Here is a 41,768-nt window from a genome sequence, read left to right as displayed (position 1 = left end):
ACCATGGTCACGTTGACCACGGTAAAACCACTCTGACCGCTGCTCTGACTCGCGTCTGCTCCGAAGTTTTCGGTTCGGCCGTAGTTGAGTTCGACAAGATCGACAGCGCTCCAGAAGAAAAAGCTCGCGGTATCACCATCAACACCGCGCACGTTGAGTACAACTCGCTGATCCGTCACTACGCTCACGTTGACTGCCCAGGTCACGCTGACTATGTGAAGAACATGATCACCGGTGCTGCTCAAATGGACGGCGCTATTCTGGTTTGCTCGGCCGCTGATGGTCCGATGCCACAAACCCGTGAGCACATCCTGCTGTCCCGTCAGGTAGGCGTTCCGTACATCGTGGTTTTCCTGAACAAGGCTGACCTGGTAGACGACGCAGAGCTGCTGGAACTGGTTGAGATGGAAGTTCGCGACCTGCTGTCCACCTATGACTTCCCGGGCGACGACACTCCGATCATCATCGGTTCGGCTCGTATGGCTCTGGAAGGCAAAGACGACAACGAGATGGGCACCACTGCCGTCAAGAAGCTGGTTGAAACTCTGGACAGCTACATCCCAGAACCAGTTCGTATGATCGACAAGCCATTCCTGATGCCAATCGAAGACGTATTCTCGATCTCGGGTCGCGGTACTGTTGTGACTGGTCGTATCGAGCGCGGTATCGTTCGCGTTCAGGATCCGCTGGAGATCGTTGGTCTGCGTGACACCACTGTTACTACTTGCACCGGTGTTGAAATGTTCCGCAAGCTGCTCGACGAAGGTCGTGCTGGCGAGAACTGCGGCGTTCTGCTGCGTGGTACCAAGCGTGACGACGTTGAGCGTGGTCAGGTTCTGGTTAAGCCGGGTTCGGTTAAGCCGCACACCAAGTTCACCGCAGAAGTTTACGTTCTGAGCAAGGAAGAAGGCGGTCGTCACACTCCGTTCTTCAAAGGCTACCGTCCACAGTTCTACTTCCGTACTACTGACGTGACTGGTAACTGCGAGCTGCCAGAAGGCGTTGAAATGGTAATGCCAGGTGACAACATTCAGATGACTGTTACCCTGATCAAAACCATCGCGATGGAAGACGGTCTGCGTTTCGCTATCCGTGAAGGCGGTCGTACCGTCGGCGCTGGCGTCGTAGCTAAAATCATCGAGTAAGTGGTTGTAATGTATTTTTCGGGCCGGCATAATGGTCGGCCTGATTTTGTTTTAGGTCAGTAGCTCAATTGGCAGAGCGACGGTCTCCAAAACCGTAGGTTGGGGGTTCGATTCCCTCCTGACCTGCCAGATTCACTCGGTGTGTCTGGCTTTCTTTTCACAGGATCTTCATAGATGACTCCTAAAGCTGAAGCTCAAGGCTCTCGCTTCGATCTGCTCAAGTGGCTTGTAGTTGTCGCTTTGGTGGTTGTTGGCGTTGTTGGCAATCAGTATTACTCTGCTTCGCCGATCCTGTATCGTGTACTCGCTTTGCTTGTCATTGCTGCTGTAGCTGCCTTTGTAGGCCTGCAGACTGCGAAGGGCAAGTCTTTCTTTGTACTGGTTAAGGAAGCTCGCACCGAGATTCGTAAAGTCGTGTGGCCAACTCGCCAAGAAACCACGCAGACCACCCTGATTGTGGTGGCTGTTGTTCTGGTTATGGCGTTGCTGTTGTGGGGGCTTGATTCCCTGCTCGGCTGGCTTGTTTCCTTGATTGTCGGCTAAGGGTGTCCCGTGGCTAAGCGTTGGTATGTTGTGCATGCTTACTCGGGTTACGAGAAGCATGTGATGCGCTCGCTGGTCGAGCGCGTGAAGCTGGCTGGCATGGAAGATGGCTTCGGCGAGATTCTGGTTCCCACTGAAGAAGTGGTTGAAATGCGTAATGGCCAGAAGCGCAAAAGCGAGCGCAAGTTCTTTCCAGGCTATGTTCTGGTTCAGATGGATATGAATGAGGGTACTTGGCACTTGGTCAAGGATACTCCTCGGGTGATGGGTTTCATTGGCGGTACAGCCGATAAGCCTGCACCAATCACCGATAAAGAGGCGGAAGCAATTCTGCGTCGTGTTGCTGATGGTAGCGACAAGCCTAAGCCGAAGACTCTCTTCGAGCCGGGTGAAACGGTGCGAGTCAACGACGGTCCATTCGCTGATTTCAATGGCGTTGTTGAAGAAGTTAACTACGAAAAGAGCCGGATCCAAGTGGCTGTGCTTATTTTCGGTCGCTCTACTCCGGTAGAGTTGGAGTTCAGTCAGGTCGAAAAGGTCTAACTGGACAAGCATCCCAACCCCGCAGCCCTAGGCTGTGGGGTTTTGTCGTCACTGGGATAAACGCGCAAGTAACCGGGGAGCCTTTCGAGGCGTTCGAACCCGTAATTGGAGTGCCTCATGGCCAAGAAAATTACCGCTTACATCAAGCTGCAAGTGAAGGCCGCTCAGGCTAACCCAAGTCCACCAGTTGGTCCTGCTCTGGGTCAGCATGGCGTGAACATCATGGAATTCTGCAAGGCTTTCAACGCCCGTACTCAGGGTCTTGAAGCTGGCCTGCCGACTCCAGTGATCATCACTGTCTACAGCGACCGTAGCTTCACTTTCGAAACTAAATCCACCCCTGCTTCGGTTCTGCTGAAGAAGGCGGCCGGTCTGACTAGCGGTTCCGCTCGTCCGAACACCGTTAAGGTTGGTACCGTTACCCGTGCTCAGCTGGAAGAAATCGCGAAAACCAAAAACGCGGATCTGACTGCAGCTGATATGGATGCAGCCGTGCGTACTATCGCCGGTTCTGCTCGTAGCATGGGCCTTAACGTGGAGGGTGTGTAATGGCTAAGCTGACCAAGCGTCAAAAGGCTATCGCCGGCAAAATCGAAGCAGGCAAGGCCTACAACATTGTAGACGCTGCTGCTCTGCTGGCTGAGCTGTCGACTGTCAAGTTCAGCGAGTCGTTCGACGTTGCTGTAAACCTGGGCGTTGACCCGCGTAAATCCGACCAGGTTGTCCGTAGCGCTACTGTGCTGCCGCACGGCACTGGCAAGACTGTTCGCGTTGCTGTGTTCACCCAAGGTCCAGCTGCTGAGGCCGCTCTGGCTGCCGGCGCTGACCGTGTAGGTATGGACGACCTGGCTGCCGAAATGAAAGGCGGCGATCTGAACTATGACGTAGTGATTGCATCCCCGGATGCCATGCGCGTTGTAGGTCAACTGGGTCAGATCCTCGGTCCACGTGGTCTGATGCCTAACCCTAAGGTTGGTACTGTAACTCCAGACGTAGCTACTGCGGTTAAAAACGCTAAAGCTGGTCAGGTTCGTTATCGCACCGACAAAAACGGCATCATTCACACTTCCGTTGGCAAGATGGGCTTCGACGCCGTCAAGCTGAAGGAAAACGTTGAAGCCCTGATCGCTGATCTGAAGCGTATCAAGCCAGCTTCTTCGAAAGGTATCTACGTCAAGCGCGTTACCCTGAGCACCACTATGGGCCCAGGTCTGGTCATCGACCAGAGCTCGCTCGACGCGTAAGACAAAGGTTGGCGCGATGGTTCGTGCCAATTGAAAGATTGGGGTCCCTGCCTGGCGGGGGCTATCCAAGACCGTAGGCGACGCAAGTCTTAAACCATAAGCCTACGCAGATGGTGCTCCCGGTTCCTTACCGAATCAGACACCAAAACGACATTCGGTTTCGATCGAATGAAACGGTAACAAGCAGGAGTTAAACCCGTGGCAATTAATCTCGAAGACAAGAAGCTCATCGTCGCTGAAGTCAACGAGGCTGCCAAAGTCGCTCTGTCCGCTGTCGTGGTTGATGCACGTGGCGTAACAGTAGGCGCAATGACCGGACTCCGTAAAGAGGCTCGTGAAGCTGGCGTTTACGTACGTGTTGTACGTAACACCCTGCTCAAGCGCGCTGTTGCTGACACTCAATACAGTGTCCTCAACGACGTGTTCACCGGCCCGACCCTGATTGCATTCTCGAACGAACATCCGGGTGCTGCTGCCCGTATCTTCAAAGAGTTTGCCAAGGGTCAGGACAAGTTCGAGATCAAGGCAGCTGCGTTCGAGGGCAAGTTCCTCGCAGCTAATCAGATCGACGTACTGGCAACTCTGCCGACCCGTGACGAAGCAATTTCTCAGCTGATGAGCGTGATTCAAGGCGCTACCAGCAAATTGGCTCGTACTCTGGCGGCAATTCGCGACCAGAAAGAAGCTGCCGCAGCCTAAGGCTCGTCAACTTCTCGCGTTTTTTGTTTATTTCGATGGTCGCGTAGGCCGTCCCCCAATTCAGGAATTGAGTCATGTCTCTGACTAACGAACAAATCATCGAAGCAATCGGCCAGAAATCCGTAGTGGAAATCGTTGAGCTGATCAAAGCGATGGAAGAAACCTTCGGTGTTACCGCTGCTGCTGCTTCGGCTGGTCCAGCTGCTGCTGCCGCTGTTGTTGAAGAGCAAACCGAGTTCAACGTTGTTCTGCTGGAAGCTGGCGAGAAGAAGGTTAACGTGATCAAGGCAGTTCGTGAACTGACCGGTCTGGGCCTGAAAGAAGCCAAAGAGAAAGTAGACGGCGCTCCTCAGGTTGTAGCTGAAGGCGTTTCGAAAGAAGCTGCTGAAGACGCCAAGAAGAAGCTGGAAGAAGCAGGCGCTAAAGTCGAACTGAAATAAGTATCGACTTTGCTCCTCCAGCCCGAGCGTCAAGCGACAGGCTGATGGCTGGTGGCTCTTGCCACCGGCCTTTTTCCGTTATTGGCAGCCGACTGGGTCGGTGCTGATAAAGGCGCTGTAACCACCCGATGCGGTGGAGCAAACCATGGGGTTTGCACGATTTTCTGGCTGCTCCCGTCGGGAGGGGCCAAACAAGCAGGTGACCAAGCTGGGGAACGCTGATGGCTTACTCATATACTGAGAAAAAACGTATCCGCAAGGACTTTAGCAAGTTGCCGGACGTCATGGATGTGCCTTACCTCCTGGCCATCCAGCTGGATTCGTATCGTGAATTCTTGCAAGCGGGAGCGACTAAAGATCAGTTCCGCGACGTGGGCCTGCATGCGGCCTTCAAATCCGTTTTCCCGATCATCAGCTACTCCGGCAATGCTGCGCTGGAGTACGTCGGTTATCGCCTGGGCGAACCGGCATTTGATGTCAAAGAATGCGTATTGCGCGGTGTAACTTTCGCCGTACCTTTGCGGGTAAAAGTGCGCCTGATCATTTTCGACAAAGAATCGTCGAACAAAGCGATCAAGGACATCAAAGAGCAAGAAGTCTACATGGGTGAAATCCCCCTGATGACTGAGAACGGTACCTTCGTAATCAACGGTACCGAGCGTGTAATCGTTTCCCAGCTGCACCGTTCCCCGGGCGTGTTCTTCGACCACGACCGCGGCAAGACGCATAGCTCCGGCAAACTGCTGTACTCCGCGCGCATCATTCCTTACCGCGGTTCGTGGCTGGACTTCGAGTTCGACCCGAAAGACTGCGTGTTCGTGCGTATCGACCGTCGTCGCAAGCTGCCGGCATCGGTACTGCTGCGTGCGCTCGGTTACACCACTGAAGAAGTGCTGGACGCGTTCTACACCACCAACGTCTTCAAGCTGAGCGGCGAAACCCTCAGCCTGGAACTGATTGCTTCGCGTCTGCGTGGTGAAATTGCGGTTCTGGACATTCAGGACGAGAAGGGCAAGGTCATTGTTGAAGCGGGCCGCCGTATTACCGCGCGCCACATCAACCAGATCGAAAAAGCCGGCATCAAGACTCTGGAAGTACCTCTGGACTACGTCCTGGGTCGTACTACCGCCAAGGTCATCGTGCACCCGGCTACCGGCGAAATCCTGGCAGAGTGCAACACCGAGCTGAACACTGAGGTCCTGGCAAAAATTGCCAAGGCTGGTGTTGTTCGCATCGAAACTCTGTACACCAACGATATCGACTGCGGTCCGTTCGTCTCCGACACTCTGAAGATCGACTCCACCAGCAACCAATTGGAAGCGCTGGTCGAGATCTATCGCATGATGCGTCCAGGCGAGCCGCCAACCAAAGACGCTGCCGAAACCCTGTTCAACAACCTGTTCTTCAGCCCTGAGCGCTATGACCTGTCTGCGGTCGGCCGGATGAAGTTCAACCGTCGTATCGGTCGTACCGAGATCGAAGGTTCGGGCGTGCTGTGCAAGGAAGACATCGTCGCGGTACTGAAGACTCTGGTCGACATCCGTAACGGTAAAGGCATCGTCGATGACATCGACCACCTGGGTAACCGTCGTGTTCGCTGTGTAGGCGAAATGGCCGAGAACCAGTTCCGCGTTGGCCTGGTACGTGTTGAGCGTGCGGTCAAAGAGCGTCTGTCGATGGCTGAAAGCGAAGGCCTGATGCCGCAAGACCTGATCAACGCCAAGCCAGTGGCTGCAGCGGTGAAAGAGTTCTTCGGTTCCAGCCAGCTCTCGCAGTTCATGGACCAGAACAACCCGCTGTCCGAGATCACCCACAAGCGTCGTGTCTCTGCACTCGGCCCTGGCGGTCTGACTCGTGAGCGCGCAGGCTTTGAAGTCCGTGACGTACACCCGACTCACTACGGTCGTGTATGCCCGATTGAAACGCCGGAAGGTCCGAACATCGGTCTGATCAACTCCCTGGCTGCGTACGCTCGCACCAACCAGTACGGCTTCCTGGAAAGCCCGTACCGCGTGGTAAAAGAGGGTGTGGTCACCGACGAGATCGTGTTCCTGTCCGCTATTGAAGAAGCCGATCACGTGATCGCGCAGGCTTCGGCGACCATGAACGACCAGAAAGTCCTGATTGACGAACTGGTAGCCGTACGTCACCTGAACGAATTCACCGTCAAGGCGCCTGAAGAAGTCACCTTGATGGACGTTTCGCCGAAGCAGGTAGTTTCGGTTGCAGCGTCGCTGATTCCGTTCCTTGAGCACGACGACGCCAACCGTGCGTTGATGGGTTCGAACATGCAGCGTCAAGCTGTACCAACCCTGCGCGCTGACAAGCCGCTGGTAGGTACCGGCATGGAGCGTAACGTAGCCCGTGACTCCGGCGTTTGCGTCGTGGCTCGTCGTGGTGGCGTGATCGATTCCGTCGACGCCAGCCGTATCGTAGTTCGTGTTGCTGATGACGAAGTTGAAACCGGCGAAGCTGGTGTCGACATCTACAACCTGACCAAATACACCCGCTCGAACCAGAACACCTGCATCAACCAGCGTCCGCTGGTGAGCAAGGGTGATCGCGTTCAGCGTAGCGACATCATGGCCGACGGCCCGTCCACCGACATGGGTGAACTGGCGCTGGGTCAGAACATGCGCATCGCGTTCATGGCATGGAACGGCTTCAACTTCGAAGACTCCATCTGCCTGTCCGAGCGTGTGGTCCAGGAAGACCGTTTCACCACGATCCACATTCAGGAACTGACCTGTGTGGCCCGTGACACCAAGCTTGGGCCTGAAGAGATCACTGCAGACATCCCGAACGTGGGTGAAGCTGCACTGAACAAACTGGACGAAGCCGGTATCGTTTACGTAGGTGCTGAAGTTGGCGCAGGCGACATCCTGGTCGGTAAGGTCACTCCGAAAGGCGAGACCCAGCTGACTCCGGAAGAAAAACTGCTGCGTGCAATCTTCGGTGAAAAAGCCAGCGACGTTAAAGACACTTCCCTGCGTGTACCTACCGGTACCAAAGGTACTGTCATCGACGTACAGGTCTTCACCCGCGACGGCGTTGAGCGTGATGCTCGTGCACTGTCGATCGAGAAGACTCAGCTCGACGAGATCCGCAAGGATCTGAACGAAGAGTTCCGTATCGTTGAAGGCGCGACTTTCGAACGTCTGCGTTCCGCTCTGGTAGGTCATAAGGCTGAAGGCGGCGCAGGTCTGAAGAAAGGTCAGGACATCACCGATGAAGTTCTCGACGGTCTTGAGCATGGTCAGTGGTTCAAACTGCGCATGGCTGAAGATGCTCTGAACGAGCAGCTTGAGAAGGCTCAGGCCTACATCGTTGATCGCCGCCGTCTGCTGGACGACAAGTTCGAAGACAAGAAGCGCAAACTGCAGCAGGGCGATGACCTGGCTCCAGGCGTGCTGAAAATCGTCAAGGTTTACCTGGCAATCCGTCGTCGCATCCAGCCGGGCGACAAGATGGCCGGTCGTCACGGTAACAAAGGTGTGGTCTCCGTGATCATGCCGGTTGAAGACATGCCGCACGATGCCAATGGCACCCCGGTCGACGTCGTCCTCAACCCACTGGGCGTACCTTCGCGTATGAACGTTGGTCAGATCCTTGAAACCCACCTGGGCCTCGCGGCCAAAGGTCTGGGCGAGAAGATCAACCGGATGGTCGAAGAGCAGCGTAAAGTCGCTGAGCTGCGTACCTTCCTGGACGAGATCTACAACCAGATCGGCGGTCGTAACGAAGATCTGGACAGCTTCTCCGATCAGGAAATCCTGGATCTGGCGAAGAACCTGCGTGGCGGCGTTCCAATGGCCACTCCAGTGTTCGACGGCGCCAAGGAAAGCGAAATCAAGGCCATGCTGAAACTGGCAGACCTGCCGGAAAGCGGCCAGATGCAGCTGACTGACGGCCGTACCGGCAACAAGTTCGAGCGTCCAGTTACCGTTGGCTACATGTACATGCTGAAGCTGAACCACTTGGTAGACGACAAGATGCACGCGCGTTCTACCGGTTCGTACAGCCTGGTTACCCAGCAGCCGCTGGGTGGTAAGGCGCAGTTCGGTGGTCAGCGTTTCGGGGAGATGGAGGTCTGGGCACTGGAAGCATACGGTGCTGCTTACACTCTGCAAGAAATGCTCACAGTGAAGTCGGACGATGTGAACGGCCGTACCAAGATGTACAAAAACATCGTGGATGGCGATCACCGTATGGAGCCGGGCATGCCCGAGTCCTTCAACGTGTTGATCAAGGAAATTCGTTCCCTCGGCATCGATATCGATCTGGAAACCGAATAACACGTGACGCGAATCGAGAGCGGGGCAGGATTGCCCGCTCTCTGCTCCGCCAGGAGGAAAGGCCTTGAAAGACCTACTGAATTTGCTGAAAAACCAGGGTCAAGTCGAAGAGTTCGACGCCATCCGTATCGGATTGGCCTCGCCTGAGATGATCCGCTCATGGTCGTTCGGTGAAGTTAAAAAGCCGGAAACCATCAACTACCGTACGTTCAAACCTGAGCGTGACGGTCTGTTCTGCGCCAAGATCTTTGGCCCGGTAAAGGATTACGAGTGCCTGTGCGGTAAGTACAAGCGCTTGAAGCACCGTGGTGTGATCTGCGAGAAGTGCGGCGTTGAAGTTGCACTGGCCAAGGTTCGTCGTGAGCGCATGGCGCACATCGAACTGGCTTCGCCGGTTGCCCATATCTGGTTCCTGAAATCGCTGCCGTCCCGTATCGGCTTGCTGATGGACATGACCCTGCGTGATATCGAACGCGTTCTCTACTTCGAGAGCTATGTCGTTATCGATCCAGGCATGACCACCCTTGAAAAAGGTCAGCTGCTGAACGACGAGCAGTACTTCGAAGCGCTGGAAGAGTTCGGTGACGACTTCGACGCCCGCATGGGTGCTGAAGCTGTCCGTGAACTGCTGCACGCTATCGACCTGGAACACGAGATTGGCCGTCTGCGTGAAGAAATTCCGCAAACCAACTCCGAAACCAAGATCAAGAAGCTGTCCAAGCGTCTGAAGTTGATGGAAGCCTTCCAGGGTTCCGGCAACCTGCCAGAGTGGATGGTGCTGACCGTTCTGCCGGTTCTGCCGCCAGATCTGCGTCCACTGGTCCCGCTGGATGGCGGTCGTTTCGCGACTTCCGACCTCAACGATCTGTATCGTCGAGTGATCAACCGTAACAACCGTTTGAAGCGCCTGCTGGATCTGTCCGCTCCGGACATCATCGTGCGCAACGAAAAGCGTATGTTGCAGGAAGCTGTCGATGCCCTGCTCGACAACGGTCGTCGTGGCCGCGCTATCACAGGTTCGAACAAGCGTCCTCTGAAATCCCTGGCTGACATGATCAAGGGTAAGCAAGGTCGTTTCCGTCAGAACTTGCTCGGTAAGCGTGTTGACTACTCCGGTCGTTCGGTAATTACCGTAGGCCCGACTCTGCGTCTGCATCAGTGCGGTCTGCCGAAGAAGATGGCTCTCGAGCTGTTCAAACCGTTCATTTTCGGCAAGCTCGAAATGCGTGGTCTCGCGACCACCATCAAAGCGGCCAAGAAAATGGTCGAGCGCGAACTGCCAGAGGTTTGGGACGTTCTCGCTGAAGTGATTCGCGAACACCCGGTTCTTCTCAACCGTGCACCGACCCTTCACCGTCTGGGTATCCAGGCGTTTGAACCGGTACTGATCGAAGGTAAGGCTATCCAGCTGCACCCTCTGGTCTGCGCCGCGTACAACGCCGACTTCGACGGCGACCAAATGGCCGTGCACGTACCGCTGACACTGGAAGCCCAGTTGGAAGCGCGTGCGTTGATGATGTCGACCAACAACATTCTGTCGCCAGCCAACGGTGAGCCAATCATCGTTCCGTCGCAGGACGTTGTATTGGGTCTGTACTACATGACTCGTGAAGCGATCAACGCCAAAGGCGAAGGTCGTGTGTTCGCGGATCTGCAGGAAGTTGACCGTGTGTTCCGTGCCGGCGAAGCCGCACTGCACGCCAAGGTCAAGGTTCGTATCAACGAAACCGTCAACGACCGTGACGGCAACAGCGTGAGCGGTACCCGTATCGTCGACACCACTGTCGGCCGTGCGCTGCTGTTCCAGGTTGTGCCAAAAGGTCTGTCGTACGACGTCGTCAACCTGCCTATGAAGAAAAAGGCGATCTCCAAGCTGATCAACCAGTGCTACCGCGTGGTTGGTTTGAAAGAGACCGTGATCTTCGCTGACCAGTTGATGTACACCGGTTTCGCTTACTCGACCATCTCCGGCGTTTCCATCGGTGTTAACGACTTCGTTATCCCGGATGAAAAAGCCCGCATCATCGGTGCTGCCACCGACGAAGTGAAAGAGATCGAGAGCCAGTACGCCTCCGGCCTGGTAACCCAGGGCGAGAAGTACAACAAAGTGATCGACCTTTGGTCGAAAGCGAACGACGAAGTTTCCAAGGCAATGATGGCCAACCTCTCGAAAGAGAAGGTTATCGACCGTCACGGCGTTGAAGTCGATCAAGAGTCTTTCAACTCGATGTACATGATGGCCGACTCGGGTGCGCGGGGTTCCGCAGCACAGATTCGTCAGCTGGCCGGTATGCGTGGTCTGATGGCCAAGCCGGACGGTTCCATCATCGAAACGCCGATTACTGCGAACTTCCGTGAAGGTTTGAGCGTACTTCAGTACTTCATCTCGACTCACGGTGCTCGTAAAGGTCTGGCGGATACCGCGTTGAAAACTGCGAACTCCGGTTACCTGACTCGTCGTCTGGTAGACGTGGCGCAGGATCTGGTTGTAACCGAGATCGATTGCGGCACCGAACACGGTCTGCTGATGACTCCGCACATTGAAGGCGGTGACGTTGTAGAGCCGTTGGGTGAGCGCGTATTGGGTCGTGTTATTGCCCGTGACGTATTCAAGCCAGGTACCGAGGACGTCATCGTTCCGGCCGGTACTCTGGTAGACGAGAAGTGGGTCGAGTTCATCGAGCTGAACAGCATCGACGAAGTAATCGTGCGTTCGCCGATCAGCTGCGAAACCCGCTATGGCATTTGCGCCAAGTGCTACGGCCGTGATCTGGCTCGTGGTCACCAGGTGAACATCGGTGAGGCGGTCGGCGTTATCGCTGCCCAGTCCATCGGTGAGCCGGGTACCCAGCTGACGATGCGTACGTTCCACATCGGTGGTGCGGCAAGCCGTACTTCCGCAGCCGACAGCGTTCAGGTGAAGAATGGCGGTACCGTCCGTCTGCACAACCTGAAACACGTTGAGCGAGTGGATGGTCACCTGGTTGCTGTGTCCCGTTCCGGTGAGCTGGCCATCGCTGATGACTTCGGTCGTGAGCGCGAGCGTTACAAGCTGCCGTACGGTGCTGTGATTTCGGTTAAAGAAGGTGACAAGGTCGACGCTGGCGCAATCGTGGCCAAGTGGGATCCGCACACTCACCCAATCGTTACCGAAATGAAAGGTACCGTGACCTACGTGGGCATGGAAGAAGGCATCACGATCAAGCGTCAGACTGACGAATTGACCGGTATGACCAACATTGAAGTCCTCGACGCGAAAGATCGTCCAGCTGCGGGCAAAGAAATCCGTCCAGCAGTGAAGATGGTCGACGACAACGGCAAGGATCTGTTGCTGCCAGGCACTGACGTTATCGCTCAGTACTTCCTGCCAGCCAACGCCCTGGTCGGTGTGGCTGACGGTGCGAAGATCGCGATCGGTGATGTTATCGCGCGTATCCCGCAAGAAACTTCGAAGACCCGCGACATCACCGGTGGTCTGCCGCGTGTTGCCGACTTGTTCGAAGCCCGTCGTCCGAAAGAAGCGTCGATTCTGGCTGAAGTCAGCGGCACCATCGCGTTCGGTAAAGAGACCAAAGGCAAGCGCCGTCTGGTTATTACCCCGAACGACGGTTCCGATCCGTACGAAGAGCTGATTCCGAAGTGGCGTCACCTGAACGTGTTCGAAGGCGAACAGGTAAACCGCGGCGAAGTTATCTCCGACGGCCCAAGCGATCCGCACGACATCCTGCGTCTGCTGGGTGTGAGCGCGCTGGCCAAGTACATCGTTAACGAGATCCAGGACGTTTACCGTCTGCAAGGCGTGAAGATCAACGATAAGCACATCGAGACCATCCTGCGTCAGATGCTGCGTAAAGTTGAAATCGCTGAATCCGGCGATTCGAGTTTCATCAAGGGCGACCAGATGGAACTGACTCACGTACTGGTAGAGAACGAGCGTTTGGGCGGCGAAGACAAGTTCGTCTCCAAATACACTCGCGTTCTGCTGGGTATCACCAAGGCGTCGTTGTCCACCGAATCGTTCATCTCGGCGGCTTCCTTCCAGGAAACCACCCGCGTACTGACCGAAGCGGCAGTCACCGGCAAGCGCGATTACCTGCGCGGCCTGAAAGAAAACGTAGTCGTGGGTCGTCTGATCCCGGCCGGTACCGGTCTGGCCTATCACAGCGAGCGCAAGCGTCGCCGTGATGCTGACAAGCCGTTGCGCGTAAGCGCCAGTGAAGTGGAAGCTGCACTGACCGAAGCGCTGAACTCGAGCGGTAACTGAGTTCTGCGGTAAATGAGCTGAGGCCCTGATCGCTCCGTTCGTCGAATCGAGACATATTGTCAAGGTTCGACGGGCGGGGAGGTCGGGGCCTTGCCTTGACTGGGGACAAGATCCTCTTTAGACTCTTGATCCCCTAAATTTGGCGGGAATTCGTTCCTGCCATTTTGCTTTTCTTGCAAGACAATAGCGTCGCAAGACAACAGTGGAGCTAGTAGATGGCAACTATCAACCAGCTGGTACGTCAGCCGCGTAAGCGTATCGTCGAGAAATCCGACGTACCTGCGCTGCAGAACTGCCCGCAACGTCGTGGCGTGTGCACCCGTGTGTACACCACTACGCCGAAAAAACCTAACTCGGCACTGCGTAAAGTATGCCGTGTGCGCCTGACCAACGGTTTCGAGGTTTCCTCGTACATCGGTGGTGAAGGTCACAACCTGCAAGAGCACAGCGTGGTACTGATCCGCGGCGGTCGTGTAAAAGACTTGCCAGGTGTTCGTTACCACACCGTTCGCGGCTCCTTGGATACTTCCGGCGTTAAAGGTCGTAACCAGGGTCGTTCGAAGTACGGTACCAAGCGTCCGAAGTAATCGGCCGTTTTGCAGATTTTCATTTTATTGAGTCGATAAGAGTAAGGTCGGGCACGCATCCATTGGATCTGTCCCGAGCTAACCTGAAGACCGCTTGAGGGCTTATCATGCCAAGACGTCGCGTAGCAGCAAAGCGTGAGATTCTGGACGATCCGAAATACGGAAGCCAGATCCTCGCCAAATTCATGAACCACGTTATGGAAAGCGGCAAGAAAGCCGTTGCCGAGCGTATCGTTTATGGTGCCCTGGAAACCGTTGCGACCCGTAAGGCTGGCACCGATCCCCTGGAACTCTTCGAAAAAGCACTCGACGCCATCGCTCCGCTGGTCGAAGTGAAGTCGCGCCGCGTTGGTGGTGCTACTTACCAGGTTCCGGTCGAGGTTCGTCCTTCCCGTCGTAACGCTCTGGCAATGCGCTGGTTGGTAGACTTCGCCCGTAAGCGTGGCGAGAAGTCTATGGCTCTGCGTTTGGCTGGCGAACTGCTGGATGCTGCTGAAGGTAAAGGTGCTGCTGTTAAGAAGCGTGAAGACGTGCACCGTATGGCTGAAGCCAACAAAGCTTTCTCGCACTACCGCTTCTAATTTTAGCTTCACTAATTTTGCGAGGGCTTTATGGCTCGTACTACTCCGATTAGCCGCTACCGTAACATCGGTATCGTCGCTCACGTGGATGCTGGTAAAACCACCACCACCGAGCGCGTCCTTTTTTACACCGGCAAAAGTCACAAAATGGGCGAGGTGCATGATGGCGCCGCGACCACAGACTGGATGGTGCAGGAGCAGGAGCGTGGTATTACCATTACTTCTGCTGCCATCACCGCTTTCTGGAAAGGTTCCGAGAAGCAGTACAAGGACGAGCACCGCTTCAACGTAATCGATACCCCGGGCCACGTTGACTTCACTATTGAAGTTGAGCGTTCCCTGCGCGTACTCGACGGCGCTGTCGTTGTGTTCTGCGGTACTTCGGGTGTTGAGCCTCAGTCGGAAACCGTATGGCGTCAAGCCAACAAATACGGTGTTCCACGTCTTGTTTACGTAAACAAGATGGACCGTGCTGGTGCCAACTTCCTGCGCGTGATCGGTCAGATCAAGCAGCGTCTGGGTCACACTCCGGTGCCGATCCAGTTGGCCATCGGTTCCGAAGACAACTTCCAGGGTCAGATCGATCTGATCAACATGCAAGCTGTCTACTGGAACGACTCTGACAAAGGTATGGTCCCTGTTCGCAAGGACATTCCTGCCGAGCTCCAAGAGCTGGCTGAAGAGTGGCGCAACAACATGGTTGAAGCTGCTGCTGAAGCCAACGAAGAGCTGATGAACAAGTACCTGGAAGGCGAAGAGCTGTCGATCGAAGAGATCAAAGCTGCTTTGCGTCAGCGTACTATCGCCGGCGAAATCGTTCTGGCTGTTTGCGGTTCTTCGTTCAAGAACAAGGGCGTTCCCCTGGTTCTCGACGCCGTTATCGACTTCCTGCCTGCACCGACCGATATTCCTGCGATCAAGGGTACTGACCCTGATAACGAGGAAATCGAGCTGGAGCGTCATGCAGACGATGCGGAGCCGTTCTCGGCTCTGGCGTTCAAGATCGCTACCGACCCATTCGTGGGTACCTTGACCTTCGTCCGCGTTTACTCGGGCGTGTTGAACTCCGGCGACGGCGTGATCAACTCGGTTAAAGGCAAGAAAGAGCGCGTGGGTCGTATGGTGCAAATGCACGCAAACGCCCGCGAAGAGATCAAGGAAGTACGCGCTGGTGACATCGCGGCCCTGATCGGCATGAAGGACGTCACCACTGGTGAAACCCTCTGCAACGCTGACAAGCCAATCATCCTGGTTCGCATGGACTTCCCGGAGCCGGTTATTTCGGTTGCCGTAGAGCCTAAGACCAAGGATGACCAGGAAAAAATGGGTATCGCTCTGGGCAAGCTTGCTCAGGAAGACCCGTCTTTCCGCGTTAAAACTGATGAAGAGACTGGTCAGACGATCATCTCCGGCATGGGCGAGCTGCACCTGGACATCCTGGTTGACCGGATGCGCCGTGAGTTCAACGTCGAAGCCAACATCGGCAAGCCTCAGGTTTCGTATCGTGAGCGCATCACGAAGAACTGTGAAATCGAAGGCAAGTTCGTTCGTCAATCCGGCGGTCGTGGCCAGTTCGGTCACTGCTGGATCCGTTTTGCTCCTGCTGACGAAGGTCAGGAAGGTCTGCAATTCGTGAACGAAGTTGTAGGTGGTGTGGTTCCTAAGGAATACATCCCGGCTATCCAGAAGGGTATCGAAGAGCAGATGAAGAACGGCGTTGTTGCCGGCTATCCGCTGATCGGCCTGAAGGCTACCGTGTTCGATGGTTCTTACCACGACGTCGACTCCAACGAGATGGCGTTTAAAGTGGCTGCCTCCATGGCGACCAAGCAACTGGCCCAGAAGGGCGGTGGTGAGTTGCTTGAGCCGATCATGGCTGTAGAGGTTGTTACGCCTGAAGACTATATGGGTGATGTGATGGGCGACCTTAACCGTCGTCGCGGCATGATCCAGGGTATGGAAGACACAGTGTCCGGCAAGGTTATCCGTGCCGAAGTTCCACTGGGTGAGATGTTCGGTTATGCGACCGACGTTCGTTCCATGTCCCAGGGTCGCGCAAGCTACTCTATGGAATTCAAAAAATACGATACGGCTCCGTCGCACATCGTCGAATCCGTAACCAAAAAACAAGGCTGATTCAGCCCCTTTAGGCTAGGAGTTAATTGTCGTGGCTAAAGAAAAATTTGATCGTTCCCTACCGCACGTCAACGTTGGCACTATCGGTCACGTTGACCACGGTAAAACCACTCTGACCGCTGCTCTGACTCGCGTCTGCTCCGAAGTTTTCGGTTCGGCCGTAGTTGAATTCGACAAGATCGACAGCGCTCCAGAAGAAAAAGCTCGCGGTATCACCATCAACACCGCGCACGTTGAGTACAACTCGCTGATCCGTCACTACGCTCACGTTGACTGCCCAGGTCACGCTGACTATGTGAAGAACATGATCACCGGTGCTGCTCAAATGGACGGCGCTATCCTGGTTTGCTCGGCCGCTGATGGTCCGATGCCACAAACCCGTGAGCACATCCTGCTGTCCCGTCAGGTAGGCGTTCCGTACATCGTGGTTTTCCTGAACAAGGCTGACCTGGTAGACGACGCAGAGCTGCTGGAACTGGTTGAGATGGAAGTTCGCGACCTGCTGTCCACCTATGACTTCCCAGGCGACGACACTCCGATCATCATCGGTTCGGCTCGTATGGCTCTGGAAGGCAAAGACGACAACGAGATGGGCACCACTGCCGTCAAGAAGCTGGTTGAAACTCTGGACAGCTACATCCCAGAACCAGTTCGTATGATCGACAAGCCATTCCTGATGCCAATCGAAGACGTATTCTCGATCTCGGGTCGCGGTACTGTTGTGACTGGTCGTATCGAGCGCGGTATCGTTCGCGTTCAGGATCCGCTGGAAATCGTTGGTCTGCGTGACACCACCGTTACTACTTGCACCGGTGTTGAAATGTTCCGCAAGCTGCTCGACGAAGGTCGTGCTGGCGAGAACTGCGGCGTTCTGCTGCGTGGTACCAAGCGTGACGACGTTGAGCGTGGTCAGGTTCTGGTTAAGCCGGGTTCGGTTAAGCCGCACACCAAGTTCACCGCAGAAGTTTACGTTCTGAGCAAGGAAGAAGGCGGTCGTCACACTCCGTTCTTCAAAGGCTACCGTCCACAGTTCTACTTCCGTACTACTGACGTGACTGGTAACTGCGAGCTGCCAGAAGGCGTTGAAATGGTAATGCCAGGTGACAACATTCAGATGACTGTTACCCTGATCAAAACCATCGCGATGGAAGACGGTCTGCGTTTCGCTATCCGTGAAGGCGGTCGTACCGTCGGCGCTGGCGTCGTAGCCAAAATCATCGAGTAATCTCTTTTATAGAGTTTGCTTGTTGACTTGAAAAAGCCCCCGCTCAGCGGGGGCTTTTTTATTGGGTTGACACCTATCTGGGGCGTCTATAGAATTGCGCCTCCTTTTAACGGGCGTATTGCGCTCGGTGGGAATAGCAGCCGGAGTCTGAAATCCAATGCAAAATCAGCAAATCCGTATCAGGTTGAAGGCTTTCGACCATCGCCTGATCGACCAATCAACCCAGGAAATCGTGGAAACCGCGAAACGTACTGGTGCTCAAGTGCGTGGTCCAATTCCACTGCCTACCCGTAAAGAGCGGTTCACCGTTCTGGTTTCTCCGCACGTCAACAAAGACGCGCGCGACCAGTACGAAATCCGCACTCATAAGCGCGTTCTGGACATCGTCCAGCCAACGGATAAAACCGTTGATGCTCTTATGAAGCTTGATCTTGCGGCCGGTGTGGAAGTGCAGATCAGCCTCGGCTAAGACTCGGTCTTAGTCGTGTAACGCTCTGAAATGGGCGGCCATAGCGGGTGAAAGCCCCGTACACTCATGAGGTTTACAACATGACTATTGGTGTAGTCGGTCGTAAATGCGGTATGACCCGTATTTTCACCGAAGAAGGTGTCTCCATTCCGGTCACGGTCATTGAGATCGAACCGAATCGCGTCACCCAGTTCAAAACTGAAGAGACCGATGGCTATCGTGCAGTGCAAGTCACTGTCGGCGAGCGTCGTGCTTCGCGTGTAACAGCAGCTCAGGCTGGCCACTTCGCTAAAGCGAACGTTGCCGCTGGTCGCACTACCATGGAATTCCGTCTTGAAGAAGGCGAGTACCAGGCTGGCGATCTGATCAACGCTGAAATCTTCGCCGCTGGTCAACTGGTTGATGTAACCGGTCAGTCCAAGGGTAAAGGCTTCCAGGGTACGATCAAGCGTTGGAATTTCCGCGGGCAAGATAACACCCACGGTAACTCCGTATCCCACCGCGTCCCAGGCTCTATCGGCCAGTGCCAGACTCCTGGTCGTGTATTCAAGGGCAAAAAAATGTCCGGTCATATGGGCGCTGAGCGCGTGACCGTGCAGTCCCTGGAAGTAGTGCGCGTGGACGCTGAACGCAATCTGTTGTTGGTCAAGGGTGCTGTTCCTGGCGCTACTGGCGGCAACCTGGTTGTACGTCCAGCAGCCAAGGCTCGCGGTTAAGGGGAAGCTGACATGCAATTAAATGTAAATGACGCTCAAGCGATCGAAGTTTCCGAACTGACATTTGGCGGCGAATTCAACGAGACGCTGGTTCACCAAGCAGTCGTGGCCTACATGGCTGGCGGCCGTCAAGGTACCAAGCAGCAGAAGACCCGTTCCGACGTTCGTGGTGGCGGTAAGCGCCCATGGCGTCAGAAAGGTACTGGCCGTGCTCGTGCCGGTACTATCCGTAGCCCAATCTGGCGTGGCGGCGGTACCACTTTTGCAGCACGTCCACAGGATCACTCCCAGAAGCTGAACAAGAAGATGTATCGCGCAGCAATGCGTTCCATCCTTGCTGAGCTGGTGCGTACTGATCGTCTGGTCGTGGTTCAGGATTTCGCTGTTGAAACTCCGAAAACCAAAGATCTGCTGGGCAAGCTGAACAACATGAGCCTGACCGACGTTTTGATCGTGTCGGACGCTGTTGATCAGAACCTGTACCTGGCTGCTCGTAACCTGCCGCACGTAGATGTACGTGACGTCCAAGGTTCCGATCCAGTTAGTCTGATCGCATACGACAAGGTGTTGATCACCGTGTCGGCCGTGAAGAAATTCGAGGAGCTGCTGGGATGAACCAGGAACGCGTATTTAAAGTTCTGCTTGGCCCGCACGTTTCCGAGAAGGCTACGGTTCTGGCAGACAAGAAAGGCCAGTTCGTTTTCAAGGTTGCTACTGACGCAACCAAGCTGGAAATCAAGAAGGCCGTCGAAAGCCTGTTCAGCGTGAAAGTAGAGCGCGTCACTACCCTGAATGTTCTGGGTAAGAGCAAGCGCACTGCTCGCGGTCTGGGCAAGCGTAATGACTGGAAGAAGGCAGTTATCTCCCTTCAGCCAGGCCAAGATCTCGATTTCAGCAGCAGTGCTGAGTAAGGAAGGGGTGCATCATGGCAATCGTTAAATGCAAACCGACTTCCCCTGGCCGCCGTTTTGTGGTCAAGGTGGTCAACCAGGAGCTGCATAAAGGCGCTCCTCACGCACCGCTGCTCGAGAAAAAATCGAAGACTGGTGGTCGTAACAACAATGGCCGTATTACCACGCGTCACATCGGTGGTGGTCATAAACAGCATTATCGTATGGTCGATTTCCGTCGCAACGACAAAGATGGCATCGTCGCCACTGTCGAGCGTATCGAATACGATCCAAACCGTACTGCTCACATCGCACTGCTCTGCTACGCAGACGGCGAGCGCCGCTACATCATCGCCCCTAAAGGCGTGAGTGCTGGCGACCAGCTGATCGCAGGCGCTCTGGCTCCAATCAAGCCAGGTAACGCTCTGCAACTGCGCAACATTCCAGTCGGTTCTACCGTACACGGCATCGAACTGAAGCCAGGTAAAGGCGCACAGATCGCTCGTTCTGCTGGTGCTTCGGCTCAGCTGATCGCTCGTGAAGGCGTTTACGTTACCCTGCGTCTGCGTTCCGGTGAAATGCGTAAAGTGCTGGCTGAATGCCGTGCGACCCTGGGCGAAGTCTCGAACTCCGAGCACAGCCTGCGTTCGCTGGGTAAAGCTGGTGCCAAGCGCTGGCGTGGCGTTCGCCCAACCGTTCGTGGTGTTGCCATGAACCCGGTTGACCACCCACATGGTGGTGGTGAAGGTCGTACCTCTGGTGGTCGTCATCCGGTATCGCCATGGGGCTTCCCGACTAAGGGCGCGAAGACTCGTGGTAATAAGCGTACCGACAAAATGATCGTCCGTCGTCGCAAGTAAATAGAGGGATACGACAGTGCCACGTTCTCTGAAAAAAGGTCCTTTTATTGATCTTCACCTACTGAAGAAGATCGAAGTGGCGGCGGAAAAGAACGATCGCAAACCAATTAAGACTTGGTCGCGTCGTTCGATGATCCTGCCACAAATGGTCGGTCTGACCATCGCAGTACACAACGGTCGTCAGCACGTCCCAGTTCTCGTTAACGAAGACATGGTCGGCCACAAACTGGGCGAGTTCGCCGGTACCCGCAACTATCGCGGGCACGTGGCTGACAAGAAAGCCAAGCGTTAAGGGGTTAGGAAATGGAAGTAGCCGCTAAGTTGTCGGGCGCTCGAATCTCCGCCCAGAAAGCCCGCTTGGTCGCCGACCAGATCCGCGGGAAGAAGGTGGGCGAAGCGCTCAACTTGTTGGCTTTCAGCAGTAAGAAAGCCGCCGAGATCATGAAGAAAGTGCTGGAGTCGGCCGTAGCCAACGCCGAGCATAACGAAGGCGCAGACGTTGATGACCTGAAGGTCAGCACCGTTTTCGTCAACGAAGGGCGTTCGCTGAAGCGCATCATGCCACGTGCCAAAGGCCGTGCTGATCGCATCGTCAAGCGGTCTTGCCATATCACTGTCAAGGTTGCTGACAAGTAACGGAGTCGAAGAGATGGGTCAGAAAGTACATCCCATTGGCATTCGCCTGGGAATCGTCAAGGAGCACACCTCCGTCTGGTACGCAGACGGTCGGACTTATGCGGACTACTTGTTCGCAGATCTGAAAGTGCGTGAGTATCTCCAAGACAAACTAAAAAGCGCGTCCGTAAGCCGTATCGATATCCATCGTCCGGCCCAAACTGCACGTATCACCATCCACACCGCTCGTCCAGGTATCGTTATCGGGAAGAAAGGTGAAGATGTTGAGAAACTGCGTCAGGACCTGACCAAGCAAATGGGTGTGCCTGTGCACATCAATATCGAAGAGATCCGCAAGCCGGAGCTCGACGGTATGCTGGTTGCGCAGAGCGTAGCTCAGCAGCTGGAGCGTCGTGTAATGTTCCGTCGCGCTATGAAGCGCGCAGTTCAGAACGCAATGCGCATTGGTGCCAAGGGCATCAAAATCCAAGTGAGCGGTCGTCTCGGCGGTGCTGAAATCGCACGTACTGAATGGTATCGCGAAGGTCGTGTGCCATTGCACACCCTGCGTGCCGACATCGACTATGCCAACTACGAAGCTCACACCACTTACGGTGTGATCGGTGTAAAGGTTTGGATCTTCAAAGGCGAAGTAATTGGTGGTCGCCAAGAAGAGCTGAAACCACAAGCACCAGCGCCTCGTAAAAAAGCTGCTAAGTAAGGGGTACGCCAAATGTTGCAACCTAAGCGTACGAAGTTCCGCAAGCAGATGACAGGCCACAACCGTGGTCTGGCTCAGCGCGGTAGCAAAGTCAGCTTCGGCGAGTTCGCGCTGAAGTCTGTAGCTCGTGGTCGTCTCACCGCTCGTCAGATCGAGTCAGCGCGTCGTGCTCTGACCCGTCACGTTAAACGTGGCGGCAAGATCTGGATCCGTGTATTCCCGGACAAGCCTATTTCCAAAAAGCCCCTCGAAGTTCGTATGGGTAAAGGTAAGGGTAGTGTGGAGTACTGGGTTGCCCAGATTCAGCCAGGCAAAGTCCTGTATGAAATCGAGGGTGTTTCTGAAGAGCTGGCGCGTGAGGCTTTTGCCCTGGCTGCTGCAAAGCTGCCGCTCGCCACCGCCTTTGTTAAACGGACGGTGATGTGATGAAAGCGAATGAACTTCGTGAAAAATCCGCACAGCAGCTGAACGAGCAACTGCTCGGCTTGCTGCGCGACCAGTTCAATCTGCGTATGCAGAAAGCAACTGGCCAGTTGGGGCAGTCTCATCTGCTCTCGCAAGTTAAACGTGACATCGCTCGCGTGAAGACTGTGCTCAACCAGCAGGCAGGTAAGTGATCATGGCTGAAGCCGAAAAAACTGTCCGTACGCTGACTGGCCGTGTTGTCAGCGACAAGATGGACAAAACCATCACCGTATTGATCGAGCGTCGCGTAAAGCACCCGATCTACGGTAAATACGTTAAGCGTTCGACTAAGCTGCACGCGCACGACGAAACCAACCAGTGCCACATCGGCGACAAAGTCACTATTCGTGAAACTCGTCCTATGGCCAAGACCAAGTCTTGGGCGCTGGTTGATGTTCTCGAACGCGCTGTGGAAGTCTAAGGACTAGGGGTCGGAGAAATTATATGATTCAGACTCAATCCATGCTCGATGTGGCCGATAACAGCGGCGCTCGCCGTGTTATGTGCATCAAGGTGCTGGGTGGCTCCCATCGTCGTTACGCTGGTATCGGTGACATCATCAAAGTTACCGTGAAGGAAGCAATTCCTCGCGGTAAAGTGAAAAAAGGCCAAGTGATGACTGCTGTTGTAGTCCGCACTCGTCACGGCGTACGTCGTGCTGATGGCTCCATTATCCGCTTTGATGGCAACGCTGCTGTTCTTCTGAACAACAAGCAAGAGCCGATCGGCACCCGTATCTTTGGGCCAGTGACCCGTGAACTTCGTACTGAGAAGTTCATGAAGATCGTCTCGCTCGCCCCAGAAGTGCTGTAAGGAGATCCGACATGCAAAAGATTCGTCGTGACGACGAGATCATCGTGATCGCCGGCAAAGACAAAGGTAAGCGCGGTAAGGTGCTCAAGGTTCTTGCTAATAACCGTCTGGTTATCAGCGGTCTGAACCTGGTGAAGCGTCATACCAAGCCTAACCCGATGTCGGGCGTGCAAGGCGGTATCGTCGAAAAAGAAGCTCCACTGGACGCTTCTAACGTCGCCATTTTCAACGGCGAAACCAACAAGGCTGACCGCGTTGGTTTCAAAGTAGAAGACGGCAAGAAAATTCGTGTCTTCAAGTCGACCCAAAAAGCGGTTGATGCTTGAACACTGCTAGGTAGAAGACCATGGCACGACTAAAAGAGATTTACTGGAAGGAAATCGCACCGAAGCTTAAGGAAGAACTTAAGCTTTCGAACGTGATGGAAGTTCCACGCGTTACAAAAATCACCCTGAACATGGGTCTGGGCGAAGCTGTTGGTGACAAAAAAGTCATCGAGCATGCTGTTGCTGACCTGGAAAAGATCACCGGCCAAAAAGTCGTTGTGACCTACGCTCGTAAATCCATCGCTGGCTTTAAAGTCCGTGAAGGATGGCCGATCGGCGTCAAGGTGACTCTGCGCCGTGAGCGTATGTATGAGTTCCTGGATCGTCTGCTTTCGATCTCCCTGCCTCGGGTTCGCGACTTCCGCGGCCTGAATGCCAAGTCCTTCGATGGTCGTGGTAACTACAGCATGGGCGTGAAAGAGCAGATCATTTTCCCGGAAATCGACTACGACAAGATCGATGCTCTCCGCGGTCTGGACATTACCCTGACCACCACTGCCAAGAACGATGATGAAGGCCGCGCTCTGCTGCGTGCTTTCAAATTCCCGTTCCGCAACTGATTGGAGTAGGAAAATGGCCAAGAAGAGCATGAAAAACCGTGAGCTGAAGCGTCAGCTCACCGTTGCCAAGTACGCCACCAAGCGTGCAGCGCTGAAAGCTATCATCGTTGATCTGAACGCAAGTCCAGAAGCACGTTGGGAAGCTACCGTAGCTCTGCAGAAGCAACCACGTGACGCAAGCGCTTCGCGCATGCGTAACCGTTGCCGCCTGACTGGTCGTCCGCACGGCGTTTACCGCAAGTTCGGCCTTGGCCGTAACAAGCTGCGTGAAGCTGCAATGCGTGGTGACGTACCAGGTCTGGTTAAAGCCAGCTGGTAATTGCTGTCAAAGTCTCGATGTTCGGGTTCGCAAGAACCTGACCATCGGTGGCCTTGAATCTGAATCAAGCCCCTTTTGGGGCTTGATTCATTTCTGGGGTATGTCTAGAATGACCGGCTCGCCTGAGCCCGTGTTTTTCATGCCCGGAAGTTCTCGGCGACAAGTAGTAGCCGCAAGGCTAATTTTTCTGTATTAGGAGCGTCTAGCCCATGAGTATGCAGGACCCGTTAGCGGACATGCTAACTCGAATCCGTAATGCCCAGATGGCTGAAAAGTCTGTCGTAAGCATGCCATCTTCCACGTTGAAGGCGGCTGTAGCAAAAGTCCTGAAGGACGAAGGTTACATCGCGGATTTTCAGATCACCACCGACGCTAAGCCGTCGTTGTCCATCGAGCTGAAGTACTTCGAAGGCCGTCCGGTTATCGAAGAAGTGAAGCGCGTTAGTCGTCCAGGCCTGCGTCAGTACAAGTCCGTTGAAGATCTGCCGAAAGTTCGTGGCGGTCTTGGCGTGTCTATCGTCTCCACCAACAAAGGTGTGATGACGGATCGTGCTGCGCGCGCTGCCGGTGTCGGCGGCGAAGTTCTTTGCACTGTGTTCTAAGGGGGGATAAGCATGTCTCGCGTCGCTAAGAACCCCGTTAAGCTGCCAGCCGGTGTCGAAGTAAAATTCGCAGGCCAACAGCTTTCGGTGAAGGGTGCCAAGGGTACTCTTGAACTGAACATCCATTCGTCCGTTGAGATCGTTGAAGAAGCTGGTGAGCTGCGTTTCGCTGCTCGCAATGGCGATCAACAAACTCGCGCAATGGCCGGTACCACGCGTGCGTTGGTAAACAACATGGTCCAAGGCGTAAGCCAAGGCTTCGAGCGCAAGCTCCAGCTGGTCGGTGTTGGTTACAAAGCGCAAGCAAAAGGCACGGTTCTGAACCTGGCCCTTGGCTTCTCGCACCCAGTGGATTACGAACTGCCGGAAGGCATCACCGCTGAGACTCCTAGCCAGACCGATATCCTGATCAAGGGCATCGACAAGCAGCTGGTAGGTCAAGTGGCTGCTGAGATCCGCGACTTCCGTCCACCAGAGCCGTACAAAGGCAAAGGTGTGCGCTACGCGGACGAAGTCGTCCGTCGTAAAGAAGCCAAGAAGAAGTAGGGCATAGCAAATGACCGACAAAAAAGTTACTCGACTGCGTCGCGCTCGCAAAGCACGCCTGAAAATGCACGAACTCGAAGTCGTGCGTCTCTGCGTGTTCCGCTCGTCGCAGCACATCTACGCCCAGGTCATCTCGGCCGACGGCAACAAAGTCCTGGCAAGCGCCTCGACTTTGGATAAAGAACTGCGTGATGGCGCCACTGGCAACATCGACGCGGCCACAAAGGTTGGCCAGCTGGTCGCTACGCGTGCTAAGGCCGCTGGCGTCTCGCAAGTGGCTTTCGACCGCTCTGGCTTCAAGTACCACGGCCGCGTTAAAGCGCTGGCTGATGCTGCTCGTGAAGCTGGGCTGGAGTTCTAAGTTATGTCAAATAACGACCAAAAGCGCGACGAAGGCTACATTGAGAAGCTGGTTCAAGTTAACCGCGTAGCCAAAACCGTTAAAGGCGGCCGTATCTTCACTTTCACCGCGTTGACCGTGGTTGGTGATGGTAAAGGGCGTGTTGGCTTCGGCCGTGGCAAGTCGCGTGAAGTGCCTGCTGCGATCCAGAAGGCAATGGAAGCTGCTCGCCGCAACATGATCCAAGTTGATCTGAACGGCACCACTCTGCAGTACGCAATGAAGTCCGCTCACGGCGCTTCGAAGGTGTACATGCAGCCTGCTTCTGAAGGTACCGGTATCATCGCTGGCGGCGCTATGCGTGCTGTCCTCGAAGTTGCTGGCGTTCAGAACGTTCTGGCCAAGTGCTACGGCTCGACTAACCCGGTAAACGTGGTTCACGCCACTTTCAAAGGTTTGAAAGCTATGCAGTCTCCTGAATCCATTGCCGCCAAGCGTGGCAAAAGCGTCAAGGAGATCTTCTGATCATGGCTACCGTTAAAGTAACGCTGATCAAAAGCATGACCGGCCGCATCCCTAACCACAAACTGTGCGTTAAGGGTCTCGGTCTGCGTCGCATCGGTCACACTGTAGAAGTCCAGGATACTCCCGAGAATCGCGGGATGATCAACAAGGCTTACTACATGCTGCGTGTCGAGGGTTAATCGATGAAACTCAATGATCTGAGTCCAGCGCCGGGTTCCCGTCGCGAAAAGCATCGTCCGGGCCGTGGTATCGGTAGCGGTTTGGGTAAGACTGGTGGCCGTGGTCACAAAGGTCAGACCTCCCGCTCCGGTGGCACCATTGCTCCAGGCTTTGAAGGCGGTCAACAGCCGCTGCATCGTCGCCTGCCGAAGTTCGGTTTCGTTTCCCTGAAAGCCATGGATCGCGCAGAAGTGCGTCTGTCCGAGCTGGCTAAAGTGGAAGGCGACATCGTCACCGTGCAGTCCCTGAAAGATGCCAACGTGATCAACGTCAACGTACAGCGTGTGAAAATCATGCTGTCCGGTGAAGTGACTCGCGCTGTCACTATCGGCAAGGGAATCGGCGCCACCAAAGGTGCGCGTGCGGCTATCGAAGCAGCTGGCGGCAAGTTCGAGGAATAAATGGCTAAGCAAGGTGCTCTCTCTGCGCTCGGCAAAGGCGGTATGTCTGAACTCTGGGCTCGTCTGCGTTTTCTGTTCCTGGCGATTATCGTCTACCGAATAGGCGCACACATCCCGGTTCCAGGTATTAACCCGGACCGACTCGCAGACCTGTTTCGACAGAATGAGGGGACCATTCTTAGCTTGTTCAACATGTTCTCCGGCGGCGCGCTGGAACGGATGAGCATCTTTGCACTGGGGATCATGCCGTACATTTCGGCATCGATCATCATGCAATTGATGACAGCCGTCAGCCCGCAGCTGGAGCAGTTGAAGAAGGAAGGTGAAGCTGGCCGTCGCAAGATTAGCCAGTACACCCGCTACGGCACCGTCGTCCTCGCTCTGGTTCAGGCTATTGGCATGTCCATTGGTCTGGCGGGGCAGGGCGTTGCGTTCACTGGTGACTTTGGCTTCCATTTCGTCGCGGTATCCACTTTTGTGGCTGGTGCGATGTTCATGATGTGGCTGGGTGAGCAGATTACTGAGCGTGGTGTAGGCAACGGTATCTCGATGTTGATTTTTTCGGGTATCGTCGCCGGTCTTCCGAGAGCAATCGGGCAGTCTTTCGAGTCTGCGCGTCAGGGTGATATCAACATCTTCGCCTTGGTTGCCATCGGTTTGCTGGCAGTAGCGATTATCGGTTTCGTGGTGTTCATTGAGCGTGGTCAGCGTCGTATTGCTGTTCACTACGCCAAGCGTCAGCAGGGCCGCAAGGTTTTTGCTGCGCAGACTAGCCACCTGCCGTTGAAGGTGAACATGGCCGGTGTTATTCCGGCTATTTTCGCGAGCAGCATTTTGCTGTTCCCGGCTTCGTTGGGTGCCTGGTTCGGTCAGTCTGAAGGTATGGGCTGGTTGCAGGACATCTCGCAGTCGATCGCTCCTGGTCAGCCGTTGAATATTCTGCTGTTTAGTGCAGGGATTATTTTCTTCTGCTTCTTCTATACGGCGTTGATGTTCAATCCGAAAGACGTAGCGGAAAACCTGAAGAAGTCCGGTGCCTTTATTCCGGGCATCCGTCCAGGTGAGCAGTCTGCGCGCTATATTGATGGCGTTCTGACTCGCTTGACCATGTTCGGTGCTCTTTACATGACGGCCGTGTGCCTGTTGCCCCAGTTCCTGGTGGTTGCAGCCAACGTTCCGTTCTACCTTGGCGGGACCTCGTTGCTGATCGTGGTCGTGGTTGTGATGGACTTCATGTCCCAAGTACAATCGCACCTCGTTTCGCACCAGTACGAATCCCTGATGAAGAAAGCCAACCTGAAGGGTTACGGCAGCGGCATGTTGCGCTGAGTACCCATAAGGTTCGAGGAGTTGGTGATGAAAGTTCGTGCATCGGTGAAAAAGCTGTGCCGTAACTGCAAGATTATTCGCCGCGAAGGTGTTGTTCGAGTAATTTGCAGCGCGGAACCGCGTCACAAACAGCGCCAAGGCTGAGTGTGATTGTGCTTCAAGCCCGGTAGCTAGTGCGCTACCGGGTTGATTATTTGTTATTACAGCGATATTATCTCGCGCCCTATTTCTTGGCTTCCGGGGCGTAGGTAGCTGTCAATTGGAGTCCCACTGAATGGCCCGTATTGCAGGCGTTAACATTCCAGATAACAAGCATACTGTTATCTCGCTGACCTACATCTATGGTGTTGGTCGCACTACTGCGCAGAAAATTTGCGCAGAGACTGGGGTAAACCCAGCCGCAAAGATCAAAGATCTGAGCGACGAGCAGATTGAGCAGTTGCGTGGCGAAGTGGCGAAGTTCACCACTGAAGGTGACCTGCGTCGCGAAATCAACATGAAAATCAAGCGTTTGATGGACCTCGGTTGCTACCGTGGTCTGCGTCATCGTCGTGGTCTTCCAGTGCGCGGTCAGCGTACCAAGACTAACGCGCGTACCCGTAAAGGTCCGCGTAAGCCGATCCGCAAGTAATCGCCCACGCGAATCGACAGGAAATTAATCATGGCAAAACCTGCTGCTCGTCCTCGTAAAAAAGTTAAAAAGACAGTGGTTGATGGCATCGCCCACATCCATGCTTCTTTTAACAACACCATCGTGACCATCACCGACCGTCAAGGTAACGCGCTTTCTTGGGCTACCTCCGGTGGTTCGGGTTTCCGCGGTTCCCGCAAGTCCACCCCGTTTGCTGCTCAAGTAGCTGCTGAACGTGCTGGTCAAGCTGCGCTGGAATATGGCCTGAAAAACCTCGACGTTAACGTCAAAGGTCCAGGTCCAGGTCGTGAGTCTGCTGTCCGTGCATTGAACGGCTGTGGCTATAAGATCGCCAGCATCACCGACGTGACGCCAATCCCGCACAACGGGTGCCGTCCGCCGAAGAAGCGCCGCGTGTAATCCAGGAGATTGTAAAGAATGGCTCGTTACATTGGTCCAAAATGCAAACTCGCTCGTCGCGAAGGCACCGATCTCTTCCTGAAGAGCGGCGTGCGCGCGATCGAATCGAAGTGCAACATTGAAGCAGCACCTGGTATCCACGGCCAACGCCGCGGTCGCCAGTCCGATTACGGCACCCAACTGCGTGAAAAGCAGAAGGTCCGTCGTATCTACGGCGTTCTCGAGCGTCAGTTCAGCGGCTACTACAAAGAAGCTGCTGGCAAGAAAGGTGCAACCGGTGAAAACCTGCTGCAACTGCTCGAATGCCGTCTGGACAACGTTGTATACCGTATGGGCTTTGGTTCGACTCGTGCCGAATCCCGTCAGCTGGTATCGCACAAGTCGATCAGCGTTAACGGTCAGACCGTAAACGTTCCGTCGTATCAGGTTCGTGCTGGTGACGTGGTTGCAGTTCGCGAGAAAGCAAAAAACCAACTTCGCATTGTCCAAGCTCTCGATCTGTGTGCCCAACGTGGCCGCGTAGAATGGGTAGAAGTAGACACTGAGAAGAAGTCGGGCGTTTTCAAGAACGTTCCTGCTCGCAGTGATCTGTCCGCCGACATCAACGAAAGCCTGATTGTCGAGCTCTACTCCAAGTAAGGGCTAGAAAATAGGTGCATCCATGCAGATTTCGGTAAATGAGTTCCTGACACCCCGCCATATTGATGTGCAGGTTGTCAGTCCAACCCGCGCCAAGATCACTCTCGAGCCTCTCGAGCGTGGTTTTGGCCACACCCTGGGCAACGCGCTGCGACGCATCCTGTTGTCCTCAATGCCCGGCTGCGCAGTAGTCGAGGCCGAGATTGACGGTGTGCTCCACGAGTACAGCGCCATCGAAGGTGTACAGGAAGACGTAATTGAAATCCTGTTGAACCTTAAAGGTCTGGCCATCAAGCTGCACGGTCGTGACGAAGTTACGCTGACCTTGTCGAAGAAGGGTTCGGGGGTGGTTACCGCTGCCGATATTCAGCTGGATCATGATGTCGAGATCGTTAATCCCGATCACGTAATCGCTAACCTGGCGTCTAACGGCGCCCTGAACATGAAGCTCACCGTAGCTCGTGGTCGTGGTTATGAACCAGCCGACTCGCGTCAGAGCGATGAAGACGAAAGCCGCAGCATCGGTCGCTTGCAGCTTGACTCTTCGTTCAGCCCGGTTCGCCGTATCGCATACGTGGTGGAAAACGCCCGTGTCGAGCAGCGTACCAACCTGGACAAGCTGGTTATTGATCTGGAAACCAACGGTACTCTGGATCCTGAAGAGGCTATCCGCCGCGCTGCAACCATCCTGCAACAGCAGTTGGCTGCGTTCGTCGACCTCAAAGGTGACAGTGAGCCAGTGGTTGTCGAGCAGGAAGACGAGATCGATCCGATCCTGCTTCGCCCGGTTGACGATCTGGAACTGACTGTACGTTCGGCTAACTGCCTTAAGGCGGAAAACATCTACTACATCGGTGACCTGATTCAGCGTACCGAAGTAGAGCTGTTGAAGACTCCGAACCTGGGCAAGAAATCCTTGACTGAAATCAAGGACGTTCTGGCCTCCCGCGGTCTGTCCCTCGGCATGCGCCTCGACAACTGGCCGCCTGCAAGTCTTAAGAAGGACGACAAGGCGACTGCCTGATCGTCGTAATCACCGAACGTAGTGTTTGGTAAGGAATGAACCATGCGTCATCGTAAAAGTGGTCGTCACCTGAGCCGCACCAGCTCGCACCGCAAGGCCATGTTCCAAAACATGGCGGTGTCGCTGTTCGAGCACGAGCTGATCAAAACTACTCTGCCAAAAGCCAAAGAACTGCGTCGCGTTGCTGAGCCGCTGATCACTCTGGCCAAGACAGACAGCCTGGCTAACCGCCGTCTGGCTTTCGACCGTACTCGTTCGAAAGCTATCGTTGGTAAGCTCTTCAACGATCTGGGCAAGCGTTACGCTACCCGTGAGGGTGGCTACCTGCGCATCCTCAAGTGCGGTTTCCGCGCTGGCGACAACGCGCCTATGGCGTACGTCGAGTTGGTTGATCGTGCTACTGCTGGCGAAGCTGTATCCGCCGAGTAAGACGTCAGTCTGAAACAAAGAACCGGGCCTAGTGCCCGGTTTTTTGTGCCTGCAAGAAAATGCGCTGTTCGTACAAGCTTCTGACACCTTTCTGTTGGCACTATGTGCTGGGAAACATAATTAGTAATTATCTATCGATGTCTGCAAGTTAATGAATTTGTAGGCGTCACATGGATGATCGATACTTCCCAGCAAGCCGATTAGCCGGCAGTTTCAAGACTGACAGAGGAAGAAGACCGTATGAGCCAGATCAAAACGCTTACGACCGCCAGTGGCGCACCTGTCGCTGATAACCAGAATTCTCGCTCCGCCGGCCCGCGTGGCCCGCTGCTGCTCGACGACTTTCATCTGATCGAGAAGCTCGCCCACTTTAATCGTGAAAACATCCCTGAGCGCCGCGTACATGCCAAAGGCTCGGGTGCTTACGGCACGTTTACCGTGACTCGTGACATAACCGAGTACACCAGCGCCAAGCTGTTCGAATCTGTCGGCAAGCAGACCCCGACGTTTTTGCGATTCTCCACTGTCGGTGGCGAGCGCGGTTCGGCGGATACCGAGCGAGACCCTCGTGGTTTCGCGCTGAAGTTCTACACCGAAGAAGGTAACTGGGACATCGTTGGCAACAACACGCCAGTGTTCTTCATTCGCGATCCGTTGAAATTCCCTGATTTCATCCACACCCAAAAGCGCCTGCCGCAAAGCAACCTGAAAAGCGCGCAGATGATGTGGGACTTCTGGTCGCATTCGCCTGAGGCGCTGCACCAGGTCACCATTCTGTTCTCCGATCGTGGCATTCCTGATGGCTACCGTCACATGCACGGCTTCGGCAGCCACACCTACAGCCTGATCAGCGCAAAAGGTGAGCGTCACTGGGTGAAATGGCACTACAAGACCAAACAAGGCATCAAGAATCTGGCTCCGGCCGATGCTGCACGGTTGGCTGGCACCGATCCGGATTACGCCCAGCGTGATCTGTTCGAAGCGATCGAGCGCGGTGAATTCCCGAAATGGCGCGTGTGCATCCAGGTCATGACGGAGGCTCAGGCTGCTGCGCATTACGAGAATCCTTTCGATGTCACCAAAACCTGGTCGCAGAAAGAGTTCCCGTTGATCGAGGTGGGTGAGTTGGAGCTGAACCGCAACCCGCAGAACTATTTCGCAGAAGTCGAGCAAGCGGCATTCGGCCCAAGCAATATGGTGCCAGGTGTTGGTCTGTCGCCAGATCGTATGTTACAGGGCCGCGTATTTGCGTACGCTGACGCTCACCGCTACCGCGTGGGTACCAATCACCAGCAACTGCCGGTAAACGCGCCACGCAGCCCGGTAAATACTTACCAGCGCGACGGCTCAATGGCGTTCGGCAGCAACGGTGGTGCAGCACCTAACTACGAACCGAACAGCTACACCGAAGCGCCGAAACAAGCTCCGCGTTACGCAGAACCTGCACTGGCCTTGAGCGGTGCTGCCGATCGCTACGATCACCGCGAAGACACTGATTACTACAGCCACGCCGGTGCGCTGTTCCGCCTGATGAGCGACGAGCAGAGAGCGTTGCTGGTCAGCAATATCGCCGGCGCCATGTCGGGTGTTTCCAGTGATGTGGTCGATCGTCAGTTGCAGCATTTCTACAAAGCCGACACGGCGTATGGAGAAGCAATCGCAAAGCTGCTCAACGTACAGCTTAACGAAGTCTAAACGAGAAGCAGAACCGCCCTCATTTGGGCGGTTTTTGCGTTATTTAGGCTGCTTTTCTCAGAATATCTTCGCTTTTATTGCGTGAAACGGGTGACCTTCCAGTCAGGTTGGTTCAAACTACAGCCTTTCAAGTAGGGAGATGTAGGGCGATGCAAGGCCACCCAGACGTAATCGATTACCTCAACACGTTGCTGACCGGCGAACTGGCCGCGCGTGATCAATATTTCGTTCATTCGCGGATGTATGAGGACTGGGGGTTCACCAAGCTCTACGAGCGAATCAACCACGAGATGGAAGAAGAAGCCGGTCACGCTGATGCACTGATGCGCCGGATTCTGATGCTCGAAGGCACGCCGCGCATGCGTCCGGACGATCTGGATGTCGGTACCACCGTGCCGGAGATGCTCGAAGCGGATCTGCGCCTCGAATACAAAGTTCGCGCTGCACTGTGCAAAGGCATCGAGCTGTGCGAACAGCACAAGGACTACGTCAGCCGCGAGATCCTGCGCGTGCAGTTGAACGACACCGAAGAAGATCACACCTACTGGCTGGAAAAGCAGTTGGGCCTGATCAAGTTGATTGGTCTCGAAAACTACCTGCAATCCCACGCTTCCTGATTGCAATAGATACAAAAAAGCCCCTGTCACTGTTGAAGTGACAGGGGCTTTTTCGTGTCTGGCGTTTAAGCCCGATCGCGAATCAGCAATGGCTTGAGGTAATGGCCTGTGTGAGATTGCTTCATCTCGGCCACGTCCTCAGGGGTGCCGGTGGCAATGATCTGCCCACCTTTCGAACCGCCCTCCGGCCCCAGATCGACCAGCCAGTCGGCCGTCTTGATCACGTCGAGGTTGTGTTCGATCACCACCACGGTGTTGCCGTGGTCGCGCAGGCGATGCAGCACGTCGAGCAATTGCTGGATATCCGCGAAGTGCAAACCAGTGGTTGGCTCATCGAGGATGTACAGCGTCTTGCCGGTATCGCGCTTGGACAGCTCGCGAGACAATTTGACCCGCTGCGCCTCACCACCAGAAAGCGTCGTTGCCGACTGCCCGAGCTTGATGTACGACAGACCGACATCCATCAGTGTTTGCAGCTTGCGCGCCAGCGCCGGCACCGCGTCGAAGAACTCCCGCGCCTCCTCGATGGTCATCTCGAGGGTTTCGTGAATGCTCTTGCCCTTGTATTTGATCTCAAGGGTTTCGCGGTTGTAGCGCTTGCTCTTGCACACGTCGCACGGCACGTAGATGTCCGGCAGGAAGTGCATCTCAACCTTGATCAGGCCATCGCCCTGGCACGCCTCACAGCGGCCACCCTTGACGTTGAACGAGAAACGCCCTGGACCGTAACCACGGGAACGTGACTCAGGTACGCCGGCGAACAGCTCACGGATTGGGGTGAACAGGCCGGTATAGGTCGCAGGGTTGGAGCGCGGTGTACGGCCGATCGGGCTCTGGTCGATGTCGACGACTTTGTCGAGATGTTCCAGGCCTTTGATGCTGTCGTGCGCCGCTGCTTCCAGCGTGGTCGCGCCGTTGAGGGCGGTGGCGCTCAGCGGGAACAGGGTATTGTTGATCAGCGTCGACTTGCCCGAGCCGGACACACCGGTGACGCAAGTCAGCAGACCAATCGGGATGTCCAGATCGACATTGCGCAGATTATTGCCGCGCGCCCCTTTGAGCGACAGGTTGAGCTTCTTATTGCGCGGGGTGCGTTTGGCTGGCACTTCGATCTTCACCCGGCCCGACAGGTATTTGCCGGTCAGCGAGTCCGGGTGCGCCATGACTTCAGCCGGCGTACCCTCGGCAACGATTTGCCCGCCATGCACACCGGCGCCCGGGCCGATGTCGACGACATAGTCAGCCAGGCGAATCGCGTCTTCGTCGTGTTCGACCACAATCACCGTGTTGCCGATATCGCGCAGGTGCTTGAGTGTGCCGAGCAGTCGATCGTTATCTCGCTGGTGCAAGCCGATGGACGGCTCGTCGAGGATGTACAGAACGCCAACAAGTCCGGCACCGATCTGGCTGGCCAGGCGAATCCGCTGCGCCTCACCGCCGGACAGGGTGTCAGCGCTGCGATCCAGCGACAGATAATCGAGACCGACATTGACGAGGAACTGCAGGCGCTCGCGAATCTCCTTGAGGATCTTGTCAGCGATCTCGCCACGGCGGCCGGTCATCTTCAGCTCGCCGAAGTACACGCAAGCATCGCCAATCGGCAGGTTGGTCACTGCCGGCAGCGTTTTCTCGCCAACCCAGACGTGCCGCGCTTCACGGCGCAGGCGAGTGCCTCGGCAATCCGGGCACGATTGGGTGCTGAGGAACTTGGCCAGCTCTTCGCGCACGCTCGCCGACTCGGTCTCGCGGTAGCGACGCTCCAGGTTTGGCACGATGCCTTCGAACGGGTGCGAGCGTTTGACGATATCGCCACGGTCGTTGAGGTATTTGAAGTCAACGTTCTGCGAGCCGCTGCCATGCAGGATGAATTTCTGCTGATCGGCCGGCAGTTCGTTGAACGGTACTTCGAGGCTGAAACCGTAGTGCGAGGCCAATGAGCCGAGCATCTGGAAGTAATAGACGTTACGCCGGTCCCATCCACGTATTGCGCCCTCGGCCAAGGTCAGGTCGCCGTTGACCAGTCGCTTGATGTCGAAGAACTGCTTCACACCCAGACCATCGCACGTCGGGCATGCGCCGGCCGGGTTGTTGAAGGAAAACAGCTTGGGTTCCAGCTCGCTGATTGCGTGGCCGCAAATCGGACAGGCGAAGCGCGCGGAGAAGATCATCTCTTCGCCCGGCTCATCGTCCATCGGCGCGACCAGTGCAATACCGTCCGCCAGTTTCAGCGCAGTCTCGAAAGACTCGGCCAGACGTTGCTGCAGATCGGCGCGTACCTTGAAACGGTCGACGATTACATCGATCGAGTGCTTCTTCTGTTTATCCAGTTTCGGCAGTTCGTCGAGCTCACAGATCCGGCCGTTGACCCGGGCGCGAACGAAACCTTGTGCGCGCAGCTCTTCGAAGACCGAAAGGTGTTCACCTTTACGCTCGCGGATCACCGGGGCCAGCAACATCAGTTTGCTGCCTTCCGGCTGCGCCAGCACCAGATCGACCATCTGGCTGACGGTCTGCGCTTCCAGCGGAATGTCGTGATCCGGGCAGCGTGGCGTACCGACGCGTGCATAGAGCAGGCGCAGGTAATCGTAGATTTCGGTAATTGTGCCGACCGTGGAGCGCGGGTTGTGCGAAGTCGACTTCTGTTCGATGGAGATCGCCGGCGACAGGCCTTCGATGGTGTCGACGTCGGGTTTTTCCATCATCGACAGGAACTGGCGGGCGTAGGCCGACAGCGATTCGACATAGCGGCGCTGACCTTCGGCGTACAGCGTATCGAAGGCCAGGGACGACTTGCCGGATCCGGACAGGCCGGTGATGACGATCAGCTTGTCCCGTGGCAGGGTCAGGTCGATGTTCTTCAGGTTGTGGGTACGGGCCCCACGTATCAGGATCTTGTCCAAAGTGGCCTCGCTCGGCGGGCGTCGAAAACGTAGGAGTATACGGGCAAATACTGGATGGATGCACACTATCAAACGAAGGGTTTTTTGCCCTGGATGAAGAGAGTTTCATCTATACGCGTCAAAGCGTCGCGATCTACCCCGTCTTCCGATGGGACTGGTAGAATCGCCGCCGGTTCACACGAGGTTTTTCCATGCACGATCCCCACAGCGAACGCATGAGTGGCAGCGAGACCCGCGCGGCGAGCGGTCTGGCCCTGGTGTTCGCCTTCCGTATGCTTGGCATGTTCATGGTGTTGCCGGTACTGGCGACCTACGGCATGGATCTGGCAGGCGCGACCCCAGCCCTGATCGGGTTGGCTATCGGCGCGTACGGCCTCACCCAGGCAATTTTTCAGATTCCGTTCGGCGTCATTTCGGACCGCATTGGCCGCCGTCCGGTGATTTACCTCGGGCTGATCGTCTTTGCCCTCGGCAGTGTGCTGGCGTCTCAGGCCGATTCGATCTGGGGCGTGATTGCCGGCCGGATCCTGCAAGGTGCCGGGGCGATCTCCGCAGCGGTCATGGCGCTGCTTTCCGACCTGACCCGCGAACAACATCGCACCAAAGCGATGGCCATGATCGGTATGACCATCGGTCTGTCGTTCGCCGTGGCCATGGTGGTCGGGCCGCTGTTGACCCGCGCTTTCGGGCTCTCTGGATTGTTTCTCGCCACCGGCGGCATGGCGCTGGTGGGCATCGTCATCGTGATGTTCATGGTGCCGAAATCCACCGGGCCGTTGACTCACCGCGAGTCCGGCGTGGCGCGTCAGGCCTTGATGCCGACGCTCAAGCATCCTGACCTGTTGCGACTCGATCTGGGCATCTTTGTGTTACATGCCATGTTGATGTCGAGCTTCGTCGCGCTGCCACTGGCACTGGTGGAAAAAGCCGGTTTGCCCAAGGAACAGCACTGGTGGGTCTATCTCACCGCGCTGCTGATTTCGTTCTTCGCCATGATCCCGTTCATCATCTATGGCGAGAAAAAACGCAAAATGAAACGAGTTTTGCTCGGCGCCGTCCTGACGCTGATGCTGACTGAGCTATTCTTCTGGCAGTTCGGCGACAGCCTGCGGGCTCTGGTGATCGGTACGGTGGTGTTCTTCACCGCGTTCAATCTGCTGGAGGCTTCATTGCCGTCGCTGATCAGCAAGGTTTCACCGGCGGGCGGGAAGGGCACGGCGATGGGCGTGTATTCCACCAGCCAGTTCCTCGGTTCGGCACTCGGCGGGATACTCGGCGGCTGGCTGTTTCAGCATGGCGGTCTGTCGGTTGTGTTCCTTGGATGTGCCGGGCTGGCTGCACTTTGGTTGGCCTTTGCTGTTACCATGCGTGAACCTCCCTACGTGACGAGCCTGCGCTTGCCGTTGTCGCCCGAGGCGATCCGCGAAGCGGGTCTGGTCGAGCGCCTCAAGGCCCTCGTAGGGGTAACCGATGCAGTGATAGTTGCTGACGAAGCGGCTGTTTACATCAAACTGGACAAAGAATTAGTGGATCGCGACACCCTCGAACGCCTGGTGAACAACCCGGCCGGGGCTGCTTGCGAAGCCTAGGAGAACGTTATGGCCCGTGGGGTTAACAAAGTCATATTGGTCGGCACTTGCGGCCAGGATCCCGAAGTTCGCTACCTGCCTAACGGTAACGCCGTGACCAACCTGAGTCTGGCCACCAGCGAACAGTGGACCGACAAGCAAACCGGTCAGAAGGTCGAGAAGACCGAGTGGCACCGTGTTTCGATGTTCGGCAAGGTTGCCGAAATCGCCGGCGAATACCTGCGCAAGGGTTCGCAGGTGTACATCGAAGGCAAGCTGCAGACCCGTGAGTGGGAAAAAGACGGTATCAAGCGTTACACCACCGAAATCGTGGTCGACATGCAAGGCACCATGCAACTGCTCGGCGGCCGTCCACAACAGGGCGACCAACAAGGCGGTGGCAACAACTATCAGCAGTCCGCTCCGGCCCCACGCCAGCAGGCGCCGCGTCCGCAGCAGTCGGCTCCGCAACAGCGTTCGGCCCCGGCTCCTCAGCAGGCCGCACCGCAACCGGCTCCGGATTTCGACAGCTTCGATGACGATATTCCGTTCTGATTTGTTGCTGTAACCGCTGCAAATAAAAAGGCCCGTCGCTTAAACGACGGGCCTTTTTTGTGCGAAAAAATCAGCGCTAACCCCGATCAACTGTAGGAGCTGTCGAGTGAAACGAGGCTGCGATCTTTTGATCTTGAAATCAAAGTCAAAAGATCGCAGCGTGCCGCAGCTCCTACAGGAAGGATCCGTGGTTCAGTCGAGGATCAGGTGCGGCAAGAAGCGGCTCGAATCTTTAGTGATCAGGCTGTTGTCTTCCCTTACACCAATCCCCGCTGCCTGATCGCCAATCACCCACGAACCGATCAGCGTGTAGCTGTCACCAAATTTCGGTAACGGTGCAAATTCCTGCAGGATAAACGGCGCATCCGTGTAGGGCCCATCCTCTTTGACGATCAGACCGTCAGCCGTTTGCAACTCAATGTTCGCGCCTTCCCGGGAAAAGTACGGCTTGCGTACCCAACCCTTGGGCACAGCGCTGGCCGGATTTGGGTCGAGATGCGCCGCCAGCAGATTCGGATGCCCTTTGTGCATCTCCCATAGCAACGGCAGTGCACCCTTGTTCGACAGGATCGCCTTCCACGCCGGTTCGAAAAACTGTGTATCGCTCTCTGCAATTGCCGCCCCGAACGGCTCGTGGAAGATGAATTCCCAGGCATGCAGCTTGAACAGGTGCGGGATCCAGCGATCTTCCAGGTCGACGAACCGCCCTTCAGCCGTCAAACCGATGTCTTCGATATCGATGTGCCGAGACTCGATGCCGACCTTCTCGGCGATCAACCGCAGGTAATCCGTGGTGCCCTTGTCCTCGACCGAGTCTTTCATCGAGGCAAAGTAGAACGGTCGCTTCAGCTGTAATTCGGCGAAGGCTCGATGCAACTGGGTGTCGATGCTGTTGAACTGGTCGGCATGGCACGGCAGCGTGCCGCGCTCGATGCATTGTTCCAGCCAGCCCCACTGGAACGCCGCCGCTTCGTAAAGACTGGTCGGTGTGTCGTAGTTGAGCTCCAGCAGCTTTGCCGGGCCGTTGCCGCTGTAGGAAAAGTCCATGCGCCCGTACAGATGCGGATGACCTTCCAGCCAGGACGTGCGGATCATGTCGTAGTACGCCGGCGGGATGCTCAGGCGATCCAGCAGTTCTTCGCTGTGCACCACGCGGTCGACCAGGTCCATGCACATCTCGTGCAGTTCAGTGGTCGGGTCCTCGAGATCGTTTTCGATCTGCGCGAGCGTGAACTGGTAGTACGCGCTTTCGTCCCAGTACGGCTCGTCATCGATGGTGTGGAACATGAAGCCGAGGCTTTCGGCAGTCTGCTTCCAGTCGGGGCGCTCGGCGCAGAGGATCTTCTTCATCGTCAGCTGCTCGAACGACCAGAACCAGAACTGCTGCCCCAGCCACCCCAACCGCTGCGCGCGCTGGACTGGCTGCCGAAGCCGCCGCGTGAGGTCGAAGACGCCACGTTGACCGGTTTGCTTTTGCTGCTCTCGTAATCAGGTTGGCTGCGCGTCGTGGTTTCGGCTCTGCGGTACTGCGTCGAGGTGTTGTACGGCTGGCGCGTTTCGCGATCGCGGTAAACCGTGCGTTCGGCGTTGTTGCTCATCGCGTTGCCGATCAGCCAGCCGGTCAGCCAGCCATTTCCGCCACCGCCGCCACCGCCGCTGGAGACGTGCGAAGTGCTTTGCACATTCTGCGCCGTTGCATTACCGGCGGGCATCTGCGCATCAGCGATGGCGTCGAGGTTCTGCGCCGGCTCACCTTCCTGCGGCACTTTGAAGCCGCCGAGTTTCGGCACAAAGCGGCCGTCGGAATTTTTCTGGCACCAGTCAGCGGCAAAGTCCGCATCGCATTTGGCCTTGTTGTCGTACGCCGGGGCGATGCGCCGGTGTTCGGTCAGGGCGGCGACGTAGGCGTTGGAGCAGACATCGGCAGCCACTTCGGCGTCGACGCACTGTTCCACATTCTGGAAACTGCGTGGTTGATCTGCGGCTGTCGCCTGGCCGGAAATGGCCATGGCCACCGAAGCGGCAAGGGACAACTGAACGTATTTGCTGCGTTTCATCTAAGGCTTCCTGCCGATCAGTTGGACGGTGTCATGCACGCGGCGTTGAGCATGCCGACGCTGATCGCGACCGCCGCGACATAGATGCCGGAAGCGATTTCACCGTTGGCGATACGCTGCGAAGTGCCTTTGAGCACCAGGCCCGTGGCGAGGAACGCGAACAGTTGCACGACGGCGGCAATCACTGCCCATAGTACAAAGTCGAGGACGTTGACCGAAAACGCGATCACGTTACTGGCCGGAATCGCGAAGCCGATGATCGCGCCGGACAGGGCGATGGCGGCGGCGATGTTGCCGGAGCGGATCAGCTCGAATTCCTTGTGCGGCGTGATGCGCGTGTAGACGAATTGAAACAGCATGAACAGCAGAACGGCGCCGATGAGGTAGACGACGAAACCGACCAGCGCGGTTTTGTTCAGCGAAACGGCCAGCATTTCCAGCATGAAAAACTTCCTTTTTTAAATGGTGCTCAGATCTGTCGTGTACAGCGAAATGCCCAGCGAGGTGCTCAGGCTGACGGTGCCTTCTTCGTCCTGTTCGACGGAGAACAGCAGCAATTCGCGGCGATCGGTCAGGCCGGTCTCGCGCGCATAAAGCATTGAGTGATGTTCGATGGTGTAGCTCTCGTCCGGATTGACCACTTGTTCGGTCATCGGTACGAGTTCGGTCTGGCCTTGTTCGGTGCCCCACTCGCGGGTGTATTCGACGCCGTCGTGGCTGTAGGTGGGCAGGCCGATCTGGCTGTTGGGACCGGCCAGACGCTGCAGTTCGGCGTCACTGTTGACCGTCACGTAACTGAGGTAATTGAACAGGGT

50 protein-coding genes and 1 tRNA gene (1 of these 51 running past the window's edge) are annotated in these 41,768 nt (G+C 55.8%); 46 read left to right on the top strand and 5 right to left on the bottom strand.

Translation table 11 applies throughout. The features are described 5' to 3' along the window. The 44 genes from tuf (CKW17_RS24420) to bfr all read left to right on the top strand — a co-directional run. Positions 1–1,145: elongation factor Tu (gene tuf / locus CKW17_RS24420; RefSeq protein WP_095122215.1), on the top strand; the 1,145-nt coding region annotated here is incomplete at its 5' end. A 53-nt stretch (positions 1,146–1,198) separates the two neighbouring features. After that, a tRNA-Trp gene (locus CKW17_RS24415) sits at positions 1,199–1,274 on the top strand. 45 nt (positions 1,275–1,319) lie between these two features. Continuing rightward, positions 1,320–1,688 (top strand): preprotein translocase subunit SecE, encoded by a 369-nt coding sequence (gene secE / locus CKW17_RS24410; protein WP_007916493.1) that lies wholly within the window; start codon positions 1,320–1,322, stop codon positions 1,686–1,688. 9 nt (positions 1,689–1,697) lie between these two features. Next, on the top strand, positions 1,698–2,231 hold the full coding sequence (gene nusG, locus CKW17_RS24405) for a transcription termination/antitermination protein NusG (RefSeq protein ID WP_007916492.1): 534 nt from the start codon (positions 1,698–1,700) through the stop codon (positions 2,229–2,231). A gap of 117 nt (positions 2,232–2,348) precedes the next feature. Then, the gene (gene rplK, locus CKW17_RS24400; RefSeq protein ID WP_003228756.1) at positions 2,349–2,780 is read left to right on the top strand and encodes a 50S ribosomal protein L11; all 432 of its coding nucleotides are present in this window, start codon (positions 2,349–2,351) and stop codon (positions 2,778–2,780) included. Continuing rightward, positions 2,780–3,475: a 50S ribosomal protein L1 gene (gene rplA / locus CKW17_RS24395; protein WP_007916481.1), complete on the top strand. Its 696-nt coding sequence runs from the start codon at positions 2,780–2,782 to the stop codon at positions 3,473–3,475. Before rplK ends, rplA begins: the two co-directional genes overlap by 1 nt. A 198-nt stretch (positions 3,476–3,673) precedes the next feature. Further along, positions 3,674–4,174: a 50S ribosomal protein L10 gene (gene rplJ / locus CKW17_RS24390; RefSeq protein ID WP_095122214.1), complete on the top strand. Its 501-nt coding sequence runs from the start codon at positions 3,674–3,676 to the stop codon at positions 4,172–4,174. A gap of 74 nt (positions 4,175–4,248) precedes the next feature. Continuing rightward, positions 4,249–4,614, top strand: coding sequence for a 50S ribosomal protein L7/L12 (gene rplL, locus CKW17_RS24385; protein WP_003228750.1), 366 nt, complete (start codon positions 4,249–4,251; stop codon positions 4,612–4,614). A 221-nt stretch (positions 4,615–4,835) separates the two neighbouring features. After that, on the top strand, positions 4,836–8,909 hold the full coding sequence (rpoB, locus tag CKW17_RS24380; RefSeq protein ID WP_016984190.1) for a DNA-directed RNA polymerase subunit beta: 4,074 nt from the start codon (positions 4,836–4,838) through the stop codon (positions 8,907–8,909). Between the two features lie 64 nt (positions 8,910–8,973). Then, on the top strand, positions 8,974–13,173 hold the full coding sequence (gene rpoC / locus CKW17_RS24375; RefSeq protein ID WP_034156498.1) for a DNA-directed RNA polymerase subunit beta': 4,200 nt from the start codon (positions 8,974–8,976) through the stop codon (positions 13,171–13,173). A gap of 215 nt (positions 13,174–13,388) precedes the next feature. Further along, a complete protein-coding gene (rpsL, locus tag CKW17_RS24370; protein ID WP_003186084.1) occupies positions 13,389–13,760 on the top strand; it encodes a 30S ribosomal protein S12 in 372 nt (123 codons plus the stop codon). 107 nt (positions 13,761–13,867) lie between these two features. After that, complete coding sequence (rpsG, locus tag CKW17_RS24365) at positions 13,868–14,341, top strand: 30S ribosomal protein S7 (protein ID WP_007916467.1); 474 nt, start codon at positions 13,868–13,870, stop codon at positions 14,339–14,341. A gap of 30 nt (positions 14,342–14,371) precedes the next feature. Further along, on the top strand, positions 14,372–16,477 hold the full coding sequence (gene fusA, locus CKW17_RS24360; RefSeq protein WP_016984188.1) for an elongation factor G: 2,106 nt from the start codon (positions 14,372–14,374) through the stop codon (positions 16,475–16,477). Positions 16,478–16,508: 31 nt separating this feature from the next. Continuing rightward, the gene (gene tuf / locus CKW17_RS24355; RefSeq protein ID WP_095122212.1) at positions 16,509–17,702 is read left to right on the top strand and encodes an elongation factor Tu; all 1,194 of its coding nucleotides are present in this window, start codon (positions 16,509–16,511) and stop codon (positions 17,700–17,702) included. A gap of 157 nt (positions 17,703–17,859) precedes the next feature. After that, a complete protein-coding gene (rpsJ, locus tag CKW17_RS24350; RefSeq protein ID WP_003186070.1) occupies positions 17,860–18,171 on the top strand; it encodes a 30S ribosomal protein S10 in 312 nt (103 codons plus the stop codon). Positions 18,172–18,251: 80 nt separating this feature from the next. Further along, the gene (gene rplC, locus CKW17_RS24345) at positions 18,252–18,887 is read left to right on the top strand and encodes a 50S ribosomal protein L3 (RefSeq protein ID WP_003228738.1); all 636 of its coding nucleotides are present in this window, start codon (positions 18,252–18,254) and stop codon (positions 18,885–18,887) included. Between the two features lie 12 nt (positions 18,888–18,899). Then, positions 18,900–19,502 (top strand): 50S ribosomal protein L4, encoded by a 603-nt coding sequence (gene rplD, locus CKW17_RS24340; protein WP_007918468.1) that lies wholly within the window; start codon positions 18,900–18,902, stop codon positions 19,500–19,502. Further along, complete coding sequence (gene rplW / locus CKW17_RS24335) at positions 19,499–19,798, top strand: 50S ribosomal protein L23 (protein WP_002555488.1); 300 nt, start codon at positions 19,499–19,501, stop codon at positions 19,796–19,798. Before rplD ends, rplW begins: the two co-directional genes overlap by 4 nt. Before the next feature lie 14 nt (positions 19,799–19,812). Next, positions 19,813–20,637 carry a 50S ribosomal protein L2 gene (gene rplB / locus CKW17_RS24330; protein WP_003228734.1) on the top strand — a complete coding sequence of 275 codons (825 nt, stop codon included), beginning with the start codon at positions 19,813–19,815 and terminating at the stop codon, positions 20,635–20,637. A gap of 16 nt (positions 20,638–20,653) precedes the next feature. Continuing rightward, complete coding sequence (rpsS, locus tag CKW17_RS24325; RefSeq protein WP_011336172.1) at positions 20,654–20,929, top strand: 30S ribosomal protein S19; 276 nt, start codon at positions 20,654–20,656, stop codon at positions 20,927–20,929. Positions 20,930–20,940: 11 nt separating this feature from the next. Next, positions 20,941–21,273: a 50S ribosomal protein L22 gene (gene rplV / locus CKW17_RS24320; RefSeq protein WP_003103908.1), complete on the top strand. Its 333-nt coding sequence runs from the start codon at positions 20,941–20,943 to the stop codon at positions 21,271–21,273. A 13-nt stretch (positions 21,274–21,286) separates the two neighbouring features. Next, on the top strand, positions 21,287–21,973 hold the full coding sequence (gene rpsC / locus CKW17_RS24315) for a 30S ribosomal protein S3 (protein ID WP_003176422.1): 687 nt from the start codon (positions 21,287–21,289) through the stop codon (positions 21,971–21,973). A 12-nt stretch (positions 21,974–21,985) separates the two neighbouring features. Then, positions 21,986–22,399 (top strand): 50S ribosomal protein L16, encoded by a 414-nt coding sequence (gene rplP / locus CKW17_RS24310; protein ID WP_007896757.1) that lies wholly within the window; start codon positions 21,986–21,988, stop codon positions 22,397–22,399. Continuing rightward, positions 22,399–22,590 (top strand): 50S ribosomal protein L29, encoded by a 192-nt coding sequence (gene rpmC / locus CKW17_RS24305; protein ID WP_002555481.1) that lies wholly within the window; start codon positions 22,399–22,401, stop codon positions 22,588–22,590. Before rplP ends, rpmC begins: the two co-directional genes overlap by 1 nt. A 2-nt stretch (positions 22,591–22,592) precedes the next feature. Beyond that, positions 22,593–22,859: a 30S ribosomal protein S17 gene (gene rpsQ, locus CKW17_RS24300; RefSeq protein WP_003194644.1), complete on the top strand. Its 267-nt coding sequence runs from the start codon at positions 22,593–22,595 to the stop codon at positions 22,857–22,859. Positions 22,860–22,882: 23 nt separating this feature from the next. Further along, positions 22,883–23,251 (top strand): 50S ribosomal protein L14, encoded by a 369-nt coding sequence (gene rplN, locus CKW17_RS24295; RefSeq protein WP_002555479.1) that lies wholly within the window; start codon positions 22,883–22,885, stop codon positions 23,249–23,251. 11 nt (positions 23,252–23,262) lie between these two features. Continuing rightward, positions 23,263–23,577, top strand: coding sequence for a 50S ribosomal protein L24 (gene rplX / locus CKW17_RS24290; protein WP_008081905.1), 315 nt, complete (start codon positions 23,263–23,265; stop codon positions 23,575–23,577). A gap of 20 nt (positions 23,578–23,597) precedes the next feature. After that, positions 23,598–24,137 (top strand): 50S ribosomal protein L5, encoded by a 540-nt coding sequence (rplE, locus tag CKW17_RS24285; protein WP_003176415.1) that lies wholly within the window; start codon positions 23,598–23,600, stop codon positions 24,135–24,137. Positions 24,138–24,150: 13 nt separating this feature from the next. Continuing rightward, positions 24,151–24,456 carry a 30S ribosomal protein S14 gene (gene rpsN, locus CKW17_RS24280; RefSeq protein ID WP_003228726.1) on the top strand — a complete coding sequence of 102 codons (306 nt, stop codon included), beginning with the start codon at positions 24,151–24,153 and terminating at the stop codon, positions 24,454–24,456. A gap of 209 nt (positions 24,457–24,665) precedes the next feature. After that, positions 24,666–25,058 (top strand): 30S ribosomal protein S8, encoded by a 393-nt coding sequence (gene rpsH / locus CKW17_RS24275; protein ID WP_077574736.1) that lies wholly within the window; start codon positions 24,666–24,668, stop codon positions 25,056–25,058. 12 nt (positions 25,059–25,070) lie between these two features. Continuing rightward, complete coding sequence (rplF, locus tag CKW17_RS24270; RefSeq protein ID WP_003176412.1) at positions 25,071–25,604, top strand: 50S ribosomal protein L6; 534 nt, start codon at positions 25,071–25,073, stop codon at positions 25,602–25,604. A gap of 10 nt (positions 25,605–25,614) precedes the next feature. Continuing rightward, the gene (rplR, locus tag CKW17_RS24265; RefSeq protein ID WP_003186037.1) at positions 25,615–25,965 is read left to right on the top strand and encodes a 50S ribosomal protein L18; all 351 of its coding nucleotides are present in this window, start codon (positions 25,615–25,617) and stop codon (positions 25,963–25,965) included. Between the two features lie 3 nt (positions 25,966–25,968). After that, positions 25,969–26,469: a 30S ribosomal protein S5 gene (gene rpsE, locus CKW17_RS24260; RefSeq protein ID WP_003186035.1), complete on the top strand. Its 501-nt coding sequence runs from the start codon at positions 25,969–25,971 to the stop codon at positions 26,467–26,469. Positions 26,470–26,471: 2 nt separating this feature from the next. Then, positions 26,472–26,648, top strand: coding sequence for a 50S ribosomal protein L30 (gene rpmD, locus CKW17_RS24255; protein ID WP_003176408.1), 177 nt, complete (start codon positions 26,472–26,474; stop codon positions 26,646–26,648). Positions 26,649–26,651: 3 nt separating this feature from the next. After that, complete coding sequence (gene rplO, locus CKW17_RS24250) at positions 26,652–27,089, top strand: 50S ribosomal protein L15 (RefSeq protein ID WP_003228720.1); 438 nt, start codon at positions 26,652–26,654, stop codon at positions 27,087–27,089. Beyond that, entirely contained in the window at positions 27,090–28,418 is a 1,329-nt protein-coding gene (gene secY, locus CKW17_RS24245; RefSeq protein ID WP_003228718.1) for a preprotein translocase subunit SecY, read from the top strand. It begins immediately after the preceding gene. Between the two features lie 27 nt (positions 28,419–28,445). Beyond that, complete coding sequence (gene rpmJ / locus CKW17_RS24240; protein ID WP_002555468.1) at positions 28,446–28,562, top strand: 50S ribosomal protein L36; 117 nt, start codon at positions 28,446–28,448, stop codon at positions 28,560–28,562. 130 nt (positions 28,563–28,692) lie between these two features. Next, complete coding sequence (gene rpsM, locus CKW17_RS24235) at positions 28,693–29,049, top strand: 30S ribosomal protein S13 (RefSeq protein WP_009045849.1); 357 nt, start codon at positions 28,693–28,695, stop codon at positions 29,047–29,049. Positions 29,050–29,079: 30 nt separating this feature from the next. Continuing rightward, positions 29,080–29,469 (top strand): 30S ribosomal protein S11, encoded by a 390-nt coding sequence (rpsK, locus tag CKW17_RS24230; protein WP_002555466.1) that lies wholly within the window; start codon positions 29,080–29,082, stop codon positions 29,467–29,469. A gap of 18 nt (positions 29,470–29,487) precedes the next feature. After that, positions 29,488–30,108, top strand: a complete 621-nt coding sequence (gene rpsD, locus CKW17_RS24225; RefSeq protein ID WP_003176404.1) for a 30S ribosomal protein S4 — start codon at positions 29,488–29,490, stop codon at positions 30,106–30,108. 22 nt (positions 30,109–30,130) lie between these two features. Then, positions 30,131–31,132 carry a DNA-directed RNA polymerase subunit alpha gene (gene rpoA / locus CKW17_RS24220; RefSeq protein ID WP_003186012.1) on the top strand — a complete coding sequence of 334 codons (1,002 nt, stop codon included), beginning with the start codon at positions 30,131–30,133 and terminating at the stop codon, positions 31,130–31,132. A 42-nt stretch (positions 31,133–31,174) separates the two neighbouring features. Next, on the top strand, positions 31,175–31,561 hold the full coding sequence (gene rplQ, locus CKW17_RS24215; RefSeq protein ID WP_003176402.1) for a 50S ribosomal protein L17: 387 nt from the start codon (positions 31,175–31,177) through the stop codon (positions 31,559–31,561). Positions 31,562–31,801: 240 nt separating this feature from the next. Continuing rightward, positions 31,802–33,256, top strand: a complete 1,455-nt coding sequence (locus CKW17_RS24210; RefSeq protein ID WP_095122210.1) for a catalase — start codon at positions 31,802–31,804, stop codon at positions 33,254–33,256. Between the two features lie 149 nt (positions 33,257–33,405). Next, positions 33,406–33,873 carry a bacterioferritin gene (gene bfr / locus CKW17_RS24205; protein ID WP_016983567.1) on the top strand — a complete coding sequence of 156 codons (468 nt, stop codon included), beginning with the start codon at positions 33,406–33,408 and terminating at the stop codon, positions 33,871–33,873. 65 nt (positions 33,874–33,938) lie between these two features. Here bfr and uvrA read toward each other — a convergent pair whose 3' ends face one another. Then, a complete protein-coding gene (gene uvrA, locus CKW17_RS24200; RefSeq protein ID WP_095122208.1) occupies positions 33,939–36,773 on the bottom strand; it encodes an excinuclease ABC subunit UvrA in 2,835 nt (944 codons plus the stop codon). Positions 36,774–36,964: 191 nt separating this feature from the next. Here uvrA and CKW17_RS24195 point away from each other — a divergent pair, with 191 nt between their 5' ends. After that, the gene (locus CKW17_RS24195) at positions 36,965–38,362 is read left to right on the top strand and encodes an MFS transporter (RefSeq protein ID WP_095122206.1); all 1,398 of its coding nucleotides are present in this window, start codon (positions 36,965–36,967) and stop codon (positions 38,360–38,362) included. Between the two features lie 9 nt (positions 38,363–38,371). After that, complete coding sequence (locus CKW17_RS24190; protein WP_008081898.1) at positions 38,372–38,896, top strand: single-stranded DNA-binding protein; 525 nt, start codon at positions 38,372–38,374, stop codon at positions 38,894–38,896. 192 nt (positions 38,897–39,088) lie between these two features. Here CKW17_RS24190 and CKW17_RS24185 read toward each other — a convergent pair whose 3' ends face one another. The 4 genes in view from CKW17_RS24185 to CKW17_RS24170 are tightly spaced (at most 17 nt apart) and all read right to left on the bottom strand, a layout consistent with a single transcriptional unit that may run on beyond the window. Beyond that, a complete protein-coding gene (locus CKW17_RS24185) occupies positions 39,089–40,246 on the bottom strand; it encodes a glutathionylspermidine synthase family protein (protein ID WP_095122205.1) in 1,158 nt (385 codons plus the stop codon). Positions 40,247–40,248: 2 nt separating this feature from the next. Then, positions 40,249–40,953: a DUF1190 domain-containing protein gene (locus CKW17_RS24180; protein WP_095122203.1), complete on the bottom strand. Its 705-nt coding sequence runs from the start codon at positions 40,951–40,953 to the stop codon at positions 40,249–40,251. Between the two features lie 17 nt (positions 40,954–40,970). Next, entirely contained in the window at positions 40,971–41,396 is a 426-nt protein-coding gene (locus CKW17_RS24175; RefSeq protein WP_095122202.1) for a DUF350 domain-containing protein, read from the bottom strand. A gap of 15 nt (positions 41,397–41,411) precedes the next feature. Next, positions 41,412–41,768: the 3' portion of a DUF2491 family protein gene (locus CKW17_RS24170; RefSeq protein WP_095122200.1), read on the bottom strand. It continues 294 nt past the right edge of the window; 357 of the gene's 651 nt are visible here — the last part of the coding sequence; the start codon falls outside the window, past its right edge; it ends in the stop codon at positions 41,412–41,414.

Source organism: Pseudomonas sp. Irchel s3f10 (genome assembly GCF_900187515.1).
In the GTDB taxonomy this organism is placed as follows: domain Bacteria; phylum Pseudomonadota; class Gammaproteobacteria; order Pseudomonadales; family Pseudomonadaceae; genus Aquipseudomonas; species Aquipseudomonas tensinigenes.
This window is presented reverse-complemented; position numbering and strand designations above follow the sequence as displayed.

Coding starts and splice junctions, on each gene's coding strand:
- rpsH (WP_077574736.1), top strand. CDS start 24,666: ATGAGTATGCAGGACCCGTTAGCGGACATGCTAACTCGAATCCGTAAT.
- rplQ (WP_003176402.1), top strand. CDS start 31,175: ATGCGTCATCGTAAAAGTGGTCGTCACCTGAGCCGCACCAGCTCGCAC.
- rplL (WP_003228750.1), top strand. CDS start 4,249: ATGTCTCTGACTAACGAACAAATCATCGAAGCAATCGGCCAGAAATCC.
- rplK (WP_003228756.1), top strand. CDS start 2,349: ATGGCCAAGAAAATTACCGCTTACATCAAGCTGCAAGTGAAGGCCGCT.
- fusA (WP_016984188.1), top strand. CDS start 14,372: ATGGCTCGTACTACTCCGATTAGCCGCTACCGTAACATCGGTATCGTC.
- rplV (WP_003103908.1), top strand. CDS start 20,941: ATGGAAGTAGCCGCTAAGTTGTCGGGCGCTCGAATCTCCGCCCAGAAA.
- rplN (WP_002555479.1), top strand. CDS start 22,883: ATGATTCAGACTCAATCCATGCTCGATGTGGCCGATAACAGCGGCGCT.
- rpsQ (WP_003194644.1), top strand. CDS start 22,593: ATGGCTGAAGCCGAAAAAACTGTCCGTACGCTGACTGGCCGTGTTGTC.
- rplE (WP_003176415.1), top strand. CDS start 23,598: ATGGCACGACTAAAAGAGATTTACTGGAAGGAAATCGCACCGAAGCTT.
- rpmC (WP_002555481.1), top strand. CDS start 22,399: ATGAAAGCGAATGAACTTCGTGAAAAATCCGCACAGCAGCTGAACGAG.
- rpmJ (WP_002555468.1), top strand. CDS start 28,446: ATGAAAGTTCGTGCATCGGTGAAAAAGCTGTGCCGTAACTGCAAGATT.
- CKW17_RS24190 (WP_008081898.1), top strand. CDS start 38,372: ATGGCCCGTGGGGTTAACAAAGTCATATTGGTCGGCACTTGCGGCCAG.
- CKW17_RS24185 (WP_095122205.1), bottom strand. CDS start 40,246: ATGAAGAAGATCCTCTGCGCCGAGCGCCCCGACTGGAAGCAGACTGCC.
- rplC (WP_003228738.1), top strand. CDS start 18,252: ATGACTATTGGTGTAGTCGGTCGTAAATGCGGTATGACCCGTATTTTC.
- secY (WP_003228718.1), top strand. CDS start 27,090: ATGGCTAAGCAAGGTGCTCTCTCTGCGCTCGGCAAAGGCGGTATGTCT.
- rpoA (WP_003186012.1), top strand. CDS start 30,131: ATGCAGATTTCGGTAAATGAGTTCCTGACACCCCGCCATATTGATGTG.
- rpsC (WP_003176422.1), top strand. CDS start 21,287: ATGGGTCAGAAAGTACATCCCATTGGCATTCGCCTGGGAATCGTCAAG.
- rpsE (WP_003186035.1), top strand. CDS start 25,969: ATGTCAAATAACGACCAAAAGCGCGACGAAGGCTACATTGAGAAGCTG.
- CKW17_RS24210 (WP_095122210.1), top strand. CDS start 31,802: ATGAGCCAGATCAAAACGCTTACGACCGCCAGTGGCGCACCTGTCGCT.
- rplO (WP_003228720.1), top strand. CDS start 26,652: ATGAAACTCAATGATCTGAGTCCAGCGCCGGGTTCCCGTCGCGAAAAG.
- rpsD (WP_003176404.1), top strand. CDS start 29,488: ATGGCTCGTTACATTGGTCCAAAATGCAAACTCGCTCGTCGCGAAGGC.
- CKW17_RS24180 (WP_095122203.1), bottom strand. CDS start 40,953: ATGAAACGCAGCAAATACGTTCAGTTGTCCCTTGCCGCTTCGGTGGCC.
- rpmD (WP_003176408.1), top strand. CDS start 26,472: ATGGCTACCGTTAAAGTAACGCTGATCAAAAGCATGACCGGCCGCATC.
- rplW (WP_002555488.1), top strand. CDS start 19,499: ATGAACCAGGAACGCGTATTTAAAGTTCTGCTTGGCCCGCACGTTTCC.
- rpsL (WP_003186084.1), top strand. CDS start 13,389: ATGGCAACTATCAACCAGCTGGTACGTCAGCCGCGTAAGCGTATCGTC.
- rplA (WP_007916481.1), top strand. CDS start 2,780: ATGGCTAAGCTGACCAAGCGTCAAAAGGCTATCGCCGGCAAAATCGAA.
- rplR (WP_003186037.1), top strand. CDS start 25,615: ATGACCGACAAAAAAGTTACTCGACTGCGTCGCGCTCGCAAAGCACGC.
- rplX (WP_008081905.1), top strand. CDS start 23,263: ATGCAAAAGATTCGTCGTGACGACGAGATCATCGTGATCGCCGGCAAA.
- rpsM (WP_009045849.1), top strand. CDS start 28,693: ATGGCCCGTATTGCAGGCGTTAACATTCCAGATAACAAGCATACTGTT.
- CKW17_RS24175 (WP_095122202.1), bottom strand. CDS start 41,396: ATGCTGGAAATGCTGGCCGTTTCGCTGAACAAAACCGCGCTGGTCGGT.
- rpsK (WP_002555466.1), top strand. CDS start 29,080: ATGGCAAAACCTGCTGCTCGTCCTCGTAAAAAAGTTAAAAAGACAGTG.
- rplF (WP_003176412.1), top strand. CDS start 25,071: ATGTCTCGCGTCGCTAAGAACCCCGTTAAGCTGCCAGCCGGTGTCGAA.
- rplP (WP_007896757.1), top strand. CDS start 21,986: ATGTTGCAACCTAAGCGTACGAAGTTCCGCAAGCAGATGACAGGCCAC.
- rpsJ (WP_003186070.1), top strand. CDS start 17,860: ATGCAAAATCAGCAAATCCGTATCAGGTTGAAGGCTTTCGACCATCGC.
- bfr (WP_016983567.1), top strand. CDS start 33,406: ATGCAAGGCCACCCAGACGTAATCGATTACCTCAACACGTTGCTGACC.
- CKW17_RS24195 (WP_095122206.1), top strand. CDS start 36,965: ATGCACGATCCCCACAGCGAACGCATGAGTGGCAGCGAGACCCGCGCG.
- rpsG (WP_007916467.1), top strand. CDS start 13,868: ATGCCAAGACGTCGCGTAGCAGCAAAGCGTGAGATTCTGGACGATCCG.
- rpsN (WP_003228726.1), top strand. CDS start 24,151: ATGGCCAAGAAGAGCATGAAAAACCGTGAGCTGAAGCGTCAGCTCACC.
- rpoB (WP_016984190.1), top strand. CDS start 4,836: ATGGCTTACTCATATACTGAGAAAAAACGTATCCGCAAGGACTTTAGC.
- rplB (WP_003228734.1), top strand. CDS start 19,813: ATGGCAATCGTTAAATGCAAACCGACTTCCCCTGGCCGCCGTTTTGTG.
- secE (WP_007916493.1), top strand. CDS start 1,320: ATGACTCCTAAAGCTGAAGCTCAAGGCTCTCGCTTCGATCTGCTCAAG.
- rplD (WP_007918468.1), top strand. CDS start 18,900: ATGCAATTAAATGTAAATGACGCTCAAGCGATCGAAGTTTCCGAACTG.